Source organism: Bradyrhizobium japonicum USDA 6, from assembly GCF_000284375.1.
GTDB lineage: Bacteria > Pseudomonadota > Alphaproteobacteria > Rhizobiales > Xanthobacteraceae > Bradyrhizobium > Bradyrhizobium japonicum.
The window spans coordinates 3,323,141-3,380,136 of record NC_017249.1; the positions used below are offsets into that span (position 1 = coordinate 3,323,141).

The window sequence follows — 56,996 nt, forward strand, 5'->3', positions numbered from 1 at the left end:
GGGACGGAGATCGCCCGCCTTGTGCACGATCGGGTCGATGCAGTTGGAAGCGTATTCGACGATCTCGCCCTGCTGCACGTAGATCAGGGCAGGACGGTCGTCATGGCTGTGCCAGGGCACGATACCGCCGGGCTCGATAGTCAGCTTGCGAAAACGCAGCTCGCGGTCCTTGATGTTGGCGGGCTGCTTTTCGAGGTTGATGGACCCGAGCGTGACGTCGGTGACGCCGACCGGCTTGTAGTCGACCATCTGGCGTGCTGGCCGGGACAGTGCGGTCGAGGCGGTTACGCCGACTGCGAGATTGCGCGAGGCTATCTCGGCGGAACCCACGCTTGGCCGGTTTCTCGATAGGCGGCTTGAGAATAACGGCGTCACCATCGAAGGCATCGCGATACGCGAGGGCCGGCTGCTAGCCGGATTCCGGGGCCCGATGTTGGATGACGGGCGCGCCGCGATACTATCCGTTTCGCTGGCCGCATTATTCGGCAACGGCGATCTCGATGCTAGGCTCCATCAATTGCGCCTCGGCGGCGGGCAAGGCGTGCGCGATCTTGCCGTCTATGAGAGCGGGATACTTATCCTCTCCGGCCCGTCGGCCGATGGGCCGGGCTCATACGCCGTGTACTGGTGGAATGGCGGAAGTCCCACCGTGCGCCAACTTAAGGAGATCTCGTCCGTCATCAACGATGCGGAGTACAAGCCCGAAGCCATCCTGCCTCTCGATAAGGGGGCGTCGGGAATAAGATTGCTCGTGCTGTTCGACGGCGCGAAGGAAGGCAAGCCCGTTGTCGTCGACATACCGGAGCCTTAACGACCCAAACCGTACCTGTAGTGATACCGACATGCACCTCAATCTAGAATGACTTCCACCGGAAAAGACGAAGAACAACATCGCGACGATTGGCGATCGCATTACTTTTTGCCTGGCCGCTCCTATTTCGCCTGTGCTCGCAGACGACCTGAAGACGAACACGTTTGATCGTCATGAACTGACGTCGACGATGCGAAGCTTCGTCAAATCCGGTTCGAGAAGCGCGGCAATGCAGCCGCATCGGCATTTATCGAACGAGCCAGCACACAACTGCGGAGTGCGTAGCGCCGATAAGAATTGTTGCCTTGTGATTGATCTCGCCAAGCTCGCAGGAGTGGTCATGCGATGCTCGCATTGAATTGACGCGTTTCATCTGTGTGCTGCTGTCCGCCGCGATTGTTGGCAAAGCCAGCGCACTTATAATGGCAACCTCGAACCTCGAGCATCTCGCGGAAGGACGGGGAGGGTTGTCGTCCTCGCACTGAGGCGTACTATGGCCTGCTCAGGAGCTGCGCGGAGCAGCTCAAGGCAGACATTGTCGCCGTGCAGGAAGTCGAGAGCGCCGGAGCGCTGGCGCTAGTATTTGGTCCAAAGACCTGGGCCATCGAAATATCTGCCGCTCCGCCGGAAGGCGAAAAGCGCGAATGTGCCGGTCTTCCCAGTCAGTTCATTACCAAACAGCTGACCGGCTTTGCGATCCGAAAATCGGTGGTTTATGTCCGCAATCCAGATGTTACCGACCTGGATATCGGCGCTATCGGCCGGCACCGCTATGACGTGGATATCTCGCTCGACACGGGAGTCCCGCCTCGGCTGCTCTCCGTGCATCTCAAATCCGGCTGCCATTCGGTGCCGGAGACCTCGGCAAGGGAAGACTGCAGGGTTCTCTTTGAGCAGGCGCGGGAAGCTAGCTCAAACTTGCCCAGGTCCCGATTGGTCAAGGGGCTGAGCCCCCTTGCTCAGTTTGGACAACGGGTTGGACCACACTCTGTTTGCCAGTGAAAATGATGCTCTGGATCGTACGCCGGTACGCGCCTCTCCCGAGCCAACCCTGCAGCGCACGATGGGCAATTGATGTGCTCAACGCGGCAAATACCGCGCTGCTGATCGCCTGCTGCTGGCTGCGCAGATGGTCTTCGAGAAGCTTGTGCCGCGTAATATAGCCTCCGTTTACTCCAGGTATGGCATGGTTCATCAGGAGCTTAGCATCGACCTCCGACACGCCGGCCGCCGTTGCAATCGTGCGGAAGGTCTGACGCAGATCGTTGCCCCACTTCGACAGTATTTCCCGGTCCTCTTTTGTTTCTGCCAGATGCCCAGACCCGCTGTCAGCCGGAAAGGTCCACTCTTGTGCTTGCGTAGGATACATCTGCCTGCCGAACCGGATCGCGCGGATGAGGCAAAGGATCATCTGACGCGATAGCGGAATGTCGAAGGCCTTCTTCTTGCCTCCCTTTGGTTTTGGGATGTGCAGCGTGCGGCGCCGAAAATCGATGTGTTCCGGTTTGGCTTCCTGGAGCGCAGTGGGTCGAGAACCGCAAAGGAGAGTGAAGAGGTGGAACTCTCTGCGAATCGGGTTGTCGAGGACGGCGAGCTGCGCAAACCAGCCTTTCAGGTCGGCCGATCCCATCCCGGTGTTGCGGCGCTCCTCGACATTCCAGTCGACCGCATCGGCTGGGTTATCTGATGGCAGCGACCTGTTCGTCTTCCGAGCATGATGGTAGATGGCCCGCAGGGTCCGCATGCTGCCATTGGCCATGTATGGCCCGTTCTCACTTGTGATTTCATCGTGCTTCTTGGCCACCCGAGCTGGGTCGGTTGCGAGCTCATGGAGGGTGGTATCAAGCCATTCCGCAAAAATTCGTTCGACGTGATCGCGGTAACCCTCGATAGTCTTTTCGCTGCGGTTCTTCCGGATCAGATGCGCCTCGAGATATCGTTCCCAGGCCTGCCTGAGAGTGATGTTCGCGACCGTCCCGCGACTTTCCATCGCCGGAGCTGGATTTTTCGGTTCGAGTTGCTTCTCATCCTTCGGATGCCGTCCCCGGCTAATCTGGGCCAGGTACTCCTTGGCAGTGGCACGCGCAGCTCGGGTCGACATCTCGTTGGCGTCACCAATGGAAACTCTAATGGATGAAGCCCGCTTACCGCCGCGCCTGAGGTCACCTTGGACAGTAAAGGTCCTCCGTCGCTTTCCAATGACCACGAAAAACCCTTCAATTCTGTATCTCGTGCGAGGTACCAGCCTTCCTTCGGAGCGGGCAATTGAGCGATTTTCTTGTCGGTGAGAGAAATTCGAATATCGGTCATAGCGAGAGTCCGGGGCCGCCAAAACGGTTTTCAAACGGTGTTGGCGGATTGAGCAGTCGGAAGGGTTGAGTTCGACGGAGCGCGAAACTATGCGAGAAACACCTATAAAAAAGGGCTTCTCGAATCCTCATCGTAGCGCGGCGTGCATTCGGAAACTGCGGAGAAGCGATGTGGTCGAACTCTTAATCAGCGGGTCCCAGGTTCGAGCCCTGGTGCGCCCACCATATCGAAAGCCCTTTTAGCGCAGGGTTTTTCCATTTCAGGCGACAGAGCAGAGCGCGTATCGTGCGACGCTTTGGTGTTCGGACATCGCACCGTGCGTCGACTTGGCGATGTTCGCGACATGTTCTTGCTGGTCCGCATCACCGTCGCGCTCCTCATCTCGCATGGTCGCCAGTATCGTCCATGACTTGTCGCACGCCCGTGACCATCATGTAGACCGAGACTGGCCAGCTCGGGCCGCCACTCCACTGCACCAGCAGCGTCGGAATCAGTGGCGTAAAGCCGCCGACGACAACGCCGCTGACTTCTTTTGCGAAGACGAGACCAGTGTAGCGGATCCGCGAGTCGAACAGCTCCGAGTAGAACGCCGCGATGGATCCGGAGATCGATGCGACGCCGAAAGACAAGCCGACGATGCCTCTGTCGATTTCCGAATTACGGAATTTCAAAGAGGTGGCGCGGGCGGAATATGGAAAGACGTCTTACCTAAAGAACGGCGGACTGTTCTGCGGCGCAACACCCTCGCCGGGCCGCTCGATTGCTGCCGCCGCCGTCAAGCGGGCGATGACACAGCGCGCAGATTGACGGACACGTCTTCATAATCGCGCTTTCGACGACCCGCATGCTGCTCCTTGCCTGCAACTCCTTGATTTGAATCAGTGAGCATCGCGCCGAATTTGGGATGCTCGGCACACGACGGGGATTGGCTGCCTAGAGGATTTCTACGTAGTGGCTTATACTGATTGTGCGGTCGGTGTGTCGCGGCGGTAGGCTAAATTTATCGGAGAGTTGTCTGCATATGCCAGGAAACTAGCGGTTCGAAAGTTAGCACTGCAGGAAGGCGAGTGTATCATGTCCCTTCAGGAGACACCGGTCAGCCGACATGTTCGAAATGCCTCCGGAGGATCGAGGCATGCGCGCAAGGCGAATTCCGAACAGTTCGCTCTGCAGGAAGAAGGTCATCGTCAGATTGCTTCGGAGCTTCACGATTCAACGTGCCAGCATCTGGTGGCGGCGAGCCTCATTCTGGAGGCAGCCCTCTCATGAAACGAATTCTCATTGCTGATGATCATGATGCTGTTCGATCCGGGCTACGGGCTGTCCTCGAGCAGCGGCCGGGTTGGATGATTGTCGCCGAGGCCTCCGACGGAAAATCGGCATTTGAGGCCGCTCTCAAAGAGCGGCCCGATGTTGCGATCGTCGACTTCTTCATGCCGCGCATGACGGGACTGGAAATCACTCGAGGAATAAAAAAACATCTCCGCGAAACTGAGGTGCTGATCTTTACCGCGCACGAATCCGGAGTGCTGGCTCAAGAGGCGCTTCAGGCGGGTGCGCGCGCGTTCCTGGTCAAGTCGGACGCGAACAAGCTGCTGCTGGCTGCCGTTGAAGCGCTAATGGCGCGTAAGCCATTCGTCGGCGGACGATTTTGTGGTCAGTCGGGTCGAGAAGACGAAGCTGGCGAGGGGCATGCAAAGCTGTCTCCGCGAGAGCGGCTCGTTGTCAAACTCGTGGCCGAGGGGTACAGCAACAAGGGTATCAGCGCGATGCTGAGCTCAAGCGTGAAAACCACGGAAACGCATCGGGCGTCGGCCATGGGAAAACTGGGGGTCAATTCGATAGCTGGACTGGTCCGCTACGCGATCAGAGCTAAATTGATTGAAGAGTGAACGAAATCAGCGGCTGCCGGCGCGCCGCGCTTCGCAACCGATCGCGGCGGTGAAGCAGAGCTGATCGCTGCGGAAGCGCAGCTCTGTTCTTTCCCGTCCGCAAAGGGATCGCGGACGGTCACCTCCACCGCCACCCGCAATGGCGGCGACCGCGATGCCACCAGCAAACCCAACGGAGCCTGCGCGGTCGCGGCCGCCCCCAACCGGGGCCATCCGCTCCCTGCTCCGGGGTTCGGGACAAGCCGCTATCCCGCTCCGCGCGGGCCGAGTGTCAGGTTCGTAACTCCCGCCGCAAGGTTCAATCCGATCGATCGCTCGATCGACAGAGGCTGGAGCGCAATCGTCCGGCGAGAGCCTCCGATCAGAACGTTCGCTCCGAGACCAGGGCCGAACGCGACATTGCCGCTCGCCCCCACGTAGCTCCCGCGCAGCGTGCCGGGGCCGACGCGCGAGTTCCTGGCGAAGACCGCCCATGAGAGGGTTCCTGCGCTGGTCACGCCGATGTCGAGACCAACGCGCCTGATCCGTCCGTCGTAGACGTACTGCCGGGTCGAGCGTCTCGTGACGAATACGCAACGAAGCTCCTGCGCGGAGCCGAGCACCAGCCCAACGCGCGGAGTGCTGGTGCACACGAGCCGGCCGACCCTGAACGCCTCGGCGCGTGCGGGGAGGGCGTCGACGCACATCAAGGCGGATCCGCAGATGATTACAAGAAGCAGGTTAATGCGCATTCAGACCTCCGTTTGACTTCCGGTGTTGGTGGGCGAACTCCCTGGGCTGCGATCCTGGCGAAGCCAGAACGTGATGCCGAGGCCGATCAGCAGGACGGCGCCCAACAGGAAGAAGATGATGGATTGCTGTAACCAGGATATCGCCGGAACCGTGACGCCCATCGCAAGGCCGAGGAAGGCAATTTGCGGCGACAGAAGACTGACGCCGGCGAGGAAGGTGCCGAGCGCAAGTAACGTGAGAAGGACAAGGCTGGTCGCCGGCGTCGGCAACAATTGCTGAACGCCTGACACCAGCATGATGTTCATCGTGACCAGGACGGCAACCCAGTGCAGCGCCTGGGTCCAGATCAGTTGCCACCGGGCCTCCTTGCCATCGACCTCCGGCCATCTGTTGATGACGCACACAACGCCGATGGCCAGCGCGAGAAATTCCCAATAGCCAACGAGAGGCTGGTGAGAGGCGTTGGTATAGGCGACGCCCGCGACGGCGAGCACCAGTGCAATGATGTAGGGAAGTTGCTGCCACAGAAAACGTGTCATCCGCGCGTGCGCCGGGGATGGCTCCATTCCATTGTTCCGTTCGGCTCGAATCTCGCTCATGGCGCTCCCATTTGCGATGGTCCCTTGTTGGACATGCGCCCGCTGTTATCGCCGAGGTAATCCTCGACGTAGAATCTAATGATCGCGACCCGGCCGACCGCGACCAGCGGCATGGCGAGTGCGATACCCATCACGCCCAGCATTGCGCCCAACAGCACGATCGCGACCAATGTCCATGCGGGAGGAATCTCGACCGCCTGGCGCTGGATCAACGGGCCGATCACATAGCCCTCGATCGATTGAATGATTGTGTAGATGACGACGGCCCAGATCAGCAGCGATGCGCCGAGCGGCATCGCGACGAGCGCGATCGGGATCGCGGCAAGGATCGGCCCCAGATACGGAACGAAGTTGGAAAGGCCCGCCTGGAGCCCAAGCACGAAGGGACCGGGAAGCCCGATCAGATAGAGCGCGACCCACACGCACAGTGTCATCAGGATGATGCGGATCAGCTGTCCGACGAACCACAGCCGCAGGACGTTTCCCATCTCGTTCATTACGGAGCGGGTTCGGGCGCGATAGGAAGGCTTCGTCAGCATCACGAGACTCTCGCGATGGCTGGTGGGATCAAAGGCGAAGAGGATACCGAGGAACGCGATCACCAGCACACCGGTCAGGAAGCTCGACGCTCTGCCAAGGACGAGTTGGGCGTGGCTGAAGAACCGGCCTTGATCGGACAGCAGCCATTGCGCAAAATCGCGCCCCGATTCCGGACCAAGCAGATCGACGCCGTAGGTCAGAAGGCGTTGCTGCAAGATGTCGAATTGGACGTCCATGACCTCTAGCAGGATGCGTGTTTGCTGCGGCAGCTTGCCGCCTCCCCAAGCGAGGCCTAGTCCGACCATGGTGCTGAATAGCAGCAGCACGAATGTCAGCCGCCAGACTCGATTGAGTGGAATTATTAGCGCCAGTGCGCGTGCGGCGGCATCCAGAAAGGCAGCAAACAGCACGCCTGCGAAGATGATGAGAAGACTCGAGGCCGTTTGCCATACGAGGAAGAGAGCAACGCAAATGGCGAGCAGGGCGAGACCCGTTGCGAGAAAGCCGCGCCGCCTGTCGGTCATGCCCTGGTCTGGAGGCTCGCGGACCACGACCTCGCGCGGTTGCTCTTGTCCTGTCCTCACGTCGCTCATCGATCGCGTGTCTCGGCGGCGGATTGCAATGACGAACTGTCGCGCCGGGGCTCAGGTGCGAACACGGCGGCTGCCGTAATGGGGATGCGAGCCGCCGCGATGACGCCAGTAGCGATGCTTGGTGGGGTTCGTATTCGTATTTGGCGTGGCGGTGCTTGGGGCAGGTGTCGTGACCTGCTTTGGCACGGATGCGGCCGGATCGGTCGTCTGCGCCTGGGAACTGGTCGACTGCGCGGTTGCAATCGATCCGGCAAGGATCAAGGCACCGCAAAAGGTCCGGACATTCATGTTTGTCTCCAACTGACCCATAACACTTCAGATCGAGATTGCGCCGACGGCCAACGCATAGACGCGGACGCGTGCGGCGAGCCCTCAACCCCGGAGATGAGGTGGGCGGAAGGGTCGAATTTGAACGGGGTAGACCGGCCACCCCCGGTTACGAGAGTAGAGGCAGCTTCTCGGTCGGCGCATCAGGGATTCTATGTAGAGGGCGAGGCAGGAAATCGGTCGACCGCCTCTAATGAGGACTTGTCGATCCGGGCGTAGCGGCGGGGACGACCAACACGAAGCTCGCGAAACAACTCGCCCGCCTTAGCGAGTTCAGTCGCGATATGCCTGGCGTGCAGAACGGCGGCGTCCTGGTCGGCGCACTCGCATCCAATTCCGTCCGGACAAAGGCCGTACTTGTCGACGATGTGAAAGAAGTAGCGCACGCGAACGGATCAGGCCGGTGCGTGACCAGCTTCCAGTGACAAAGGTGTAAGAGTCCAGGCGAAAAGGACGAGAAGCCTGGGGCAACCCAAGGTTACCTTTCGGCAAGTCGCTCTGGCGGATACGGGTATCCCGAGATAGGGTGATATATCTTCCGGCGCCCGGGTGATCATCCGATGTCCCCGCAGGGGCCGGACCGCTAGCTTGGCTTGTTCATGCGAACCAATCCGAGGAGGCAAGCGATGTCGAATTATGATCCGAATTTGACTGCCTCAGGCACTGGTGGCGGCGCGCTTGCGATCGATCCCGGATTGCGCGCCTACATGCTGCGCATCTACAATTATATGGCCGCGGGCGTGGGCCTGACTGCAATTGTCGCGTGGCTGACGTATCAGCTCATGGGTCCCGCATTGCTAGAGAGCCCGTTGATGTGGGTTCTCATCCTGGCGCCACTCGGGCTGGTGTTCTTCATCGGGGCGCGCATCAATACGCTGTCGGTGGAAACGGCGCGCATTCTGTTCTTTGTCTATGCCGCGCTGGTCGGTGTCTCGCTCTCGACGCTGCTGCACATCTACACCAGCGCCTCGATCACGCGCGTGTTCTTCATCGCCGCCGCGATGTTCGGGGCACTCAGCGTCTTCGGCTACACCACGAGGCGCGACCTGTCCGCGGTCGGCAGCTTCCTGTTCATGGGCCTGATCGGCATCATCGTCGCAAGCCTGGTCAATATTTTCCTGAGGTCGACGGGGCTCGATTGGTTGATCTCGATCGTCGGCGTCGGCGTCTTTGCGGGACTCACGGCCTATGATACGCAGCGGATCAAGGCGATGTACGAGAGCAGGGACGATGCGACGACGGCAGGCCGCAAGTCGGTGATCGCGGCACTGTCGCTCTACCTCAACTTCCTCAATCTGTTCATGATGCTGCTGCGCCTGCTCGGCGGCAGGCGGTAGGCGGCTTCAGGCCGCCGGCCGCTCCGCCGCGCTGGCGAGCGCATCGCGCAGGATCTTTTCCTTGGTCTCGTCCAGGGACGTTTTCAATACGACTCCGCCGGCATCCTTGATTTCGTTCAACACCTTATCTGCCGTCATGTTCTTGATCAGGACGAAGAGCGCGGCGTTGCCTGTGTGGAGCGAAGCGGACAGCTCCTTCATGAAGGAATCGTTGAGGGAGCAGGGGAACCCCTCGGCCCGATCTGCGCGATCCGGCGGTTCTGAGTCTTCAATTTGCTGCGAACATCGACGCGGCGAGCAGCAGCGACACCAGGAGCAGGGAGATGCCCGCGGCGGACCATTGACGGAGAACTTCGTCGCTTCTTTCGATGAGGCTGCCGAATCCAAGACAGCCGCGCCGGAGCGGACCGACCACTCTCATGAGCGCTTTCCAGGCCGCGGATGAGCCCAGCGGGTGTGGCCACGGGCTGAGCAGGATGGCGAGCGCTGCCCCTCCCAGCACCGGCAGGAGCAATTTGGATAGTGCGTCGATGCCGAACAGCTTCGATGTCGCATCATACGGGACCGGCAAATACGAATCCCAGGGTAGCAAGCCAAGGAACAAAGAACAGAGAGCCAAGGCAAGTGCCGCGAGGTCGCGGCTGAGCGGTGCTGGGCCGACGAGGGCAATCGGCTGGTCCGATGGCGCGAGCGCATGGGACAGGACCAGCACGACATAGGCGGTGGTGAACATTCCGCCGGCCTGGAGCACGACGGCCCACCACCACTGCCCCGTTCTCGCCGCGTCCTGGAGCAATAACTCCTTCGCGAGTGACGCTCCGCTCGGTTGAACACCCATCAGGGCGATGCCGCCAATTGCGAACGCCAGGACGCTCAAGGGCAGGGCGCGCGCGACACCGCGCAGCCCGGTGATGCGATCGTGGCCGAGCCCGGTGTAGATTGATCCGACGGCCATGAACATCGCCGCCTTGGCAGTCGCATGGGAAACTGCCTGCAACAGGCCGCCCGCCAGGGCCTGGTCACTTTCGAGCTTCCCGGATGCGCCGAACGCAAGAGGAAACATCAGGAAGAGATATCCGATCTGAGCCAGCGTCGAATACGCGATCAGAAGCTTGAGGCGCTCTTGCCGGAGAGCGACAACGCTTCCGAACAAGATCGCTCCGGCTCCCAACGCCGCGAGCAATTGTGCGGCAGCCAAGCCGGGCAAGCCCGGCATGACGTCGAACCAGAGCCGAACAAGGATGAAGAACGATCCCTTCACGACCAAGGCGGACAGGATCGCGCTAGCTGCGGCCGGTGCGCCAGCGTGAGCGGGTGGCAGCCAGAGGTGCAACGGAAAGAGTGCAGTTTTTGCGAGGAGACCGGTTGTCATCAAGGCTGCCGCGATGAGCACGCCGGAGTCCGCGCTCACGCGATGCGATAACAACTCGATATCAAGGGTGCCGTAGAGACCATAGAGCAGCGCGGTGCCCATCAGGTAGAGGACCGAGCCGAGCAGTGCGAAGAGCAGATACCGCAATGCAGCCCGAAGCGTCTCCGCGCGACCGTCGAGAGAGACCAGAGGCACCGCGGCGAACGTCAGCAATTCCAGCGCGACATACAGCGTGAAGAGGTCTCCCGCGACGAAGATCGTGTTCAGCGCGCCCCAGATTGCCAGAAGCAGGATCCAGAATGCGAAAGGTGCGCGCGCTTCGACAGATTGGGGACGAAAATCGGTTGCGGCAAAAATGGCGACCGCGCAGATCACGACCGCCGTCGTCGCGAGCATGACCGCCGACAATCCGTCCGCGCGGAGGGCTACGCCGAGCGGGGGTGGCCAGGCGCCGAGCAGGTAGACGAGCTGGCCGTCGCTCCGAGGCAAGAGCACGAGAACGGCGAGAGCAATCGCCAACCCGATCAGCACGACCGTGGAGGCAACCTGCCGGACGTAGCGCTGGCCGAGAGCGAACGCCAGCAAGACGCCCGCGACCGGCACGACGATCGACAGCACCAGCAGGAAGCCGCCGGCGGTGGTCACCAGCGCGGGGGCGGGGGCAGCATCAGTGACCGGACGGATCGGAGCGCGGGCTCGCCGCCGCCCGACTGTTGAGCGTCGTGGAGCCTGCGATTTGAAACAGCCGCAGCAACAAGGCGATCGCCAGAGCCGTTGCGGAAAACGCGACCACGACTCCTGTGATCACCAGGGCCTGCGGCACCGGGTCGTTGCCAAAGCCCGCTGCGGCGCCTCGCCGCCCGACGATGCCGAACAGAAGAAATACGCCGCTGCCGAGCAGATTGAATGCGATGATCTTGCGAAGCGGTTGCGGATTGGCAATCAGGCCGTAGAGCCCGAGTCCGACCGCCGCGGCGGCGCATAGTCCGAACACCGTCACGGCGCTCATCGCTCAGCACTCCTTTCAGGTGCACCGGCGAGCAGCAGGCCGAGCGTCGTCGCGATCGTCAGGAGCATCGCGACCTCAATGCTCAGAATTAGCGGCTTGGCGAACGCAACGGGATAGGCAAGGAACGCCGACCCAAAACAGAGCCCGCCAAGGCCGACGGCAAGGAATAGGCCGGGGCCGGCCACCAGGATGAGACGTAGCCATCGACTGCGCACGGGCGGGGTATCCACCAGCCCGGCCATGATCACCAGCAGCCACATCGATGCGAGAACCGCGCCGCCCTGAAATGCTCCGCCGGGGTGATCAGCGCCCGTCCACAGCATGTAACTGCCGACGACGATGCCGGCGGGTGGCAACAGGCGCGCAAGAAAGGCGAGAACACCATTTGGATCAGCCTGGTGGCGTGGTCCGGGACGACCGCCCCAGGCCTGGTCCGACGCAAGCGACCAGACACCGACGATGGCGAGGAGGAGCACGACCTTCTCGAGCATGGTGTCCATTCCGCGGAATGCCATGAGCACGTTGGTGACGGGGTTGGTCATTCCGGTCGCCCCGGCATTCGCGACGACGGAGGGCGCGAGCGTTGGCGCCGGATCGGGCAGCAGCAGGATCGTGACGGCCAGCGCTGCCGCGATCGACGCGGACAGTATGGCCGCGCTCAAGCGCACGATCAGGCTGGGCCGTTCCGTTGTCATCGCCTCGGTATCGCGCAGCCGAGCCGCCGCACCCAACAGCACGACGCCGCCCAGGCCTCCGCCAATTGCAGCCTCGGTCAGTGCGACATCGACGGCGTCAAGACGGACCCAGATCAGCGCAACCAGCAGTCCGTAGGCGATGAAACCGACCGCGGCCGAATAGGTGTCGGGGACGGCGATCGTCCAGATGGCGAGGCCCAGCACCACGGCGGCGAGCGCGATCTCGAACACTGTTGCGATGTTCATTTGCCTGACCCGCTCTGACGTGCCGTGCGCGCGATCAATTGGGAGACGGTGGCGCCCGCGAGCAGCACGAACATCCAGATGCTGATCAGCTTCAGTCCGTCGCGCAGGCTTCCTGTTTGGGGAGCAGTCCGAGCACGACGAAACCCAGGCCGAGGTTATCGGCCTTGCTGAGCGCGTGCAGACGAGTGAGGGTGTCGGGAAAGCGAAGAAGGCCGACGGTGCCGGCGAAAAAGAAGAATACGCCTGCCGACACTCCCGCAACCGTGATGATGTCGCGTGCGACGCTCATCTGTCCTCCCCCGGATCGGCCCCGTCGGTTTCGAGGCGGGAGAGCCCCTTCTTGACGAATGCGATGGATGCGAAAGTGGCGAGCAGTGCCAGTATCAATGCCACGTCGACGGCCGCCGGCACGCCTGTCACGGTGCCGATCAGCAGCAAGACGGCAATGCCAGCAGTCCCGATCAGTTGCGCCGCCATCATCCGGTCGGCATCTGTCGGGCCACGCAAGATGGAGACCAGCCCGAGCCCCAGCATCGCCAGGATCAGGCCGACTGCGGCGATCAGGAATTCAGTCATTGTAGAGGGCCCGAACCAATGCCGCTTCCTCCGCGGCAAGTTCGGCAACGACCGGTTGCTCGACGTCGAGACAGTGATAGACGAGCTGCCCGTTCTCCTCCCCGGTTGGCACAGTGCCAGGCAAAAGGCTGGTGAGTGTCGTGAACACGTTACGTCGCATCCCGCGTGAGAGGCCGGTCGGATAGAACACAAATCCCGGCCGCAGCGGCAGCCGGGGATCGAGCGCGCGGCGCGCGACGTCTACGCCGGCGACCACCGATTGGTACAGGAAAAGCAGCGCCAGGCGGACCATGGCAGGAATTGACCGCCGGGATCTGCTCGGCTCCAGCAGGCGCAGGCTTGTCCAGGTTGCTGCCGCGATTGCTGCCGCGGCGGCAGGAATATCTGTCGGATTGGCGCCGGCGAGCACGAGCCAGAGGCAAAGGAAAAATGCCGCTCTGAAAGTCGCAGTTCGCCACGATCCTCCAACCGCGACGACGGCACGCCCGTATCGATCACCTGAGGACCCTGTCATCCCGGTTTCCTCGGTTGCTCCCGGATTGTGTCGTCCGGGTCTGCCGTGCTTTGAAGAAGCGCGTTTGCGCGCCCCAGACGAGAATTCAAACGGCGGAGCCGCGGCAGGGGTCGCGACTGCTTCACCTGACGATTGCATCATGCGTCGTGGACGGAACCGGCGACATCGGGTGATTGCCTGATCATGTCTCAGGAATCTGCTGATGGCCGAGCACGGATTCCATCCGGCACCAACGAGTAGATTTACCGATGTTGACGGCGGACTCCTTCGGCAAAAATGCGGATGGCGGTACCGGGAAAATGCGACTGCGGACCGAGCAATCCTCCCGGCAAGATCTCACTCCCGGAACGGAACAGGTCATATTCATGCACGGCAGCCGATCCGCGCCCCGAAACATCCTCACATCGACGCTGGTGATGGCGTTCTCGCTGATGCTGGCAGGATGTGGACGGGAAACCGAAACCAAGGACGCATCTCCGCCGCGGATCGTACGTACAGCGACCGTAGAAAAGCGCAAGGTCACAACGCCGCTGACATTCTCCGGACGGGTCGAGGCAGAAGACGAGGTGAATGTCGCATTCCGGATCTCGGGACGATTGTTGAGTAATGACACCAAGATAGGCGACCGGGTCAAGGCCGGCCAGGTGCTGGCACGATTGGAGTCGCAGAATGAACTGAGCACGCTGCGGCAGGCGCAGGCCTCCCTTGCCGCCGCTCAGGGGCAATTGACCCAGGCGCGCAATCACTTCGACCGCCAGGAGACACTGCTGGCCCAGGGGTGGACCACGCGCGCCAACTATGATGCCGCAACCCAGGCGCGGCAAACCGCGCAATCGCAAGTCGATGCGGCCGAAGCGCAACTGAGTTCTGCGCACGACCTCGTTGGTTTCACCGAACTCAAGGCTGATGCACCCGGTGTGATAACAGCCACAGGTCCGGTCGCCGGCGAGGTCGTCCAAGTCGGGCAGATGATCGCCAGGATCGCACGGCAGGACGGTCGCGATGCGATCTTCGATGTCCCCGCTCAATTGATCAGGTCGGCCTCCACCGATCCGGAGATCACCGTCAGCTTGGCTGACGATCCGTCGATAACGGCGCAAGGGCGCATTCGCGAAGTCGCTGCGCAGGCCAGTGCTGTGACCCGAACCTTCGAGGTCAAGGTCGGCCTGACGGATCCGCCAGCCGCGATGCGGTTGGGTGCGTCAGTGATAGGGCGAGTGAGTACCACTGCAGGGCCGATGATCGATATTCCATCTTCCGCGCTGACCAGGATGAACGAGCAGCCCGCCGTATGGGTCGTCGACCCGGCCACCGCCACGGTCGCGGTGCGCAATGTGGACGTGCTGCGATTCGATGAAGCGCAGGCCATCATATCCCAGGGGCTCGACATCGGCGAAATAGTTGTCACCGCCGGCGTTCAGGCGTTGCATCCGGGCCAGAAGGTCCGGATTCTTGGATCCGAGCCATGAGCGGAATTAATCTTTCCGACTGGGCTCTGAAACACCGTTCGCTGGTCGTCTATATGATGATGATTGCGGTGGTCGGGGGGGCGCTGTCCTATTTCCGGTTGGGGCGCAACGAAGATCCCGCCTTCATCATCAAGACCATGGTCGTCCAGGCCGCGTGGCCTGGCGCAACTGTGGAAGAGACGATGAAGCAGGTGACTGAGCGCCTCGAACGCCACTTGCAGGAAACGCCGCATCTGGACTTCCTGCGGAGCTTCACAAGGGCCGGTGTCGCGACCGTCTTTGTAAATCTGAAGGGGAGCGCGAATGCGAAGCAGGTGGCCGACACCTGGTACCACGTACGAAAGACGATCGGAGACATGCGTCATACACTACCCGCAGGCGTGATCGGGCCGGGGTTCAATGACGAATTCGGTGATACATTCGGCATCATCTATGGCTTTACCAGTGACGGCTTCACTCAGCGCGAGTTGCGCGATCGGGTCGAGGACATCCGCTCAAGGCTGCTTCTCGTACCTGACGTGTCAAAGATCGAGCTTCTGGGCGAACAGGATGAAGTGATCTTCGTCGAGTTCTCCACGAAGGAGCTCGCGGCCCTCGGAATTGATCGGTCCGCTCTTATTGCGGCGCTCCAGTCGCAAAACATCGTGCGTCCGGCGGGAACGATTCAGACCGGCTTGGAAAGCATCTCGATTCGGGTATCAGGCAGCTTCCAGTCGGAGCAGGACATCGCCAACATCAATTTTTCCGCCGGTGGCCGCATGCTTCGCCTGAGCGATATTGCGCAGGTGCGACGCGGCTACACGGATCCGCCCCAGCCGATGTTTCGGATCAATGGCAAACCGGCAATAGGCCTTGCGATCGCCATGCGGGATGGCGGCGACATTCTCGCGCTCGGCGCCAATATCAGAAAGGCAATGGCGCAAATCACCGCGGATCTCCCCATCGGAATCGAGCCCAGCCTGGTCGCTGACCAGCCCGTTGTCGTCGACCAGGCGATCCGCGAGTTTACGGTCTCGCTGTTGCAGGCGATCGGCATCATCATGGTGGTGAGTTTCATCAGCCTGGGCGTACGACCCGGCCTGATCATCGCGCTGGCCATACCGTTCACGCTGGCGATCGTGTTTCCGATCATGGGACTTCTCAGCATCGATATGCAGCGAATATCGCTTGGCGCGCTCATCATTGCGCTCGCATTGCTGGTCGACGATGCGATGACCACGACCGATGCAACGCTCAGTCGGCTCGCAGAGGGCGCCAGTAAGATCGAGGCGGCAACTTTCGCATATCGGACCCATGCAATGGCGATGCTCGCGGGCACGCTGGTGACGATAGCGGGCTTTATACCGGTCGGCTTTGCCGCGAGTTCCGCCGGTGAATACACGTTCTCGCTCTTCGCCGTGGTCACGATCGCACTGCTGGTTTCCTGGTTCGTTGCGGTCATTTTCACGCCACTGCTCGGAGCAGCGATCCTTGTTCCACCGAAGCAAACAAGTACGGCGGATCCGGGCAGGATCTTCCGCATGTATCGGAGTTTCCTGACTTTCGCGATGCGCGCGAAATGGCTGACGATCGCGATCTCCTTGGCACTCTTCGCTTGTTCGGTGCTTGCGCTGCCGCTCATCCCGCGACAATTCTTTCCATCGTCGGACCGTCCCGAATTGCTCGTGGACCTGAGCTTGCCGCAGAACTCGTCAATCCACGCGAGCGAGGCTGCGGCAAAGCGCCTGGATGCTGCCCTTTCGAGCGATGCCGATGTGGCGCGGTGGAGCACCTATGTCGGGCGCGGCGCCATCCGCTTCTATTTGCCCCTTAATGTTCAGCTCCCGAACGATTTCTTCACGCAGGCCGTGGTGATCGCCAAGGATGTCGCTGCACGCGAGCGCCTGCATTCCAAGCTCGAAAAGCTGCTCGCGCAGGATTTTCCTAACGCGATTGCGTTCGTTTCTCCGCTTGAGCTCGGACCGCCGGTCGGATGGCCGGTGCAGTATCGGGTCAGTGGGCCCGACGTGGAACGGGTGCGCGAAATCGCGCTCAAAGTCGGACAGATCGTAGCCTCCAGTCCGGACACCAAGCAGGTGAATTTCGATTGGATGGAACCCAATCGCCAAGTGCGTATTCGCGTGGACCAGAACGAGGCTCGCCTTCTCGGCCTCAGTTCGCAAGCGATCGCGACAGTCCTGAATACGGTCATATCCGGCACACCCATTACCCAGGTTCGCGACGATATCTATCTGGTCAATGTGGTGGCGCGCGCGACCAACGAGCAGAGGGGCTCGCTGGACGGTCTGCGCAACTTGCAGGTGGCGCTGCCGGGTGGGCAGACTGTTCCTCTCAGCCAGTTCGCCTCCTTCGAATATGACCAGGAGTTTCCGCTCGTCTGGCGGCGCGACCGCATTCCGACCCTGACGGTTCAGGCTGCCATTGCCGGTGACAAGCTGCCGGAGAGCGTGGTTACGTCGCTCGCGATGGCGATCGAGAACTTCAGAAAGAGCCTTCCTTCGGGGTACAGCGTCGTCGTGGGTGGCACCGTGGAGGAAAGTCAGAAGTCGCAGGCGTCTGTGCTGGCAGTGGTGCCGGTGATGCTGTTGGTCATGTTTACCGTCCTCATGGTGCAGCTCCAGAGCTTTCCGAGACTGTTCATGGTGCTCAGCGTGGCGCCACTCGGCCTTATCGGCGTGGTTGCAGCGTTGATGCTGTCCGGCAGGCCCCTGGGTTTTGTCGCCATTCTCGGCGTGCTCGCGCTGCTGGGCATGATCAGCAAGAACGCGGTCATTCTGATCGGTCAGATCGACGCCGAACGGGCTTTGGGCAAGACGGCCTGGGACGCTGCGGTGGATGCCAGCAGTTCCCGTTTCCGGCCGATCATGTTGACGGCCGTATCGACTGTTCTCGGGATGATTCCAATCGCGCCAACAGTATTCTGGGGACCGATGGCCTTCGCGATCATGGGCGGACTCCTTGTCGCCACCGTTCTGACGCTGGTCTTCCTGCCGACGCTGTATGTAGCCTGGTTTGCGCGGGACGAGAAAGAGCAACCGTCCGCGGGATCGCGCCCGGCCTGACGGCCGCTAAAATCGGAGCAGCCAAGGCACCAGCGCCAGGGTCGTTACCATCACGACGACGGTAAAAGGGACACCAATTTTCAAGAAATCGCCGAAACCGTAATTGCCCGGTCCGACCACCAAGGTGTTCACCGGCGAAGACACAGGCGTCATGAAGGCGGCCGAGGCTGCGATGGCGATAGTCATCGCGAAGGGATACGGCGAGGCGCCGATGTCCTTCGCGACGGCGAGCGCTACTGGCGCCATGAGCACCGCGGTTGCCGTATTCGAGATGAACAGGCCAAGGGCGGCCGTGATCACGAAGAGCAGCGCCAACAGGACTCGCGGTGATGCCTCGCCCGCGAGATGCGTCACCGCGTCGGCGGCGAGATCGACACCACCGGTTCGTTGCAACGCGAGCGAAAAGGGCAGCATGCCGACAATAAGAACCAGGCTCTTCCAATTGATCGAGGCATAGGCACTGTTGAAATCCACGCAGCCCAGCGACCCCATCAGCAAGCAGCCGATCAGAACCGCGTGCACGTTCGGCACCACACCGCTGACCATCATACCGACCGTCAAAGCCAGCACCGCCAGAGCCTGAGGTGCGAGGTTCGCGGCCGGCAGAACCTCTTTGTGCTCGGTCGGTAGGTTCAGGACGACAAGATCCGAGAATTCGGATCGCAGCTTGCGGATGTCAGACCAGAAGCCGGTCAGCAGAAGGGTGTCACCGACCTTCAAGGTCTCATCGAGCAGCCCCTGGCTCACGACCTCGCGACCGTGCCGCAACCCCAGCACCGTCAATCCCATTTCGCTGCGCACCCGCGCTTGCAAAATGCTCTGGCCAATCAGCTTGGACTCCGCCGGGACGATGACTTCGACCATGCCGATCTCCTGCGAACGATCGGTGAAGTAGCCGCCATCGCCCAAAGGGAGCTTTTCGACCTTATAGTCATTCAGCATCCGGTTGGTTTCGGCAGGGGACGCGATGACGTCGAGTAGCATGATCTGCCCGGCGGCCAGTTCGGTCCGTGCTTTCGGGCGGCTCACCTCGGTCCCAAAGCGGCCTGGGAGCTCGATGGCGAGCAGATTCACGCCACGGTCCCGGAGCGGAAGCTCTTCCAGACGCTTGCCGATCAGTGGCGAGTCAGTCAGCACGCGCACGCGCAAGGCTCGATCGGCCAGGCCATACTGCGTCACCCAATCAAGCAAGTTCGGCTGACGGTGTTCGCCGTCCACACGCTTGGCCGAGACGGGCAGAAACCGCCGCGCGAACAGCATATAGGCAATGCCGAGCGCCAGGAATGTGAGCCCAAAGGGCGTGAAGCTGAAAAAGCCGAAGCCTGCCGCACCCTGGCGGATCAGCTCGGCGTTGACCACGAGATTTGGCGCCGTCGCGACCAGGGTGAGCATGCCACTGATCAGGGCCGCAAAGCTCAAGGGCATCATCAGCTGGCTCGGCGCGGCGCCCGTGTTCTGACAGATGCGCAGCACGACCGGGATGAAGATGGCCACCACGGCGGTCGAACTCATGAATGCACCGAGCCCGCTGACCGCGAGCATCAGCAGCACCAGCATGCGCGTCTCGCTGCTGCCGGCGGTCGCGTTCAGCCAATCGCCGAGCCGACGCGCCACACCGGTGCGTACCAGTCCTTCTCCGATCACGAACAGACCCGCGATCAGCACGACGCTGGGATCACTGAACCCCGCCAGTGCCTCGTTGATGGTAATCACCCCAGTAAATGGCATGATCACGATCATCAGCAGCGCGACCGCATCCATGCGCGGGCGATTGGCCATAAACATCACGATCGCGGCCGCAAGCAGCAGAAGAACCAAAGCAAGATTGGTGTTCATGCGGAAATACCCGGTCGGTTAAGACGCAAACCAATCGTCCTGCGCAAACTGCTCATCCTGCGAATGGCCAGAGCATGGGCACGAGAAACGTGCCTACCAGGAAGAACCAGAGCAGCAACGGTAGACCCATCCTCCAGAAATCGCCAAATCGATAGCCGCCGGGGCCCTGCACCATGAGGCTCGCTGAGGCAGCGATTGGCGTAAGAAAGGAAGCGGCCGCAGCCACCGCCACAGTCACCAGCGCGGTGCGCGGCGAGACACCGACAGCTTCCGCGGAGGCAATGGCTATCGGAATGACGATGAGTGTCGTCGCTGTGCTGCTGATCAACTGGCCGATTAGCGCCGTGAGCAAAAACAGCCCCGCCAGCAGCGCGTACGGGCTCGCATTGCCGACAACGGCAACGAGTGTATCGGCGATGAGATAGGCTGCACCCGTCTTGTACATGGCGGTCGAGAGCGGGATCAGCGAAGCGACCATGATCAGAACATTCCAGTTAATCGCCCGATAGGCTCGTTCGATCTTGAGTACGCGCAACAGGATCACCGCGCAGGCCGCCGCCAATCCAGCGACGACTCTTGGCACGACTCCCGTCGCTAGCAGCGTAACCATGACCGCGAGAATGACAATGGCGCGTATGGAGCCGGCGCCCAGGGGCCTGGCCTGGCTGCGGATCATGTCAGGGGCAGCAACGACGAGCACGTTGGGATCTCGCCCGTACTCCTCAAGCGCTTCCCAACGGCCTTGCAGCAACAGCGTGTCACCCGCCGCAAGGACGGTTTCGCCCGGTCCGAGATTCTCGCCGCCGCGTTGAACGCCCAGGATAATCAGATCGCCACTTTCGGTGACCATGCCGGGGAAGACGGTCTCACCGATCAGACGAGAGCGGGGCGGCAGCACCACCTCGGAAAAGCCATGGCTATCGTTGAACAGTGCCTCCCGCATTTTGCCGACCGTCTCCTGGCAGGGCGTCAGGCCATGCTGCTCCGCGAACGCGTCCATCGCCGCCTGCTCACCGCGCATGATGAGTCGATCGCCTTCCACGAGAGAATGTTGCCACGAGATGCTGTTCTGGCGGCGAGGACGAATGGCGATGAAGCTGAGCTCCGGGTGGTTCTCTCGCTCCAGCCGCGATTCCAGCACCGCCTGCAACGTGCCGCGATAGGGCGAGGCGGCGGTGATCTCGAGCTGGTACACCTGGTCAAACAGCTTGTATTGCTCGGTCAGCATGCGCGAATGGTGGCTCAGGTCCTCCGGCATCTCCCGGCTAGTGCGCACCGGCAGCAGCATATCGCCGAAAAGGATCACGATGGCCACGGTGCCTGCCAGGAGCGGTACGCCGATCACCGTCATCTCGAAAAAGCCGAAGGGCGCGAGACCGACATCGCTCGCCGCGTCGGAAAGCAGCACGTTCACGAGGCTTCCGGTCAGTACCAGCATCGACCCCGAATAGGAGGCGAAAGCGAGAGGCATCATGAGTTGCGCGGGCGGACGCTTGAGCCGGACGGAGACGATCACCAGCACGGGCAGCAGGGCAGCCACTGCGCCACCCGAGCCGATCAGCGCCGTGAGAAAGGCCACGAGCAACATCGACAGCACCAACAGGCGTGTCCGGCTTTCGCCGGCGTAACGGATCAGCACCTGGCCTGCCCACGTGGTGACGCCGGACGAATCCAGGCTGGCACTCACCACGAAGAGCGAAGCGATGAAGAGTATCGTGGTGTCGCCGAAACCCGCCAGCGCCTCGGAGAGCTCCAGGATGCCGGTCGCGTAAAGAACGAGTGTCGCACTTAGCGCTACGACAGCGACCGGCACCTGGTTCGAGACGAACAGCAGCACCATCGTGGCGATGATGGCGAAGGTAATGAGGATATGCGGCGTCATCGCACCTCGCGAGGGCGGTCTGGCCCGGAGCCAGCGCTGCTTGCCCGTGCCGCTCTACCGCGACAGCGCTTCCAGAATACGTGCCCAGGAGCGGATGCCCTTGTGGAAACTCTTGAGATTGTACTTCTCGTTCGGGCTGTGGATGCGGTCATCCTCGAGGCCGAAGCCCGCAAGCACCACGTCCATGCCCAGCGATTGTTTGAGCTGATGGGTCACGGGAATGGAGCCGCCGCCGCCGATGAAGACTGCGGGCTTGCCCCATTCGGCCGTCAGTGCGTCGCGCGCCTTGCCGAAGGCCGGGGCCTCGATCGGGAAACGGATCGCCTGACCCGCGCCATGCTCCAGGAATTCCACACGGCAATCGGCCGGGACGCGTGCATGCACATGCTCCCGGAAGGCTTTGCGGATGGCATGGGGGTCCTGATCGAAGACCAGGCGAAAAGACACCTTTGCCGATGCCATGGCGGGAATTACAGTCTTGAATCCGGCCCCCTGGTAGCCGCCGCCCATGCCGTTGATTTCGCAGGTCGGGCGCGACCAGACCATCTCCAGCGCGTCGCGGCCCTTCTCGCCGGCGGGAATCGAAAGCCCGATGGCGCCGAGGAAGGACTTTGCGCTGAAGTTCAGGCTGTCCCATTGCTCGCGCAGCGCCTTGGGAAGTTCCGGTACGCCGTCATAGAAGCCGCGCAGCGTGACGCGTCCGTTGTCGTCGTGCAGGTCAGAGAGGATGCGGGCGAGGATGCGGTTCGGATTGGCTGCGGCCGAACCATAGAAGCCCGAGTGCAGGTCGCGGTCGGCGGCGTGTATGATGACCTCTTCACCGCAGAGTCCGCGCAGCATGGTCTGGATCGCCGGCGTCTCGTGGTCCCACATGTTGGTGTCGCAGATCAGGCCGATATCTGCGCGCAGCTCCGCGGCATGGGTATCGAGAAAGCCCGGCAGGTTCACGCCACCGGATTCCTCTTCGCCCTCCAGCAGGATCGAAACCGGAATCGGCAGTTTGCCGGTGACCGCCTTCCAGGCGCGGCAGGCCTCGACAAAGGCCATGAGTTGGCCTTTGTCGTCCGCGGCGCCGCGGCCCGTGATGATCTTCGCGCCATCGGGCATCGTCTGGATAGACGGGTCAAAGGGATCGCGCTCCCAGAGCTCGAGCGGATCGACCGGCTGCACATCGTAATGGCCGTAGAACAGTGCCGAGGGACCGGGCACGCTGCGGTCATGTGCCACGACCATCGGGTGCCCCGGTGTCGGGCGCACCGAGGCGTCGAAGCCAATGCTCTTGAGGTCGGCCACGTGCCATTCGGCATTGGCCGTACATTCGGCCTTGTAAGCCGGATCGGTCGAAATCGACTTGATGCGCAGGATCGCGAACAGACGTTCGAGAGCCGCATCGAGATTTGCATCGACGTTGGACAGGACATCATCGAGCTTGGTCATGGAGCCCTCCGGAGGGTCGTCTGAGCCGCTGGTCAGTACGCGCGCGATCGCCACATTGTCCGTCGTCGCAAACGCTGTTCCTCGCCACGAGGTTACGATTGTTATTCGTTCCTTCCGCGCTCAGGCGGCGCCGGGTCGGGAATTTCGCCTGGCAGGAAGTTGGGAAGCTTCCCTGCCGGGAAAATCGCAAGCAAGGCAACGCCGGCCATGATGATGAGGCCGATTTTCAAGGCGCGCAATCGCACGACAGTGTTGACGCGCACCGCTTCCGCCACTTGAGCCGGAGAGGCCGTGGTTTGCTCCATCACGCTCTGCAGCCGGTCGTTGCTGATGAAGGTGATGTTATCCAGGTCCAGCTGCGCCTGTATCTCAGGCGGCAATTTTGGATTTTCGGTGATGGTCCGCAGAACAGCCGCGCTTAACAGGCCGACGAGGAGTGCCCCGGCCACCGCTGTGCCGACGGCCGCGGCGAGATTGTTGGTCGTGCCGCGCAGCGAGCCGACGTCGCCCGCGAGCTCTTTCGGCGAAGCCGTGACCAGCACGTTGAACAACAGTGTGACCAGCGATCCCTGTCCAATGCCGAAAATCACCAGCCCAACGAGAACCGGGACAGCGCTCCAATCATTCCTCACGACAAAGGCGAGCCAAAGGAGCGCCACAGTGCAGAGGATGAAGCCATAGCGTCCGATCTGCCTCGGCGTGAACCGACCATAGAATCGCACGATCAGCATCGCCGCGAAGAAGACGGTGAGGTTGAAGGGCATCATGGCGATTGTTGTCGCCAGCGGCGTGCGCCCCTGCACGATCTGGATGTATAATGGAACCGAGAAATTGAGCATCGCTTCCAGCGCTACGACAGCAAACATCGCATACACCGCCGCCCGCTCCTGCGGGGAGTCGATCACCTCGAGCGCAAGAAGCGGTGTCTTTCCCGCAGCCTGCTGTCTGTGGGTCCAGCTCAGAAAGCCTTGACCGAGCACGATACCCATCACGATCATGATCGGGGCGGGAGATACGCCAAAGAGGTCGAATGGCGCATTGGGCCCCGCCAATCCCAGCCCCACCGATTGAGGTTGTTGAAACCGAAGCTGATCAGAATGATGGCTGCGGCAGCGAGAATGACACCTACGAAATCGATCCGGACCTCCGGACGTGCCTCATCGGGCTTGAGACGAAAGCTCAACAGGAAAACCACAGCCGACACGGCGATCAGAATCCCGAACGCAGGGCGCCATCCGATGAATGTGCCTAGAGTACCGCCGATGACAAACGCCAGAACGCCCGCAGCGGCGCGCGCGGAACCCAGTGCGCCAACGGCTGTTGCCTGCTGCCGCCCCTTGTAGTTTTCCGCGATAAGCGCGACCAACGACGGTACGATCACCGCACCGGCCGCGCCGGACAAGGATTGCGCGGTAATCATGAGCTCCGCGTTTGGACTGAACGTCATTAACGTCTGCGCGACGCCGAACACGGCAACGGCAACGCGGAACACGTGCGTCGCTCCGTAGCGCTGTGTCAGCTTCGCACCGAGCATGACGAAGCCGGCGACAAGCATCGAATAAGCCACGATACCGGTGGCGACGGTCGTGGGCGGAACGCCAAAACTGTTGACCATCCCTCCCAGCGCAACTGGCAAGGAGGCGACGTTGAAGGACATGATCATCTGGCCGAGGGCGATGGTGATCATCGGCACCCAGGATGCATTCTCTTCTTCAACGGAGTGAACCGTCGTCGCAGATGCCATCGTCATGGCGTGTCCCCTGTCGTTTTTTCTGAAGTCCAGCCGCAGTCAGTGCGGGCTGAATCTCCGACAATTGCAAGCCTACGGTTCCGGGTTGGACATGAACAAATCCATGCCCAACCGCTGCGACAGATACTTCGCTACAAGCTGTCCCTTGACGCTGTTTCCGGCGCTGTCGAGCGGCGGCGCAAAAGTCCCAAGACCGCCCTTTCCCGGGGAGACCGTGACGATCCCGCCGCCGATGCCGCTCTTGCCCGGTAGCCCGACATCGTAAAGCCAATCGCCTGATGTCTCGTACATTCCGGCAGTCGTCATGACGGCCAGTGCGTAGTGGCAGACCGACGGATCGACCACGCGCACTTTCGTGATGGGGTTCACGCCACCGTCCGCCAAAGTGGCACCCATCACCGCCAGATCCTTGGCACTCACATTCAGCGCGCATTGTCTGGTGTAAAGATCTGTGGCCTCTGCCGGATCACAGTAAATCCGTTCGAAACTCTGGAGCAGGCGGGCGATGCTCTGGTTTCGGAAGTTGGTCTCCGTCGCCGAGGCATAAACCTCGTCGTTAAGCGCAAGCGGACGTCCGGCGAACTGTGACAATCCGTCGTAGATGAACTTCCATTTCGCATCAGCCGTCGCTCCCGGGACGAGACTTGTCGTCGCAATCGCGCCCGCATTCACCATCGGATTTGTGCGGCCATCGGGGCTGCGTTCGACGGCAGCGAGCGAGTTGAACGGAAGGCCGGTTGCGTTCGCTCCGAGCTTCTGGCGTGCCTGCGCTGCGCCGAGGACCTGGCAGACCAATGCAAAGATGAACGGCTTGGAAACGCTCATGATCGAGAACTCGTATTCGGCCGCCCCCACAGCGTAGACCGCGCCGTTGGTGCCGACCACGCAAACGCCGAACAGGTCGCTCGGCACCTCGGCGAGCGCTGGATATACTTGAGAGTTCTTGCCGTCCGTATTCGATTTGTAGCGCGCGTACACCTCGTCGATCAGCGAGATGACTTCCGCTTCGGCCGGCAAGTGTCCGGTTGATACGTAGGAATAGTTGTTGTCGGCATCGGCGTTAGCATTCATTGCGCGTTCCAAGCCTCCATAATGAGAAGCACCGAGGGAGCCCCGACACGTGTCGGGTCAAACGCCCCTCACTCGCCGTTTTCGTTCACTGCCTTTAACGAGGCCCAACGGACCGTGATCTAACGTTGATTTTCCTTGGTGAACAATCAGGCCATTTACCCGGACATCTCGGGGTTTTTCCGGGTTAGGGCTGCCTTGCGCCTCATAATCCCCAAGGCAAGCCCAGCAGGTACCAGACAACGAACAGCACGGTCCAAATGATGGCCATCCAGAGTGTGTACGGCAACATCAGCGCGACAACCGTCCCGACGCCCGCTTTCTTGTCGTAAATCTGGGCAAATCCGACCACCATGGCAAAGTAGGCATTGAGCGGGGTAATCGCGTTGATCGGCGAGTCGCCGACGCGGTAGGCGGCCAGGACGGCCGCGGGATCGACGTTAAGCTGCACGAACACCGGCACGAAGACCGGCGCGAAGATGGCCCATTTGGCGATCGCCGGCGTGAACACGAAGTCCAGGATCATGACGACAATGATGAAGCCAACCAGCAGCCACAGCGTGCCGATATTCGCGCTCTTCAAGACATCGGCCATCGTCAGGGCCATCAACGTTGGAATGTTGCTATAGTTGAAGTAGTCGACGAACTGGCTGATGACGACGAAGAGAAGGATGGTGCCGCTCAGCGAAGCCACCGCCTTGGTCATGGCCGCGATGACGGCCGTGGAGCTATTCACCGTCTTCGCGCCGATGCCGTATGCGATCCCGGTTGCAAGGAACAGCACCATGATGACCCCGATCAGGCCGTTCATGAATGGTGAGTTGCCGATCAGGACGCCCGTCGTCGGATGGCGCAGGGGCGCGCCCGACGGAACCGTTAACAGAAGGAACAGGATCACGACCCCGAGCAGCGCAAAGCCGCTGTACCTCAGCCCACGCGACTCGTCGGCGGAAAGCTGCCCTCCGTTCGCCTCCGGCCGAGTGTTAGCGGTCTTCTCGGCCTGGTAAGCGCCCAGCCGTGGCTCGATGAGCCGGTTGTTGATGAGCGCGATGACGATGGTCAGGACAAGAACGGAGGCGATCGAGAACGAGACGTTGGCGGTCAGATCCAGCGACGTGGTGGGGTTGACCATGTGGATTGCGTCATTGGTGATTTCCGTCAGAACGGCATCAAGCGGCTTGATGATCATGTTCACGGTGAATGCACCGGCGACTGCGGCAAATCCCACAGCGAGCCCGGCGAGAGGATGCCGGCCAACGCTCAAGAAGGCGGCGCCGGCCAGCGGGATCAACACCACATAGCCGGCGTCTGCGGCAATGCTGGACAAGATGCCGACGAACGCGACGATGTAAACGAGTGCCCAGCTCGGAGAGACGGCCACGAGTTTTCTGATCAACGCGTTGATCAGGCCGGCTTCCTCGGCGACGCCGACGCCCATCATGGCGACGATCAACAGCCCAACCGCGGTGAAACCCATGAGGTTTGGCACGAGCCGCGTGTAAATATGACGAATTCCATCCGCCGTCAGCAGGCTATTGGCGGCAGAGGTCGCGGTCTCGATCTTGTGAGTATCCGGATTGATGGCCTGATAGGTGACGCTTGCCCCCAACATGTAGAGTAAGTGAGACAGCACCAACACGATGGCGATGAGGATCAGAAATATCACGACCGGGTGCGGGACGCTGTTTCCGACACGTTCGACAGTGTCGAGGGCTCTTTGCGTCATCGTCTTCGATGGCGGCGTGTTCGTGGCGTCACTGCGCGCGCTCATGTCGGAAATCCTCCCGCTCCACTAGCGACGGCTGGAGCAGCGCTGGTACCATGATGATCCATGCGATAAGAACAGCGACGAAGGATCGGACGCCAATGCGCGCTCGAAACCGCTGATCCCGTAATCAACGCGACGACCCCGCTACTCCTCTGACGAAGATGCCAGCGTCATCGCCGCGAGTGCGGCGACGATCTGAAAGGACCATGGAGACACGGAGGCCTCTCGGGAGAGGATTGCTCATCCTTTCGCGATCTGTCCGTTCACACGCTGCCCTACGAACAATCAATAAGGCGCATCAAAATCCGGCTGAATACCGAATGCGCCTAGATTGTTCCGGGGCAATTACCGACCCGAACGAACGTCTGTGTCAGCAAGGCCTCCATGTCTGCCTGCGAAGCAACAAAGGCTGTCTTCAGAACCGCACAGTGGCCGAGCCAAGGATGCGATTGGCGGTACCAGAGCCGGTGCTGACCGGGGCTGTTGCTGCGGTGCCGCCGTACACGTCCCGATGGGAGTAGACATATTCAAGACCGACGTCGAGCCATCCGGTCCCGACGCTGTTGCCACGAAGCTCGGCGAACGGGCTCCAGATCAAATTGACGATCCCCTGCTGCATGGTGCTGTTCAACGACGTCGCCGAGGCAGATCCCGGCACGAACAATTGCGCATAGGACGGATATTGCTGCCATGCGTAGGAGTAGACGAAATTGCTGCGCAATTGCGGTGCCCAGAAGCGGCGGTAGCCTGCGCTCGCGCCATAGGTCGGCAGTGCGTCGAGGCTGGGATCGACAACGCCGGGCAGGCCGATGTTGGACAGCGCATCCTGGCCGAAGGTATTGCCGCCGAAATAGCGCCCGATGCCTTGGCCGTAATAGGCCATGCCAACCAGCTCGTCCGGACCGAAAGCTGGTGACAGCCATCGCATTGGAAAGCGACCGCTACCTGCGACACCCCAACCGGCGGTATTGCGTTCGACCGCTGGCGGCGCCGCCGCCGTACCAGCCGTGCGGATGGTGAGATCGCGCAGCAGGCCGCGCAGGTCGAGCCCCAGGCCATCGTTCCGGTATTCGAGCCGGCCGAGTAGATCGGGCACGGAGGCAAATGATGGACTCAATCCACCAAAGCCAGCCGGGGTGCTGATCTGCGTGAATACGCCTGCCGCGGACGTGTACTGCGTATCCGGCATCTCGATTGAAACGTGCCCGGTCAATCCCGGAGCCAATGTCGCGGTCGCCCGAACCTGCGCCTGGCGCACGAATGACTGGTTGAGATTGGTCGAGAAGTTCACGGTTTCATAAACGCCCTCGTTCCACAGGCTGTTCGCCCAGCCGGCCAGGACACGAAACTGTTCGGTGCCGAGCTCGCCCCAGGCCTGACGGAGCCGAAAGACCGCATTGGGTGAGGCTGCCGTGCCCCCGCCGAAGTCGCCTTCCAAGCGGGTTTCCAGAGTGCCCCAGGCGGTCGCCGTGCGCGTATCCATACCGATGCGGCTGAACCGGGCGGACAATCCGGTATCGCCTCCCTGGATGTCGGCAGGGCTTCCGGACAGCGGAATGGCTTGCACTGTCGGCGCATCGGACTGATTGCGGCCATTGAAGTCGTGGTAGCCATGGACGTTCGCGAAACCGTAGAATCGCACCTCGGACTGCGAACCCGGGATGCGCAAGGACAAACCCGGGAGATCGGAACGCAGCGCGTCCTCGCCTTCGCCGTCGAACTGACTGCCCATTGGTTCGGGCGGACGCAGGCCCGGAATGGGCGCCGCCGCGGCTTGTGGAGGGACCGCAGCAGTCATTCGCGGCTCAGTCGACGCAACCGGAATCGCAGACGGCTTTTGCCCGGCGGTCGGCGCGACGACGTCACGACGTGCGGTGGCGGCTTGGGACTTCGAATGCTTTTCGCGCGCTTCGAGTTCGTCGACGCGATGACGCAGCGCGCTGATCAGCTTGTCACCTTCGGTTGCGCGGGCTTGCAGCGCATCGAGACGGCGCATCAACTCTTCCATGGAAGGTTTCTGCTCCTGACCGGCGGGTGTCTGTGCCAAGGCCGGACCGGAAAATATTGCGATTGATGCAACGCCGCAAAGCGCTCGGAATGTTCGCACGCAAGCCTCCTGTTGGCACGTTCGGGGCACATCGAGTTTTGCGCTTGATTTCAGCGATCGCAAGCGAGCTCCATCGAAGGTCGAAATTTTCGGCGAGATTGTGCCATTTCGGTTGTACCGCAGCGCGGTTGCATCGCGCTCGGTCGGCTCAAGATCATCCTGCAGTGCAGAAAGCGATCTCAGGATAGGGAGGGGTGCGTGAAATCGAAATGGCTCACAATCCCACCACTGCGCGCTGCGTCCCGTATCGTCGCGTCTTGGGTGTCGCCGCCATATTTGCGTGGCACGAACTGCATAGTCATATGCCGGAATTCATGCCAGTCATGCGAGGTTTTGGTCTTCGGGGAATACAACCTGCTGGCTGAGGGTAAGATCGAGCGTATAATCCGATCTATCCCCTAGGGCGTTTCCTGTAGTCCGGTGATCGATGCTGGGACGACTGGAGAGGGGAGCTTTCGAGATTGAGCGTTGAGTTCGACCTCGAAAACGACCCGGAAAGTTGGGTGCGTACCGTGAAGCCACACAGTTCTCCTGCTTGCGAGCCGGCGCGTTCCTTTATCGACGATCACCTGATTGGCCAGGACGCAATTGGCGATCGCTCATATTGGACACGCTCCGAAGAGCTCCTTTTCGCGGTCCGCCCCTCACGTGGCGGGCGCTTCGTGTACGAGGCAATCAATCAGGCCTTCGAGGCTCTCCTTGGAATGTCGCAGCAGGAGGTCCGAGAGCTGGACGTCTTCGAATGTCTTGCCAAGGAAGACGCCGAGCGTCTCTGTGAAATCCTCCGGGCATGTCTTGCGGAAGGAACCGAGGCCAAAATCCAGCACAGTCTGATGCTCGGCGGGTTGCTGCGGGATGTCGAGACAACCGTTGTTCCGATTCTCCATCCCATGGCCGGCAATGCGGCCCGGTTGATTGGCGGTCATCGGTTACTCCAGAAGGAGGGGCTCGACTGTGTGACTGAAGAGGCTGCTTTCCTTCACGGGGACGTCAGCCTGATGTCCATCCGCGAGGACATCCACCAGCGGATCGCATCGGAGCTTCATGATTCGACATGCCAGGAGCTGGTTGCCGCCAGTCTTGGTGTGATGCGTGTCCGCACTTGCCTCGATAAGCCGCGTGACGTCGAGCGGCTTTGCGATGATATCGACGCGTCGATCGACGCGGCACTCAAGGAAATCCGTTCACTGACCTATCTGCTCCACCCCCAGGATCTGACGGACCGGGGACTCAAGGCGACGATCGAGCAGCATGCCTTGGGGTTTGGTGCACGTACGTCGTTGCGGGTGAGCACGAGGATACCCGCCGCCGTCGATAAGCTACCTTACGCGAGCCAGCTCTCGGTGCTGCGGGTCATTCAGGAGGCCCTCACGAACATATTCCGCCACGCGAAGGCGACGGAGGTCAGAATCGTCGTCGAGGCGATCGAGGGTCACTTCCATCTGACGATCAGCGACAACGGGCGCGGTTTTCCGATCGATCACACAAAACGTGGCAACGGGGCGATATCGCCCGGTGTCGGCATTCCCGCCATGAGAGCGAGACTTAAGCAGCTTGGGGGCACGTTCGAGATCCGGTCCGATCTTGCACCGCGACATTCCGGCACGACGCTGTGCGCGGTGTTCCCGCATGGTCTCATGACCAAAAGGCGCAGCCGGCGCGCGTCACTGAAATCATAAGCCAGCGTGTGCACGGAATGACGGAGATCAGGGACCCCGGGGCAAGCAGTCTCTGTCCGTCGGTTCCCGGAGTTCCCTCCACGAAACGAAGGCTGATCGACGATGATCGTGTCGCGGTCCGATTTGGGCCGAGCGCGGGCAAGACCCGTCGATGTCTGATTGGAAACGCCGATGTTTGGTACATCCGCCCGGAGATATCAGGGTTTTGTAGGATAACCCATTGAAGGATAATCGGTAGATTGGCAGCACTTGACTGCTGGAAATCCCCATCCATTGCCCGGCAGGTTCTGGGCCCGCATACGGGAACGACGCCGTGAAACGCATCGTGATTGCGGATGATCATGAAGTCGTACGTTCCGGGCTCCGAGCGATCGTTGAGACCCGCTCAGACTGGATCGTCAGCGGAGAGGCGACGAACGGCGAGCAGGCTGTGGCGGTGGCGGTGGAGACGCGTCCGGACGTCGTGATAGCCGACTATTCGATGCCGCTGATGAACGGACTTGAGGTCAGCCGCCGCCTCAAGTCGATGCACCTGCGCACCGAAGTATTGATCCTGACGATGCACGAGAATGAGGAATTGCTGACTGAAGCCATCCTGGCTGGCGTTCGCGGCTTCCTGTTCAAATCGGACGCCAGTAAGCACCTGATCTTCGCGATCGAGGCCTTGCTCGATGGCAGACCTTACTTCACGGGCGTTCTGTTGGAGAAGTTGCTCCACGAATACCAGGCCGGCAAGCAAAATACGTCCGATATGCTGCTCACCGCGCGCGAGCAGGGCGTTGTCCAGCTTATTGCAGAGGGACACACCAACAAGTCGATCGGCGTCATCCTGAAGCTGAGCGTAAAGACCGTCGAGACCCACCGCGCGTCAGCGATGCGCAAGCTCAGAATGTCATCGACGGCCGAGCTGGTCCGCTACGCCGTTCGCAGGAAGCTCGTCAATCCTTGATGGAGTTTTCAATGCGAGTCGCCGCCTCGCCAGCGATCAGCGACAACGCGTTCTCCCGTTGGAGATGTCGCGATCTTCGCTGGAGCGACAGCGGTGCTGCCAAGGTCCGCACTTGGGCAGACCCGCTCCAGGAGCATCCGGGCATTTCCTTCCAGCGGCCCGAGGCTCGAAAGCACGACGTTGGTCTCCCGAATTCGACGACACAACCTCGAGCTCGGCACACCTGGCTGACCGGCAGCCGCCGTGGCATTCTGGCTTTGGTCGTGCGCGGTTTCCGCTTTTGGGATAACATGGCGAGCGTGTCGGCACCCGGATGACGACGGGAAACCATGAAGGGGAGCTTGGAATGAGCTCTCAGCGAGTGTCGGGAACCGCGGTGCAACGAACCATTGCCGTCCTGGGCTCGGCGGTTTTCTTTGTGGTCGCCCCATGTACGCTGGCGGGGCTCATTCCATGGTCGATCACGGGATGGCAACTCCGGCCGCCGTTCCTTGGTCTGGAGCTGACGCGCGGCATCGGCGCGATAATGATTCTCGCAGGCGTGCCGGGGCTCGTTGACGCATTTGCGCGTTTCGCGCTGCAGGGTCTCGGCACCCCTGCGCCCATCGCGCCGCCCCCGAATCTCGTGGTGACCGGACTCTACCGTTATGTGCGTAATCCAATATACGTCGCGGTCGTTGCTATCATCCTGGGTCAAGCGGTGCTGATGGGCGATTCGCGCCTCATCGTCTACGGCGCGCTGCTTTGGCTCTTCTTCCACGTCTTCGTTTTGGCGTACGAAGAACCCACGCTCGAGCGGACGTTTGGGAGTGAGTACGAGGCGTTCCGCGCCGCCGTCCCGCGCTGGATACCGCGGATGACCCCGTGGCGGTCGAAATGATTGGTGGCCCGCGGTTGTGCGAGCCGCTGCTCGCGACCGGTCTCGGAGGCTTCACCGGCGCCGCGAGCAGGCACGCTAACGGCCCTCGGAAAAGAACATCTCCCCATCGGCGAAGCGGTTAGGTTTCAGGCGCATCGCAACGCGCTACGACAAACTCGCTCGGAGCTACTTCTCAGCCCTGTCCCCCGTTGCCGCCGTGCCATTGGCTAACTCCATCGCATGGGTTTTCCGCCGTTGGCCGCGCTCTCCTGAGCAAGTATTGCGATGCGCGTGGCGCGCAGGGCCTCGTTTGCCGCAATCTGCAAGGTCTCGCCGCGGGCGAGATGATCAAAGACGAAGCTGGCGGGCGAGGCGCCGACGGGAAGGTCGATTTCGCGCCGGGGTCTCGTCGCCGTCTCGACGAGCAGTCGATTTTCCGCGAACAGAACGTCAGCACGACCCTTTGTCCCGGAGATCCGCATGGCATAGTCGCCGTGCCGTGGCGATGCTTCGGGCTGGATCCAGTCGACTTCGATCGCGAATTCCGGTCCGCCATCGCAGGCGAGAATAGCACGCCCCAGCGCGGGAAAGTTCGTCGTGCCGGCAGCCGGGGTCGATGAAATCCAGCCGCTGATCGTGCCGCTGGTGTATCTCGTCAACCAAAGGGCCAGATCAATATCGTGGACCGTGAGGTCAGCGAGGATGCCGCCATAGGTTGATGGTTCGAACATCCACGCCGGGCGTCGGCTTGGGACCAGCTCGTGCGGCCCGGTTGCAGTGATGGATACAATGTCTCCAAGTTGGCCGCTGTCGATCACGGATCGGAGTGCGAGCGTGACCGGATAAAACCGCTTCTCGAGCAGTAGAGTGAGCAAATTGCGCCCGGCGAGCGTCTCCTCGATAAGCGCGAGCTGGGCCAGGGTCACAGCCATGGGCTTGTCGGCGATCGCGAAGATGCCGCGGCGCAGAAGTTCGACGACGATTGGAGCGCGAAGACCGAATTCGGTGAAGACTGCCGCGGCCCGAACCCGATGCGCATCCAGAAGCGCATTCAGGTCGGCGTAGCCGGGCGTCTTCGTACGCCGTTCGAGCTCGGTGCGCCGCGCTGGGTCATGGTCGGCGACGGCCACGACCCTGACGTCGGTTCTGACAGCGATCTCTGACAGCACGTATTCGACATGCGGGTGGGCTGCGCCGACGATGGCAATGTCGAGCATCTCGGAGCTAGCTGGCATGAATGGCCTCCGCTGCGATCTCATTGGGGCCGACGGCGCGACCTTCGGCAGCCGAGCGATAGATGGCGTCAACCAGTCTCGCAGCTTCGAATCCATCCCTGAACGTGCTCGCAGGCGGCCGTCGCTCCCGGACGGCTTGAACGAAGTCGCGCCATTGCGCGACATGTCCTTCGATCCCGATCGCCTTGGGATCGCTCGCGGCGCTCCCAACCCCGGCCGCGCTTGGCGGCTCGGCAACATCAGCAAAGTCCCAGCGCACGATGCTGTCGTTTGCGAGCTCGCAACTGCCGCGATCGGTGAACAGTCGAAGCACGGCCGGCCGTCCTGGAGGCAGCGCCGTGCTCGTCACGATCACACCTAGCGTGCCGGACGCGAAGGAGAGCAGCGCCGCCGTCGTGTCCTCGACGGCGTGCGTGTGTCCGAGCGTCGCCGTCTTGCCCTGAACACTGTCGACGGCTCCGAATAGCCAGAGCATCAGGTCGAGATTGTGAACGCCCTGATTGAACAGCGAGCCGCCGCCATGCTCGGCTTCGCTGCGCCACGGCTTCTCCGCATAGTAGGCGTCGGAGCGGTACCAATGGATCGCCGCCTCGATCAGGCGCGGCTGTCCGAGCCGGCCAGTGTCGAGCAGGGTCTTGATCGCCTGGTGCTGCGGTTCGAGACGGCGCTGCGAAACCACGCCACAGGTCAGCTGCGAGCGCTCGGCGGCGCGGACCAGCGACGCGGCCTCGGCCGGATCGACGCAGAGCGGCTTCTCGACCAGCACGTGCCGCCCCGCCTCGATCGCAGCAAGCGCGACGTCATGATGCGCGCCGCTCGGGGTGCAGACCACGACCGCGTCGATCCCGGCATTGGCCAGCATCGCCTCGGTGGTCACGAATGCCGGGACGTCTTCGCCATTCTGGCACGCCGCAATCTGCTCAGGCGTGCCGCCGGCGATCGCGGACAAGACGGTATCGTCGAGCGCCCGTATTGCCCGCGCGTGTGTTTCGCCGATCGCTCCCGGACCGATCAACCCGATGCGAAGCCGGTTCATGTCTCAGTCCTCAAGAGTTGCAGCGATAGGGTCGGCCCGCGACATAGACGGTCTCGGGCGCGAGCGACCCATCCTCGCCGAGACGGAAGCGCAGCAGATCGGCCGGTGCTCCCACCGTCAGCGCAGGAAGGTTGAACGGCAGACGCGGATTGACCGTCGCGAGCCTCAACGCCTCTGCCAGGGTCAATCCGGCCATGCGTCTGGCCGTGGCTACTCCGAACACGAGGCTGACGGCTGCGCCCGCCAGAAAGGATGTGCCGACGACTTCCAGCCGACCGTTCGCCTTCAACTCGACCTTGCCGCCGATCGGCGCGTCGTAGATTCCGGGTGTGCAACCCGCGAGCGCGGCGGCATCCGACACCAGGATCGATCGCTCCAGCCCCTTTGCGCGCAGCATGGCCTTGAAGGTCTCGCGAGGAAGGTGATGGCCATCGGCGATGAAACTCGCCCACAGCCCGTCCTCGGCCAGTTGCGACCAGATCGGGTTGGGATGTCGCGGCAGCGTGGCCGCGATGCCATTGCCAAGATGCGTCGACAACATTGCGCCCGCCGCGACGGCGGCGGAGATCTGATCCGGTGCCGCGCTTGTATGGCCCAGGGCAACACGGACGCCGCGCGCATGAAGGCCGCGCACATAGGCGTCCGTTTCCGGCCAATGCGGCGACAACGTCACGAGGCCGACAAGATTTCCGCAGGCCGCCTGCCACGCGTCGAACTCGTCGAGGCTCGGCGGCCTGACATGTTCGGCCGGATGCGCACCGCGCGGACCATCTTCTGGCGCGATGTGCGGGCCTTCGACATGCACGAAGGGCATTGCGTGCTTGAGAAACGGATCGCTGTCACGCGCCTGCGCAATGGCGCGCAATGCATCGATGATCGCATCATGCGATGCCGTGATGAGCGTAGGGGCAAAACGCGACACGCCGCTGTTGTGGACGGCCGTGACGAGACCGCGGACCGTCCGGAGATCAGGGCGGCCATTGAGATCGCAGCCCGCAAAGCCGTTCAATTGCAGATCGAACAGGCCGAGCGACAGCCACAGCCCGTCATCGTCCCCGCCGGGAACGATGTCCGTGATCCGGCCGTCGTGAATGACGATGGTGCGATTCTGTCCGGTCTCCGGATCGCGGCCCGAAACGCGCGTTGCCGGATCTGTCATGCGCGTACCGGTGTCAGTGAGAGCTGCGGCGGCGTGGAATCCTGGTCGAGATACAGCGCGCATCGCGGATGCGTGCGGAGCGCGCTCGCCGGGCACTCGGTCCCGATCGGACCGTATAGCGATCGTTCGACGGCGGCGCGTTTGGACGCGCCGGGCACGACGCAAAACAGCCGGTCGGCATCCAGGAGCCGGGGAATCGTCAGCGTGATCGCATGTGTCGGAACATCCCCGAGCGTCGGGAAGCACCCATCGTCAACCTGCTGCTGCCGGCACACTGCGTCGAGCTCGACGATCTTGACCGACTTGGTGTCGTGCAGATCGGCGACCGGCGGGTCATTGAAGGCGAGGTGACCGTTCACGCCGATTCCGAGGCAGATGATGTCGATCGGGGCTTCGCCGAGAAGGGCCGCATAGCGTGCTGCTACCTGCTCCGGATCCGGCTCCTGCCCGATCAGGTGAACCGCGCCGAAAGCGATGTGCGAGAACAAATGACGCGTCAGCCAAGCCCCGAAGCGCTCCGGCGCATCCGCGGGAAGTCCGAGATATTCGTCCATGTGGAAGGCTGTGACGCGCCGCCAGTCGATATCGCGCTCGCGAGCAAGCCCATCCAGCATCTCCGCCTGGCTCGGTGCCGCCGCGAAGATCATCCGCACGTTGCTCTGCCGTCCGAGGTGGTCGCGGAGCGCAGCAGCGACGTCCGCGGCGGCCGCCCGGCCCATCGCATCCCGCGTTTCAAACGTCGCGATTGAGGGAGTCACCGAAGCCGTCATGCTCATCCATGGTCTGCCGGGCCTGCACTTTACCCTCGAGCGGAGAGAATGTGATGCAACCGGTTGCATGTCAAGCTTGCGCCCCGGGCCCGGCCGGGGCATGTCTAGGTGAAGGGTATGCAGAGGAGGCGGCCTGCGGTGAAGCGCGATTCCGATAGCGGCGGGGAGGGACGTCCATCGGTCGTGCCGACGATCAGTCAGGTCGCGAAGGCTTCCGGAGTTTCGCGCGCCACCGTATCGCGCGCCTTCTCGCGGCCGGAGATGCTGACCGAGGAGACCGTCCGGCGCGTCAAGGAAGTCGCGGGCAAGCTCGGTTATGTGCCGAACCAGGTCGCGCGTGCGCTTTCGACCGGACGCCACGGCAACGTCGCGCTCATCGTCTCGGATGTCGCGAACCCGTTCTTTCCGCCGCTGATCAGGGCGGCGCAACTGCGCGCCGACCAGGCCGGGCTGTGCGTCTTCCTCGGCAATTCGGACGAAGATCCAGCGCGTGAGGAGTTGCTGGTCGGCCGCTTCATCGGCCAGGTGGAGGGGCTTGTCCTCGCCTCGTCGCGCCTGGACGAAGAGCGTATCCGCCGTCATGCGACGCGCCGGCCGCTGGTGCTCATCAATCGCGATATCGAAGGCATTACGCGGGTCCTGATCGACACCGCGCCGGGCGTGGCGGCTGCGATCGCGCATCTGGCCGAGCTGGGGCATCGGCACATCGCCTATGTCAGCGGCCCCACGACGTCGTGGTCGAACCAGCAGCGGCGCAACGCTGTCCGGCGCGAGGCGGAGAAGCGCGGGCTCAAGGTGATCGCCGTGCCCGCGCGTCCACCCTCCTACGACACCGGCCGGCTGGCGGCCACCCAGATCGTCGCCAGCGGCGTCACCGCGGCGATCGCGTTCGACGACCTTGTCGCTCAAGGCCTCATGGCAGGGTTAGCTGCGCTCGATGTCGAGGTGCCCAAATCGTTCAGCGTCGTCGGCTGCGACGACGTCCTCGGCGAAACCACCTATCCGCCGCTCACCACCGTGTCGGCGCGCTGCGCCGACGCCGGCGACGTCGCGGTCGGTCTGCTGCTGAGCCAGATGAATGGCGGCGTATCGGGCGAGATCCGCCACAAGCTGAATTCCCATCTCGTCATTCGCGCCTCGACCGGGCCGGCCCCTTTGAAGCGGCGAGGCCGCTGACGATTTAGTCAATGGCCTTCGAAAGCGGCAACGGATCGCAATTGACACGCAACCGGTTGCATGCGAGCTTTTTCGCAGGATTTGTCCCATTCTGTATTGCGAGAATGACCCTCATGATGAGACCCGTCGGCAGGTTCGGCTACATCACGCGTTCCGAGGACAACATTCGCCCGGCGAATTCGGGGCGCCGGTCATGGATGTCGGCCGCGCTGTCGCTGGCGCTCGCCGTCGCCGTGCCGGCGTTTGCGTCTCCTGCTTCGGCGGAGAAACTGACCATCTGGAGCGGGTGGCCTGATCTGGCCCCGTTCTACAAGCGCGTCGGCGACCAGCTGAAGAGCAAATACCCGGATCTCGAAATCAGCGTTGAGGCCATTGCGCTACGCGAGCACGAGAAGCGGTTGGCACTGTCGCTTTCATCAGGCGCGGCCGGGGACGTCATCGAGATGGAGGTCGAGGCGGCACGGTATCTCGAGGCTGGCCTCATCCCGGAGCCGCCGGCGTCGATCGTCGATTTCGTCAAAGCCAATTACGACATGACGCGCGTGAAGACCGCCATGTACGAGGGCAAGATCTTCGGTGTGCCGCTATTCCAGGGGCAGGGCGCGCTTTTCTACAACACCGAGATGTTCGCAAGGGCCGGCCTCGACGGTCCGCCCAAGACCATGGCCGACTACACCGCTTATGCGCAGAAGCTCGCGCAGCGCGATGCGTCCGGCGTGCCAACGGTGAGCGGATGGAGTTTGCGTCTCAGCGGCGGCGGTTCGGGCATCGCCGAGAAGTACTGGACCATCCTCTATAATCACGGCGGAACGCTGTTGCAGGAGAAGGGCGGAAAATGGCGCGCCGCCTATGCGAGCGAGGCCGGTCGCACCGCGCTCAAGCAGTATCTCGACAACGTCGTGGTTTACCGGACGGTGACGCCCGAGATGAAGGCCGATGCGGAAGCCTTCGAGCTCGGCCAGACCGCGATGTTCATCCGGGAATCCTGGGTGATCGGCGACGTCGCCAAGAAGGCGCCCAATCTCAAATACGCCACGGCTCCACTGCCCAAGGGCACGCTGATGGTCCCGGTCGATCTCTACGTGCCGAACAAGGGACCCAAGAGCCAGATCGCCTGGGATTTCGTGCAAAAGGCCAACGAGCCGGAAAATCTGCTCTGGCTGCTCGAGAACACGGCTTGGGTCCCGAACCGCAAAGGCCTCGACTACTCCACCGTGCTCAAGAAGATCCCGCAGCTCGACGCCTTCGTCAACACGCCGCCCGGCCACGTCTTCTTCACGGTCCCGGCGATCAGCCCTGCCAGCGAAATCCTCACCCGGCTCGCGGCGCGGCTGGAGAAGGCGTTCACCGACAAATCGCTGGCCGGCAGCGACGCCGCGATCGATGCTTTTCTGAAGGCCGCGGCTGAGGAGAGCGACAAGATCCTGGCCCGGGAAGACCTGCTGGCCAAACCCTAGACTCCATCGACAGGGACTCACTCAATCCAGGCGCCGGTGGCTGACCGGCGCCTGCCGGAGGATGCATGCGCACCACGCCGAAATGGCTGTTTCCAGTTCTGGCGTTGCTTCCGGTCCTCGGCCTCTATGGCTGTATCCGCGTCTATCCGATCATCGGGACGCTGCGGCTCAGCCTCTTTCAGTGGAATATCATCTCGCGGCGCAAGCCGTTCGTCGGTTTCGCCAACTTCGTCGAGCTGGCGAGCGACCCGCTGTTTCTCGAAGCGATCTTCAACACCACCATCATCGCCTTTAGCGTCGTGGCGATCACCATCCCCGTCGCGCTTGCGCTCGCCGCCTTGATCAACACCCGGCAGGGGCTGCGGCGCAGCGGCGTCTATGAGGCCTCGGTCTTCCTGCCGCACGTCGTCTCGCTGGTTCCGGCGGCGATGGCCTGGAAATGGATTTTCGACGCCCGGCTCGGACCGCTCAACGCCCTGATCGGCCTTGTCGGGATTCCGGCCCAGTCGTGGCTGTTCGACCCTGTCCTGTCGCTGGTGTGCCTGATCGTTCTCTGCTCCTGGCAGGCGATCGGCTATGCCGTCTTGATCTTCCTGGTCGGACTGAAGAACGTCCCGGAGGCGCTCTACGAGGCGGCGCGCCTCGACGGCGCCTCGTCGTTTCAGGCCTTCCGCTACATCGCCGTGCCGCTGCTAAAGCCTGTCATGCTGTATGTGTCGGTCATCACGCTGATCTCGTCCTACAACATCTATGCGCAGGCCTTCGTGCTGGCATCGGATGTCCAGGGTGCGCCGGGGCATCTCGTCCGGGTCCTCGTCCTCGACATGCTTGAAAACAGCTTTCGTAACTACCGGGTTGGCTACGCTGCCGCCGAAGCCGTCGTACTGCTCGTCATCGTCCTCATTTTGACCAGCGCGCAGTTCAGGCTGTTCCGCGACAGGAGCCGCGCATGAGCGAGCACGAACGCGAGCATCCGTCCGTCGTTGGTCAGAACGGTGTCGTCGGCCTCGTGATCGACGCCGTTCTGGGCGCCGTCAGCCTGATGATGCTCCTGCCGCTGGTCTTCCTGATCAGCAACGCGTTCAAGACGCCGCCGGAGTTGCTGGCATGGCCGCCGACCGTCATCCCGCACCAGCCGACGCTGGACAACATCGTCAGCGTCCTGCGCGAAACGCCGCTGTTTCGCTGGATCGGCAACTCGCTGATCTTCGCGACACTCTCGACCGCGAGCATCGTCTCCACATCGGCGATCGCAGGTTATGTGCTCGGCAAGTTCGATCTACCGGGAATCCCGGTCATCTTCGGCGTCATCATCGCGACGGCGGTCGTTCCCTTCGAAGTCTACATGATCCCGCTCTATCTCAACGTCCAGTCCGCCGGACTGTTGAACACCTGGCCCGGGCTCCTGGTCGGCTATCTCATCATGAGTTTCGGCATCTTCCTGGTGCGGCAATATGTGATGACGTCGATCCCTGACGAGCTGCTGGAAGCTGCCCGGGTGGATGGCGCGGGGGAGCTCTGGATCTTCCTGCGGATCGTGCTGCCGCTGATGCGCGGCCCGTTGGGCGCTCTTGCCGTGCTGGCGTTCTTTCAGGCCTGGACTGCCTTCGCGTGGCCGCTCGTCGTCATGACCAACAAGGAAACCTATACGCTCGAGGTCGGGCTCGCCTTGTTTCAGACCGGCTTCACCGTGGACATCGGTCGCCTCAGCGCTGCCGCGGCGCTGGCGCTGGTTCCGAGCGCACTGTTCTTCTCGCTGATGCGTCGAAATTTCGTGCGCGGCGTGGCCTCCAGCGGCCTGAAGGAGTGACGGGTTGGTTCTGGTGAAACTGGTGCGGCAGGTCTGCGATCGAAACTTGAACTTGGCGCATTTCGTTCTGTTGGTGATAGTGTGACAGCGCCAGTCATTCCCGGCGGCCGACGGCAAGCGAATTCCGTTCGCATCCTGCCGGCCAGTCGCCACGGTCTGCCAAGGTCAGCGTCTTGGTTCGCGTTGATTGGAAGTGCGTAAAAAGTTCATAGGAAAGCAAGCCAGGCGGGAATGGATCGTGAGTTTCTTCGAGCGTCTAAAGACAGAAGCATCGGCTGAGTGGCGGGCCTACACCGAGCATCCCTTCACGGACGGATTGGCAGATGGCTCGCTCCCTGAAGCCGCATTTCGTCACTACCTTGCTCAGGACTATCTGTTCCTCATCGAGTTCGCGCGCGCCTATGCGCTCTCGGTCTACAAGTCGCCCAAGCTTGCCGACATGCGTGAAGCTGCGGCCGGCCTGTCGGCCATCCTTGATGTCGAAATGAGCCTTCATGTGAAGCTGTGTGCCGGTTGGGGTCTATCCCCGAGTGACCTTGAACAAACTCCTCCGGCGGTCGAGATGCTGGCCTACACACGCTACGTGCTCGATGCTGGAATGCGCGGCGATCTGCTGGCGCTCAAGGTGGCACTTGCCCCCTGCGTGATCGGGTACGCGGAGATCGCAACGCGGCTCGCCTTGCGACCCGATGCGGACGCCAGGACGAACGCCTATCGGATTTGGATCGACGAGTACGCTGGCGTGCCATACCAGGAGGTCGCGGCGAAAGCGCGTGCGCATTTGGAGCATCTCGCCGATCTCTACGCCACGCCGGCTCGTGAGGCAGAACTGATTGCCATCTTCAAGGAAGCCACTCGGCTCGAGGCAGACTTCTGGGAAATGGGCTGGCGTGTGGGCCAGCGTGTTGAATAGCCCTTCGGCAATCGTCAAGCTCATCACCCGAAGGTCAACCAGTCAATCGCATCGGGGCAGGCTGCTATTGGTCTTGGATTGCGAGACCACTTCACTACGTGAACGAGGCCCCCGGTGCGCAAGCGCCGTCCTCGCCAACGATAGGCGAGATGCAGGATCGCCAAGTCATTAGTAATGTTCAGTCGCGTGCAGTGCTGGAGATGGAGATCCTGGCACGCCATCGCTCTTCAAACGTGTCAGAGCCCTCTTTCAGCGCCAACGCTTGTGCATCGAGGGGATTGCCGGGCTTGTTAGCAATGAGGATACCTGTAGCTTCTCCGCGAGAATCAGGTCGGGGACGCTGCTCTGTAGGCCATTCCAACAATGCTTTCGACAGCATGGGTTTGCCCGCGTACCAGCATTTTCGTCCGTCGATGATACGGTAGGACCACCATTGCCCTTGCGGATTTGGCGGCATTGCGGCGCTGCATTGTTGCTTGGCATGCAGGCTGTTCATTTCGAGCGATGAGAGCGCAACAATGCCAACGGTTAAAGAAAACGCTTGGAGTGGTTTGCGCATGGGCGGGCTCAATTGCCGTGCTGCTGCAATCGACTTACAGCAACGATTAAAGCGGGCCGCTCGAGAACTTCCACCAACTCTTCAAGGATACGCGCATTGTCCTTGGGACGGGGCTGAAGGAACTTTTCCAATATGAGTTGCGCGTCGCTAATCGCTTCCAGGGCTAATTGCTGATCAGTCATCACTACTTACTCATCAATTAGTTGCGCTGAGAAAGCCAGCGAAGGCAGCGATCAAGTCAGCTTTGAGGAATATCCCCGCTCTTATATTCACTTTTTATTTCAAATCTCGCGGTGTCACCTCGGTCAATGTGCGAAATAATCCCACTAGAACGTAGGTAGCCCTCTCGCGCTACCAATTCCCCCGAGGGCGATTCCGAGCCTGCCATGGCGAGCTCATGCTCAATGCCGGCAGACGATCGCCCTTAACCGCGACCATCCGCAACGGCATGGAGGTTCGCTAACCGCTTGAGTCACGAACGGCGAAGTTCGCTCTACGGTCGGCGGTGGCGTCAGGCGTCGGCGATTAGTGAGGCGATGTCCTCGATCGGACGCCGGCTAAAGTCCTTCACGAGCTCCCCTAAGATCTTGTCTCTCAGGTCCCGATTGAAGTGCTTGCGCATCTCTCCCAGGGTTCTGGGGTCGGAGACGACGACCAAGTGTTCTATGGTCCCGTCCAGGCTGAGCTTGTTCAGGAAAGCGGCCGTCGCTGCCGCGAAGTCGTCCTCGACGAGCCGCCTCCCGTCGGGGTTGGCAGAGCCGGTACGATGCCGCGCACCCGAGCCCGAGTGGGCGGACTGAGGCGGAGCCGCCGTGATCTCGACCAAGTGCACTCCAGGTTTCACGCCCGTATTGTGGAACAGGCGGATCGTCTGGCCGTCAGCGACAGCTACTGTCGCACCGGTAGGCAGAATCATCGAAAGACCTCCTGTTCACGATCCCGCGCGAACACGGCGGGCTATGTACTTGTCAGCCGGCGTCTTGCCGCATCTCTTAAGCTCCCGGCACGGAACTCCTCAGAGCAGGGCAGTACAACGACCGCCGAAAGGAAACGGCGCGGCGCGCACGGCGATCTTGGCGGCCGAGAAGTCGGTGCGCTGGAGAACGCCTTCCCGGCCGGTCGACGATCGCTCGAAGATTGAGTCCAAGGCGGTCGAAAGGAAAATCACCTCTCGCTATGGAGTCGATAGCCGACCGTTATCGGAATGACTGAAAGACGCTTGGCGCCGCGGCGGGACTACGGCGCTTCCCTCTGCCGGCGTTTACCCGGCGTCGTCTCGACGCGGGTCGGCTACGTCAAGGACGCCACCCACCGCAACCGCGCCACGCACGCGGCAGCGATGGAGATCGCGTCCGGTTCGACCAGGACGAGCTTTAGCGATCGGCAAGAGTTCTTCTTCCAGATGTTCCGCGCGCCATGGTCGGCGCCCCTAGGGGAACGTCAGGCCGAATGCAGCCGGATCGGGCTGCTCGCCCTTCCGGGGAACCAAGAAGCGCTCCAACCCACCCGGCACGAAGCTGAGCAGCAGGGTCGCCTGGTCGCCGACCACCTCGATCGTATGCGGCACACCGCGGGGAAGAGCCGCGTAGGCGCCTGGCCCCACCTCGATACGGGTATCGCCGACCTGCGCGATTAGCTTCCCTTGCACCACGTATAGCAGCTCGTCCTCGCGCGTGTGGGTGTGCAGCGGCGGTTCTTCCCCGGCCCGCACCGTCCACAGGACCGTGCCATATTCGCCTCCGGACTGGCTGCTCTCCACCTTCATCTCGACGCTCGAGCCTCCGCTCGAGGTCACTGTCTCGCCGCCGTGCGGCGCCGTGAGAACCGGCTTGTGAACTGACATTGTAACCTCCTGATTGCGCGTCGGATGAGCCCGGCACCGTGCAAGCATGGAATTCCGTGCGGCGAATTGGAAATGACGTCACGCCATGAAATCAATAGCTGCACGTCATGATGGCGGTTCGCTTTCCGCATCGGGCTCGCGTGCATCCGACGTTGACTGCTCGAGCAGATCGGTCGGCATCCTGATGGCCTCCGTTGGCTTCAGGACTTCGCTCTCGCGCAGTTGTTCGATCTTATGCAGCATCTGAGCTTCGCCCGACATTGATCCGGGTAGTCGTTCTCCGCGGCCTTGCAATCGATATCTTGCTGTTCGTTCCGGCTTATCATGATGATCAGCGCTGCGTTGCCGCCCGAACGCCGCGGCGTGCCGATAACGGTCGGCTATCGACTCCATGGCAAGAGGTCATTTCCCATTTTTCGGTGCTGGACCCAATCTTCGAGCCATCGTCGCCCGCCCGCGTGTACGGGCCGAGCTTGGCGTCCCGTTGGACGATCGCAGGCCAGGAGTTCCCCAGATGCTGATCAAATATTCATCCGACATTTCCTTTCCCGGCGAGGTCGAGAGCCATCTGCCGGAGGATGTAGTCGTGCTTGCGGACAGAGCCGGTGTCGCGCTTGGGGTGCAGCGCCCACTCCGTGTGAGAGTGCGGAGCGTCAGCGATCACGGCAGCGGTGTTATCGCGTCCAGACGCGTGGAGATTCCGCTCGTCGGGGGCGACGGCGAGATCTCCGGGGTCCTGTTCCGAACCGCCCCACGGTCCAGCACGCGCCGCGTGGCCTTCGCCCGCGGCTCGGAGGGGGAGAGGTCGACCGGGGACGCGGCGCAGTTCGTCGTCCACGACATCAACAACCTTCTCGCCGTGATCGGCGGCGGCCTGCGGCTGCTCGAGTGCCAGAGCGACGCCGCGTATCGAAAGGCGATCGTTGGCAAAATGCAGGAGGCGATTGCGCGAGGCGTGTCGCTCAGCCGTCAGCTCCTCGATACTGCGCGACCATGCCGCAAGTCGATCGACGGCTTTATCGCAGGCAATCGTCTCGCAGCGATCGCGAGTACGCTTGACTGGGCGTTGCGCCCGGACATCACTGTCCGCACCGAGATCGCGCCTGACTTATGGACCTTCAACGCCGACCCGGAAGAGCTGTACTTTGCGCTCCTGAATCTCTGCCGAAACGCAGACGATGCCATGCCGGCCGGCGGCACGATCACCGTTGCGGCGCGGAATGTCGAGCCGTTTAGCGCGGACCGCGGGTTCGTTGAGATTGTCGTCGCCGACGAGGGGGAGGGCATGTCTGAGGAGGTCCTGTCGCAGGCGTTCCTTCCGTACTTCACGACAAAGGCGGCTGGCGGCGGCAGCGGCATCGGACTCGCCCAGGTTCGGCGCTTCGCCGAAGGACGGAGCGGTGCGATCAGTATAGAGAGCGAGCGAGGTGGCGGCACGCTGGTCCGCCTCTTTCTCCCGCGTGTCGACGATGCGAGGGGCCGGAGCAGCTTTGTCGGCACGCGGATCACGCGCACGCCGTCATCCAAAACTCCCCGCGGTCAGTGACTACCGCGGTGTGGCAGGAAGGCCGGACAATCGACCACATCGCGGCGCTCTAGGAATGAGATACAATTATGTTTTCCGTGATCTTCGAAGTCCTCCCCCATAAAGGGAAGTGCGATAACTACCTCGACAACGCCAACATCCTGCGCCCCGAGCTGGAGCAGGTCGAGGGCTTTGTCGACAACATCCGCTACAAGAGCCTGACACGCGAGGGCTGGATCCTTTCGCTTTCGAACTGGCGAGACGAGAAGTCGCTCGTCCGCTGGCGCATCCGCATGCGCCATCACGAGGTCCAGCAGAAGGGCCGCGATGAAATACTCGCGGACTACCATCTCCGCGTCGGTCAGATCACTGCCGACAATAAGGTGCCCGCGGGTTACGCCCTCACGGAGCAGCGGCTCGATGAGACCGAAATCGGGGAGGGGATGACGGTCACGCTGATCAACGCGACGCGCCCCGCGGAGTGGAAACAGACCAACAACCCGTACGACTGCGCGGAGTGGCTCGGACTGAGCCCTTGGGCCGCCGACTTCACGTCGTGGGACATCTTCGAAGCAGTGCTCACGCCTGGCGATCTGATTCTGCTCATGTCCTGGAAGGACGCCGCCGCAGCGCAGGCTTACGAGGACGCTTCCGCGCCGAATGACAAGGCAAGGGTTCGTAGAGTGCGGATCGTGCGCGACTACGGGAAATACGACCGTCGCGAAGCACCTCAATACTTCGAAGATGCCAAGGGCGGCGAGACCCTCCATGCCTGACGCCGCTCCGTCGGGAAGGGCCATGCTGCCGCGAGTTCGCCTCTGGGTTCGCAATGCCGCCCGGTCCCGCGTTTTGCGGGGCTTGGCAAGAAACAGACGATTGGCGGTTGACGAATTATCGTTGAGGCTTGCTCCGCTAGCTGTCGCACGATTGATTTCTGCGTTGACGAACATGTCCTGGGGGCGGGTACACGCGGGGCCGCCGCCCGTCCGGTTCTCGGCCACCTCGCATGCACTATCCCGGCTCTCAGAAACTCCTGAAAGCGTGTCCGTGCGTCCTAATCAATAGGCCAGGCCGTTCCAACCTGCGCACGCAAGTCTCATCTACTCCCCATCGCGACGTGCCTGTCACGCCGTCGATTGCAAAGGCTCGTCTCTATCGACAGTCGCACCTTGACGGAGAACATAACAACCCATGGAGCTTCATCAGGTTCGCTACTTCCTCGCCGTCGCGTCCACCCTCAACTTCACCCGCGCGGCCGAGCAGTGCAATGTCACGCAGCCCGCGTTGACCAAGGGGGTGCAGAAGCTCGAGCAGGAGCTCGGCGGCCAGTTGATCTACCGCGAACGCCAGCTCACCCAACTCACCGATCTTGGAAAGGAAGTCCTTCCGATGCTGGAGCGCACACTGGCCTCGGCAGAGGCGGTGCGTCGCCGAGCCCAGGAGTTCCAACGCAAGGATGTTGCGCCACTGAAGATCGGCCTGGCCCCCTCCATCTCGGCGTCGCTCGTCCTCGATCCGATCGCGGAGATCGCGAAGTTCGTCCCTGGACTTCACGTCGAGCTGCGCGAGGGCGCGGCGAAGAAGCTCGTCGACCTCTTGCTCGAGGGCGAGATCAACGTCGCAATGGTCGGCGACGTGCAGGATGTGCCCGCCCGGATCGACGACTGGTCGCTGTTCGAGGAGCGCTACGTTGTGGTTCTTGCGCCGACGCACCGGCTCGCAAATCGTCCCTCGATCGGCATCGACGACCTCCGCGAGACCATCTTGCTGGAGCGCGCCGACTGCGACGTGGCCCCGAAGATCCAGAAATCGTATTTCCCCGAGAGCCCGCCCCAACTTGGCCACTGCAGCGGTCACGACCTGCACCTGCAGCACATGGCCGCGGCCGGCCTTGGCGTGATACTCGCGCCCGAGCACATGCCGCGCCTTCCGACGCTCAAGACCATCCCGCTCGAAGGCAACCTGGTTTCACGGGAGGTGCGCCTACTGGCTGTGCAAGGGCGCCGCTACTCCCCGGCGCTGGACGCATTCGTCAAGGTCGCGCGGCTTCGCGACTGGTCGGTCGAAGCCCCGACCGGGGCGTGCCGCACGCAGCGGTCCCGGTGGTGTCGGGGGCGCCCGCATGACCACGACACGCACGCCGGCGGCCAGCCGCTTCCAGCCAATCGATCCTCAGCCCGATGACTCCCAACCGATGTTAAATCAGACCAACAAGACACTCGCCCGGATTCGCGCCGAGCTGTTGACGACGTTCAGCGCCGCGGATTGGGAATCATACAACCACCTCGTGCGCTGGCTCCGAGATACCGACGTGGCATCGCACGCTCTGAAGGTTGGAGACGCCGCGCCGAACTTCCTCCTGCCGGACGCTGACGGCCGTCTCCACTCCTCCGAACGGCTGCGCCGCAAAGGGCCCCTCGTGCTGAGTTTCTTCCGAGGCGGCTGGTGTCCTTTCTGCACCGCTGAGCTTTGCGCCCTGCAGGCTGCAAAGGATGAGTTCGAGAGCATCGGTGCGACCCTCGCAGTGGTGACACCCGAGACGAGGGACTTCCCGCGGCAGCTCAAGCGGAGCCTGGGCTTGGACCTGAAGGTGCTCTCCGACGTCGACTATGGCGTTGCCATATCGTACGGCGTGCTGTTCCGGGTGCCAGACGAGACCAAAGCGCACTATTCCAGGCTAGGATTCGACTTCGGCGCTCGGCACGGGTCACCGGAGTGGATGCTACCTATTCCCGCGACCTATGTGATTGACGCGGACGGCCAGATCCGCAGCGCATTCGTCGAGCCGGACTTCACGATACGAGAGGAGCCGACGCAAATCCTGGCCGCACTGCGCCAGGCCGCTTCCACGTCCGAGTGAGGGCAGAGAAGATGGAGAGCAACCTTCTCGACGGCTGATCGCAGACGGACGGGACGCCGACGTCGCTTCTGTCCGACGATACCTGCCGCCTATCGAATACATGTCCAAAGGGAATTTCTAATTTCATGGGCCGCGTCCGATCTTCCGGAGTGCCCGGCCCGGCCGAACACGCGCGGTCGGCCCCACAGCGATTGAAATGGTGATTTGAAGCCGTCGCGCTGAATCACTGTGCAACGCGCGAGCGGTAAAGGAGATCCCCATGAAATTATCGAAGACTATCGGCCTCGCTGTTGCCGTCTCGCTGGTCACCGGCGCCGTGGCAGCGCTCGCGCAGATCAACGGAGCAGCTCCGGCCAGCCCGACCGCGAACGTGGTGGACGGCGCTGGGCACCTGCGCGTGCCGGCGGACTACCGAACCCTCTACCAAGCGCTCGGCACCTGGGCGATTGCGGCTGAGAGCGGCCAGGGCTCGAATGAAATCCACGCCGTCTACGCATCCCCGGGGGCGATCGACGCCTACCGGAAGACGGGGCATTTCCCGGACGGCGCCGTTCTGGTGAAAGAAGTCTTCGCGACTTCGACCAACGAGATGACCACCGGCACGGTAAGCCACGCCGACAAGCTCAAGGGCTGGTTCGTCATGGTGAGAGACAGTAAGGGAACGCACCCCGGCAACCCGTTGTGGGGCGACGGGTGGGGATGGTCGTGGTTCGACGCGGACAAGCCGCTCAAAACCACCTCGACGGACTACCGTTCCGATTGCCAGGGGTGCCACGTGCCGGCCACGGCCACGGACTGGATTTATGTGAATGGGTATCCAGTGCTGCGTCACTAAGCGATCGTATGCGTGGGGCTTTCGCCCTGCCGCAGCTTCGCCGAGGCAATTTCTAATCCCGCCAGCTGGTGCGGCATGATTGAAGAACCTATTGCGATCAGTCGGTTCGATTCTCGATCTTCGGGGCTGACCGATGTTCAGAGTACAAACGAGCCGATGGAGTTCGACGTGTCCCTCTCGGTCTATGACATAACTGTCCCCGTCATGGTGCACGGACTGAACGTGATGAATGACTATCTCGACCACGCCCAAGCACTCGAGCGGACCAGGGGATGTGAGCCTGGAAGGATCCTTGGCGAGCGGCTCGCGTCCGACATGCTGAGTTTCGGAGAACAGTTTTCTGTAAGCTGCAATAAGGTCGACGCCCACATGGCGAAGCTGATGCAGCGCGATGCGCCGGCTCCGCAAAACACCCTCATGGTGTACCCGGCACTGAAGGGGCGGCTCCTCGAGACGCGCGGCTTCCTGCAAAACCTGCAGCCGGACGAGATTGCCGGCGCGCAGTCCCGCACATACGAACTGACACCGCCTATCGTGCGCGGGTGGTTCGGCGGCGACGACTACATCCGGCACCTGGTGCTACCCGACTTCTTCTTCCACATCGCGATTGCGCACGCGATCCTTCGGCACCTGGGAGCGAAGATCGGGAAGCGCGACTACCTCGCCAACCTCAGTCAGCAGAGCGGAGGTGACTACTCGTGAGCGGCAGGCGCGGTGCGCGACACGAGCCGAAGCTTTCAAGATTGTCGTTGTCATGGCCGGAATCACGCGTGCGCCGCACCTGATCTGACGAGAGAGCTAATGGTGAAGAGAATACCAGTCATCGGTGTGCATTTGTGGCCGACCCAACGTAGCTGCTCGCTCAAGATCAAGTATCGATCTACGGAATCCGCCATTGAACATATGCGCAAAGTCGGCCGTCCAAAGTTCGCGCCGGACATTGCATACTGATGGGTGGCGTCGACGGTTTGACGGCGGCTCGGCGCCGCTGGGTAATGCTCTGCATCTTGCTTGGACTTGGTCTAAGTTCCCTCGGAAGCGCGATCGTGAACATCGCCTTGCCAAACATCTCGCGTTCATTCGCAAGTAGTGACGCCGCGACCGTTTGGGTCGTGAATGCCTATCAGCTTTCGGCAACGGTCTGCTTGTTGCCTGTTGCAAGTCTGGTCGAATCACTCGGTCTGAAGCGCGTTTATACCGCCGGCCTGGCTATTTTTGTTTTCGCGTCGTTGGGTTGCGCTTTCGCTCCAACATTACCGATGCTGGTGAGTGCGCGCTTGATTCAGGGGCCGGGGCAGCTGGAGTTTCTGTGGCCGGCATGGCATTTGTACGCGTGATTTATCCGCATCACATGGTCAGCAAGGGCTTCGCGTTGGTCGCATTAGCGGTGGCGATACCTGGAGCATTGGGCCCCACCATCGCGGCGGCAATACTTGCCGTGGCAAAATGGCCCTGGCTATTTTTGGTGAATGTGCCGTTCGGCCTCACTGTTCCGCTATTTATCGCCGCTGCACCACCAGACGTTCGGGTTGCGCGCTCTCTCGATCTGATCGGGACCGCTCTCAATGCGCTGGCGTTCGGACTTTTCGTCGTCGGTGTCGGCACGCTGGGTACTGGCGATGGGCGCATTGCGACGGGAGAGATCGTAGCGGGCCTCTTCTGTCTTGGTCTCTTCGTTCGACAACAGCTCGGGCACCCGATGCCAATGTTGCCATTCGATCTTTTCCGTATACCTCTGTTTACCCTATCGGTGTGGACCTCCGTCTGCTCCTATGCAGCGCAAATTCTGGCTTACGTCTCCTTGCCGTTTCTATTTGAGACGAGGATGCATCTTTCGGCCGTGGAAACAGGTTTTCTTCTGACAACCTGGCCGTTCATGACTGCCGTCACGGCCCCAATTGCCGGCCGCTTGACGATCCGCCACCCCGCTTCGGTGATCTGCAGCATTGGTTTGGCGTTGTTGGCGGTCGGTTTGCTCCTGATGGTCTTCTTGCCGACAACTCCGGCGAGATGGGATGTCGTATGGCGACTGGCTCTTTGCGGTATCGGCTTTGGTCTTTTTCAGACCCCGAACAACACGGCGATGATGACGGCTGGACCCGTAGGGCGCAGCGGGGCCGCAAGTGGGATGAATGCCTCGGCTCGCTACATCGGATGGTCACTTGGTTCCGCGTTGGTCTCGCTGATCTTCGGATTGGGCGGAGACCAAGGCGCCGTCTTTTGTTTGGTCGCCGGAATGGCCTTCGCTCTGACGGGAGTCGCCACCAGCAGCGCTCGTCGGTTCAGATAGCGTCCAAATGCGGGACGCTGCACCTCGTCTCCGTTGATATCTGCGCCATGTGCTCGCTGCTGCAGACAAACGTGGCTTGTGACAAGCCGCCGCAGAACTCGCGGTTCTAGAATCAACGATCAGCCATGACGCTCCGCTGAACGGATTCGGTTGAATTCCGTGCTCTCTAAGTTGCGTCCGCTTTCGCCATGACCGTTGTCAGGGTCATCGAAGCGGCAAAGGCGCCGCCGATTGAGGTCGCGGCGGCTATGGCGAGGCCGACTTCGTAGCCGGACGAGAAAGACGCGACGCCGGCGGCCAGTGCCACCCCGGCGAGCTGCGCAACCCTACTCGCCGCATTGTTGATGCCGGAGGCGAGTCCTTCGTCGGCCTCGTCCACACTCGACATGACCGACGCGGTGAGCGGCGCCACGAGCACAGCGAAGGACAGGCCGAGCAGGGTCATAGGTCCGATCACGCCGAGCATCAGGGATTCTTTCTCGCCGAGCGCCATCAGGATATAGGCGAGTGCCGCACCCAGCGGTCCCGCGATGAGCATGGCCCGCGCGCCAATCTTGTCTGCAAGCCGGCCGAACAGATTCGACAAGAGCCCTACGCCAAGCGTGAAGGGTAGGAATGCCAGCCCGGCGTCGGTCGACGACAGGGCGCGGCGATCGATGAGCTCAAAGGGCAGCAGAAAGAACATGATGGAAACCCCCGCATAGACCATCAGGGTGACAACGTTCAGCCCGAGGAAGGCGCGGTTCCCCGCCAAGCGAGGTGGCGTCATCGGGTGCTCGCTTCCGCGCTCCCAGAGCGCGTAGACGGCGAGCCCGGTAATGCCAAACCCGGTGACAATCACGAGCACTGTGCCCGACGGGCGGGAAGCGTCCGCGGCGGCCTGAACTTCACGAGGGCCGATTTGGCTAAGCGCCCAGGCAAGCGCTCCGATCGCCGAAGCGAGGATCGCGGCGCCAATCACGTCGAATCTGCGCTGGATGCGACCATCCTTCGGCGCAAAGACCAGCAGAACTCCCACTGCCGCGAGCGCGAGCGGCGGGTTGATCCAGAACACGGATGGCCAGCCAAAGGTCTCGGTGAGCCAGCCGCCCAGGACAGGACCTCCGGCGGTGGTGAGAGCCGACGCTGCGGCCCATACGCCGATCGCTCGGTTCCGCTCTGCGCGCGGATAGGTGGCCCCGATCAGGGCGAGGCTGGCGGGGGTAACGATCGCTGCGGCTGCTCCCTGCGCGACGCGGGCAGCGATCAGCCAGGCGGGCGAAGGCGCCATCGCGCAAGCCGCGGATGCCAGACCGAACAGCACGCAACCGAACCCGAGCATGCGCGCCTTGCCGTAAACGTCGGCGAGCGCGCCGCCGATCAATGTCAGCGAGGCGAGCGCCAGCATGTATCCGTTGAGAACCCATTGAACCGAGGCGAGGTCCGCCGCCAAATCTGAGCGCAATTTCGGTAACGCAACGGGCAACGCTGTCGCATCGATGAACGCCATCGAGGACGCGAGCACACAGGCCGCGAGCACCATGCGCCGGCACCGAGGCGGAGCTTCCCGGCCGAGCTCTCGCGGGCAGGGCTCTGCGTCGATCACGCCACGGCTGCACCCCTCTGCAAACGGCTGCGCCTCGTTGCGACACGCTCGCCGTCTCCGGTTTGCAGGATTGGTCATTCGCAGTCTTATTTCGGGTTGAAGGTGGTTCCGACAGCCATCTCATATGGTGGCGGTCGGGCCCTGGTGAAGGAAATTATCTCTCGCCATGGAATCGATAGATTATCGTTATTGCCTTGCCGCGCGGCGGCATGCCGTCGCGGCGTGCGCAACTTGCCTTGATTTATGAATGGCAGAGAAGACCGTCGCAGCACTATTCCCCGCTGCAATGGAAACTATGCATGCCGGCTATTGGAGAATGTTACCCCGCGCTGCCATCAATGGGTACCGCCCGCGGATTTTGTCGAGTGCTGGACAACTGAGATCGTGAAGGCGCCGTCCCCCATGGTCGCTGGCAAGCGATGCCGAACTGACTTTTTATCGCTGGAACGTATCCAGCAAGGAGAAAATAACTGAGGAGACAACTCACATGAAGGCAATCGCCGTAACGGACCAGGCCGCGGGAACGGCCGGGATGAAGCTGGTGGAGCGGCCCGAACCGCAGCCAGCGATAAACGACGTCGTCGTTCAAGTTTATGCATCGGGCTTCACTTGGGATGAGCTGACGTGGCCCCCGATGTGGACCGATCGCCTCGATCGTGACCGAACACCGTCGATCCCTGGGCACGAGCTGGCCGGAGTCGTCACCGCTCTCGGCTATGGCACGACGGGATTGTCGGTGGGACAGCGGGTGTTCGGCCTCACGGACTGGTATCGCGACGGCACCTTGGCGGAGTATGTGGCCGTCGAGGCACGCAACCTTGCGCCGCTGCCGGGCGACGTCGACTTCACGGTGGGCGCGAGCCTGCCGATGCCGGGTCTGACTGCGTGGCAGGGACTGTTCGTGCACGGCCACCTTCAGGCCGGGAGGAGCGTCCTTGCGCACGGCGCGGCCGGCGTCGTCGGTTCGATGGTGACGCAACTCGCACGTGAGGCCGGCGCCTACGTCATCGGTACTGGACGCGCCGGCGACCGTCAGGCGGTGCTCGACTTCGGCGCGAATGAGTTCGTCGACCTCGAGAACGACGCTCTAGAAGACGTCGGTGGCGTCGATCTGGTTTTCGATATCTTCGGCGGCGACATCGCGAAGCGGTCCGCAGGCCTAATTCGAGCGGGAGGAGCGCTGGTGACCATCGCCGGGCCGACCGAGGCGCGGCCCGCCGACGGCTTGGCGATCGACTTCGTTGTCGAGTCCGATCGCGCCCAACTAGGTGAGATCGTCCAGCGTGTGCGGGACGGACGACTGCGGACGAACATCGGCACCGTCTCGACCCTCGATGACGCCATCGCCGCCTTCAATCGGACCGAGCGACGCAAGGGGAAGACAATCGTTCGCGTTCGCCCGTGTTGCGAAAAGTGATCCGCGAACGGACACGCCAGTTCGGCTTCGGGCTGCCGCCCAATGATCCCGCGCGCCGCGAAGCGCGCGACCTGACATGACGGGTAGGTCGTGAGCAGCGCGTCACTGATCCTGACCGATTGCGGCCTGGCGCTCGCCGAGCCTAAGGCCGTCGGCGCGCATGGGAGCACCAAGGTGCTCGCCGCGTCAGCCCTGGGCGGCTGCCTCGTGTTCGTCAGCGGCGCCGTCGTCACGGTCGCGCTCGCGGCGATTGGCCGAGATATGCGCCTTTCGCCACTTGACCTGCAGTGGGTAATGAACGCCGAACTCCTGCCACTCGCGGCCCTGACCTTGGGCGCCGGCGCTCTGGGTGACCGGTTCGGACAGAAGCGGGTCTTCCTCGCTGGGATCGCCCTTTACGGTCTGGGCGCGACCGCAATTGCTTTCGCGCCGAGTTTCGCGCCCCTCATCGGCGGCCGCTTCCTGCAAGGCGTGGGCGAAGCTGTGATCCTGCCCAACGGCCTTTCCGTGCTCGGGCGGGCCTTTCCCGCCGACAAGAAAGCCCGTGCGATCGGCATCTGGTCCGCCGTCGCTGCGGTCGCAAGTGGCATCACGCCCGCGATCGCGGGCGCGATCATTGATCACGGGTCCTGGCAGACGACCTTTCTGATGCTCCTGCCCATCGTCGCCAGCGCGCTGGCCTTCGGCACCGCGTGGATACCCAAGGACTCCCCGACCAGCTACGTCCGGATCGACGTCTATGGCGCGGTCCTTTCGACAGTCGGGCTCGGCTCGTTGGGCGCGGGGCTGACGAGCCTGACCAACGGTTCCGGTCCAACCCTTTGGGTGCTCATCACTCTGATCGTCGGTCTGGGCGGCCTAGCCGGCCTTATCGTCACACAGCGGCGACTAGGCGAGAACGCCATGCTGCCCCCATCGCTCTTCGCCTCGCGGTCGATCGTCGGCGCGAACCTGTTCACCGCGCTCCTCTACGGCCCGTTCACGGTCATGCTAACCTTGATCCCGTTCGTGATGATCCGGGGCGCGCACTTGCCGACGCTGGTGGCGGGCCTAGCCTTCATTCCTCTGCAAGTACTGATTACGGTCGTCTCGCCGCTCGCCGGCATG

The 56,996-nt window shown here is 62.1% G+C and carries 51 protein-coding genes and 4 pseudogenes (2 of these 55 running past the window's edge); 23 read left to right on the forward strand and 32 right to left on the reverse strand.

Annotation, left to right across the window (positions count from 1 at the left end; genetic code table 11):
- Positions 1–258 (reverse strand): annotated as a pseudogene (locus tag BJ6T_RS15600) (cupin domain-containing protein) (its annotated part extends 102 nt beyond the left edge of the window); the annotation flags it as partial.
- Between BJ6T_RS15600 and BJ6T_RS42585 the strand changes: the two are divergent.
- On the forward strand, positions 248–811 hold the full coding sequence (locus BJ6T_RS42585; protein ID WP_080593947.1) for a DUF3616 domain-containing protein: 564 nt from the start codon (positions 248–250) through the stop codon (positions 809–811). The pseudogene BJ6T_RS15600 and the gene BJ6T_RS42585 sit on opposite strands and share 11 nt — an antisense overlap.
- 937 nt (positions 812–1,748) lie before the next feature.
- Here the strand turns inward: BJ6T_RS42585 and BJ6T_RS15615 are convergent.
- A pseudogene (locus tag BJ6T_RS15615) lies at positions 1,749–3,121 on the reverse strand (tyrosine-type recombinase/integrase).
- Between the two features lie 594 nt (positions 3,122–3,715).
- Here BJ6T_RS15615 and BJ6T_RS15625 point away from each other — a divergent pair.
- A complete protein-coding gene (locus tag BJ6T_RS15625; protein ID WP_014493389.1) occupies positions 3,716–3,928 on the forward strand; it encodes a hypothetical protein in 213 nt (70 codons plus the stop codon).
- 458 nt (positions 3,929–4,386) lie between these two features.
- A complete protein-coding gene (locus BJ6T_RS15630) occupies positions 4,387–5,013 on the forward strand; it encodes a response regulator (RefSeq protein WP_028170032.1) in 627 nt (208 codons plus the stop codon).
- A gap of 245 nt (positions 5,014–5,258) precedes the next feature.
- Here the strand turns inward: BJ6T_RS15630 and BJ6T_RS15635 are convergent, their stop codons facing one another.
- From BJ6T_RS15635 to BJ6T_RS49655, 5 genes are all read right to left on the reverse strand, one after another.
- Positions 5,259–5,699, reverse strand: coding sequence for a DUF992 domain-containing protein (locus BJ6T_RS15635; protein WP_225894849.1), 441 nt, complete (start codon positions 5,697–5,699; stop codon positions 5,259–5,261).
- Between the two features lie 45 nt (positions 5,700–5,744).
- Positions 5,745–6,344 carry a hypothetical protein gene (locus BJ6T_RS15640; protein WP_014493392.1) on the reverse strand — a complete coding sequence of 200 codons (600 nt, stop codon included), beginning with the start codon at positions 6,342–6,344 and terminating at the stop codon, positions 5,745–5,747.
- Positions 6,341–7,477, reverse strand: a complete 1,137-nt coding sequence (locus BJ6T_RS15645; protein WP_014493393.1) for an AI-2E family transporter — start codon at positions 7,475–7,477, stop codon at positions 6,341–6,343. The genes BJ6T_RS15640 and BJ6T_RS15645 overlap by 4 nt, the downstream gene beginning before the upstream one ends.
- 51 nt (positions 7,478–7,528) lie before the next feature.
- Positions 7,529–7,765 carry a hypothetical protein gene (locus BJ6T_RS43590; RefSeq protein WP_080593872.1) on the reverse strand — a complete coding sequence of 79 codons (237 nt, stop codon included), beginning with the start codon at positions 7,763–7,765 and terminating at the stop codon, positions 7,529–7,531.
- 191 nt (positions 7,766–7,956) lie between these two features.
- Positions 7,957–8,190 carry a DUF6894 family protein gene (locus tag BJ6T_RS49655; protein WP_014493395.1) on the reverse strand — a complete coding sequence of 78 codons (234 nt, stop codon included), beginning with the start codon at positions 8,188–8,190 and terminating at the stop codon, positions 7,957–7,959.
- 240 nt (positions 8,191–8,430) lie between these two features.
- Between BJ6T_RS49655 and BJ6T_RS15655 the strand changes: the two genes are divergently transcribed.
- Positions 8,431–9,141: a Bax inhibitor-1/YccA family protein gene (locus BJ6T_RS15655; protein ID WP_014493396.1), complete on the forward strand. Its 711-nt coding sequence runs from the start codon at positions 8,431–8,433 to the stop codon at positions 9,139–9,141.
- A 6-nt stretch (positions 9,142–9,147) separates the two neighbouring features.
- Here BJ6T_RS15655 and BJ6T_RS45660 read toward each other — a convergent pair.
- The 7 genes and pseudogenes from BJ6T_RS45660 to BJ6T_RS15690 form a co-directional block, all read right to left on the reverse strand.
- A pseudogene (locus BJ6T_RS45660) lies at positions 9,148–9,357 on the reverse strand (DUF1269 domain-containing protein); the annotation flags it as partial.
- Positions 9,358–9,409: 52 nt separating this feature from the next.
- Positions 9,410–11,131 carry a complex I subunit 5 family protein gene (locus tag BJ6T_RS15665; RefSeq protein ID WP_240537972.1) on the reverse strand — a complete coding sequence of 574 codons (1,722 nt, stop codon included), beginning with the start codon at positions 11,129–11,131 and terminating at the stop codon, positions 9,410–9,412.
- Positions 11,132–11,180: 49 nt separating this feature from the next.
- Positions 11,181–11,522: an NADH-quinone oxidoreductase subunit K gene (locus BJ6T_RS15670; protein WP_014493399.1), complete on the reverse strand. Its 342-nt coding sequence runs from the start codon at positions 11,520–11,522 to the stop codon at positions 11,181–11,183.
- Positions 11,519–12,448: an MnhB domain-containing protein gene (locus BJ6T_RS15675; protein ID WP_240537973.1), complete on the reverse strand. Its 930-nt coding sequence runs from the start codon at positions 12,446–12,448 to the stop codon at positions 11,519–11,521. Before BJ6T_RS15675 ends, BJ6T_RS15670 begins: the two co-directional genes overlap by 4 nt.
- Positions 12,449–12,554: 106 nt before the next feature.
- Entirely contained in the window at positions 12,555–12,752 is a 198-nt protein-coding gene (locus BJ6T_RS15680; protein WP_014493401.1) for a cation:proton antiporter, read from the reverse strand.
- Entirely contained in the window at positions 12,749–13,039 is a 291-nt protein-coding gene (locus BJ6T_RS15685; protein ID WP_014493402.1) for an MrpF/PhaF family protein, read from the reverse strand. Before BJ6T_RS15685 ends, BJ6T_RS15680 begins: the two co-directional genes overlap by 4 nt.
- A complete protein-coding gene (locus BJ6T_RS15690) occupies positions 13,032–13,694 on the reverse strand; it encodes a Na+/H+ antiporter subunit E (protein ID WP_307724525.1) in 663 nt (220 codons plus the stop codon). Before BJ6T_RS15690 ends, BJ6T_RS15685 begins: the two co-directional genes overlap by 8 nt.
- Before the next feature lie 107 nt (positions 13,695–13,801).
- Between BJ6T_RS15690 and BJ6T_RS15695 the strand changes: the two genes are divergently transcribed.
- Together BJ6T_RS15695 and BJ6T_RS15700 are read left to right on the forward strand one after the other, a co-directional pair.
- Entirely contained in the window at positions 13,802–15,022 is a 1,221-nt protein-coding gene (locus BJ6T_RS15695; RefSeq protein WP_014493404.1) for an efflux RND transporter periplasmic adaptor subunit, read from the forward strand.
- A complete protein-coding gene (locus BJ6T_RS15700; protein ID WP_014493405.1) occupies positions 15,019–18,084 on the forward strand; it encodes an efflux RND transporter permease subunit in 3,066 nt (1,021 codons plus the stop codon). The genes BJ6T_RS15695 and BJ6T_RS15700 overlap by 4 nt, the downstream gene beginning before the upstream one ends.
- A gap of 6 nt (positions 18,085–18,090) precedes the next feature.
- On the opposite strand, the gene BJ6T_RS15705 is transcribed toward BJ6T_RS15700, so the two are convergent.
- The 8 genes from BJ6T_RS15705 to BJ6T_RS15735 all read right to left on the reverse strand — a co-directional run bounded on the left by BJ6T_RS15705 (position 18,091) and on the right by BJ6T_RS15735 (position 29,833).
- Positions 18,091–19,920: an SLC13 family permease gene (locus BJ6T_RS15705; protein ID WP_014493406.1), complete on the reverse strand. Its 1,830-nt coding sequence runs from the start codon at positions 19,918–19,920 to the stop codon at positions 18,091–18,093.
- A gap of 52 nt (positions 19,921–19,972) precedes the next feature.
- Positions 19,973–21,802, reverse strand: coding sequence for an SLC13 family permease (locus BJ6T_RS15710; protein ID WP_014493407.1), 1,830 nt, complete (start codon positions 21,800–21,802; stop codon positions 19,973–19,975).
- A 54-nt stretch (positions 21,803–21,856) separates the two neighbouring features.
- Positions 21,857–23,239 (reverse strand): M20/M25/M40 family metallo-hydrolase, encoded by a 1,383-nt coding sequence (locus BJ6T_RS15715; protein ID WP_028170027.1) that lies wholly within the window; start codon positions 23,237–23,239, stop codon positions 21,857–21,859.
- Positions 23,240–23,340: 101 nt separating this feature from the next.
- Complete coding sequence (locus tag BJ6T_RS48380) at positions 23,341–24,291, reverse strand: MFS transporter (protein WP_240537975.1); 951 nt, start codon at positions 24,289–24,291, stop codon at positions 23,341–23,343.
- A complete protein-coding gene (locus tag BJ6T_RS48385; protein ID WP_014493410.1) occupies positions 24,234–24,989 on the reverse strand; it encodes an MFS transporter in 756 nt (251 codons plus the stop codon). The genes BJ6T_RS48380 and BJ6T_RS48385 overlap by 58 nt, the downstream gene beginning before the upstream one ends.
- Before the next feature lie 72 nt (positions 24,990–25,061).
- Complete coding sequence (gene glsA / locus BJ6T_RS15725; protein ID WP_014493411.1) at positions 25,062–26,060, reverse strand: glutaminase A; 999 nt, start codon at positions 26,058–26,060, stop codon at positions 25,062–25,064.
- A gap of 202 nt (positions 26,061–26,262) precedes the next feature.
- A complete protein-coding gene (locus tag BJ6T_RS15730; RefSeq protein WP_014493412.1) occupies positions 26,263–27,828 on the reverse strand; it encodes an AbgT family transporter in 1,566 nt (521 codons plus the stop codon).
- 412 nt (positions 27,829–28,240) lie between these two features.
- A complete protein-coding gene (locus BJ6T_RS15735; protein ID WP_014493413.1) occupies positions 28,241–29,833 on the reverse strand; it encodes a DcaP family trimeric outer membrane transporter in 1,593 nt (530 codons plus the stop codon).
- Positions 29,834–30,393: 560 nt separating this feature from the next.
- Here BJ6T_RS15735 and BJ6T_RS15740 point away from each other — a divergent pair.
- From BJ6T_RS15740 to BJ6T_RS15750, 3 genes are all read left to right on the forward strand, one after another.
- Positions 30,394–31,611 (forward strand): sensor histidine kinase, encoded by a 1,218-nt coding sequence (locus BJ6T_RS15740; protein ID WP_202556882.1) that lies wholly within the window; start codon positions 30,394–30,396, stop codon positions 31,609–31,611.
- Between the two features lie 313 nt (positions 31,612–31,924).
- A complete protein-coding gene (locus BJ6T_RS15745) occupies positions 31,925–32,560 on the forward strand; it encodes a response regulator transcription factor (RefSeq protein WP_014493416.1) in 636 nt (211 codons plus the stop codon).
- A gap of 346 nt (positions 32,561–32,906) precedes the next feature.
- A complete protein-coding gene (locus BJ6T_RS15750) occupies positions 32,907–33,440 on the forward strand; it encodes a methyltransferase family protein (RefSeq protein ID WP_174770125.1) in 534 nt (177 codons plus the stop codon).
- Positions 33,441–33,646: 206 nt separating this feature from the next.
- Here BJ6T_RS15750 and BJ6T_RS15755 read toward each other — a convergent pair whose 3' ends face one another.
- From BJ6T_RS15755 to BJ6T_RS15770, 4 genes are read right to left on the reverse strand one after another with little or no spacing between them, the layout of a single operon-like run.
- Positions 33,647–34,654 (reverse strand): Gfo/Idh/MocA family protein, encoded by a 1,008-nt coding sequence (locus tag BJ6T_RS15755; RefSeq protein WP_014493419.1) that lies wholly within the window; start codon positions 34,652–34,654, stop codon positions 33,647–33,649.
- The gene (locus BJ6T_RS15760; RefSeq protein ID WP_014493420.1) at positions 34,644–35,690 is read right to left on the reverse strand and encodes a Gfo/Idh/MocA family protein; all 1,047 of its coding nucleotides are present in this window, start codon (positions 35,688–35,690) and stop codon (positions 34,644–34,646) included. Before BJ6T_RS15760 ends, BJ6T_RS15755 begins: the two co-directional genes overlap by 11 nt.
- A gap of 10 nt (positions 35,691–35,700) precedes the next feature.
- Complete coding sequence (locus BJ6T_RS15765) at positions 35,701–36,849, reverse strand: N-acetylglucosamine-6-phosphate deacetylase (RefSeq protein ID WP_014493421.1); 1,149 nt, start codon at positions 36,847–36,849, stop codon at positions 35,701–35,703.
- Positions 36,846–37,625, reverse strand: a complete 780-nt coding sequence (locus tag BJ6T_RS15770) for a glucosamine-6-phosphate deaminase (RefSeq protein ID WP_225894847.1) — start codon at positions 37,623–37,625, stop codon at positions 36,846–36,848. The genes BJ6T_RS15765 and BJ6T_RS15770 overlap by 4 nt, the downstream gene beginning before the upstream one ends.
- A 132-nt stretch (positions 37,626–37,757) precedes the next feature.
- Between BJ6T_RS15770 and BJ6T_RS15775 the strand changes: the two genes are divergently transcribed.
- From BJ6T_RS15775 to tenA, 5 genes are all read left to right on the forward strand, one after another.
- Positions 37,758–38,795, forward strand: coding sequence for a LacI family DNA-binding transcriptional regulator (locus BJ6T_RS15775; RefSeq protein ID WP_014493423.1), 1,038 nt, complete (start codon positions 37,758–37,760; stop codon positions 38,793–38,795).
- A 113-nt stretch (positions 38,796–38,908) separates the two neighbouring features.
- On the forward strand, positions 38,909–40,252 hold the full coding sequence (locus BJ6T_RS15780; RefSeq protein ID WP_014493424.1) for an extracellular solute-binding protein: 1,344 nt from the start codon (positions 38,909–38,911) through the stop codon (positions 40,250–40,252).
- A 65-nt stretch (positions 40,253–40,317) separates the two neighbouring features.
- Positions 40,318–41,205 (forward strand): carbohydrate ABC transporter permease, encoded by an 888-nt coding sequence (locus BJ6T_RS15785; RefSeq protein ID WP_014493425.1) that lies wholly within the window; start codon positions 40,318–40,320, stop codon positions 41,203–41,205.
- Entirely contained in the window at positions 41,202–42,062 is an 861-nt protein-coding gene (locus BJ6T_RS15790; RefSeq protein WP_014493426.1) for a carbohydrate ABC transporter permease, read from the forward strand. The genes BJ6T_RS15785 and BJ6T_RS15790 overlap by 4 nt, the downstream gene beginning before the upstream one ends.
- Positions 42,063–42,300: 238 nt before the next feature.
- Positions 42,301–42,975: a thiaminase II gene (gene tenA / locus BJ6T_RS15795; protein WP_014493427.1), complete on the forward strand. Its 675-nt coding sequence runs from the start codon at positions 42,301–42,303 to the stop codon at positions 42,973–42,975.
- Positions 42,976–43,153: 178 nt separating this feature from the next.
- Here the strand turns inward: tenA and BJ6T_RS43600 are convergent, their stop codons facing one another.
- From BJ6T_RS43600 to BJ6T_RS45665, 5 genes are all read right to left on the reverse strand, one after another.
- Complete coding sequence (locus BJ6T_RS43600; RefSeq protein ID WP_225894846.1) at positions 43,154–43,534, reverse strand: hypothetical protein; 381 nt, start codon at positions 43,532–43,534, stop codon at positions 43,154–43,156.
- Between the two features lie 8 nt (positions 43,535–43,542).
- On the reverse strand, positions 43,543–43,716 hold the full coding sequence (locus BJ6T_RS47240) for a hypothetical protein (RefSeq protein WP_167541696.1): 174 nt from the start codon (positions 43,714–43,716) through the stop codon (positions 43,543–43,545).
- A 329-nt stretch (positions 43,717–44,045) separates the two neighbouring features.
- Positions 44,046–44,450, reverse strand: a complete 405-nt coding sequence (locus tag BJ6T_RS15800) for a baeRF12 domain-containing protein (RefSeq protein WP_014493429.1) — start codon at positions 44,448–44,450, stop codon at positions 44,046–44,048.
- A gap of 513 nt (positions 44,451–44,963) precedes the next feature.
- Positions 44,964–45,377, reverse strand: coding sequence for a cupin domain-containing protein (locus BJ6T_RS15805; RefSeq protein WP_014493430.1), 414 nt, complete (start codon positions 45,375–45,377; stop codon positions 44,964–44,966).
- 105 nt (positions 45,378–45,482) lie between these two features.
- Positions 45,483–45,770 carry a hypothetical protein gene (locus BJ6T_RS45665; protein WP_141378901.1) on the reverse strand — a complete coding sequence of 96 codons (288 nt, stop codon included), beginning with the start codon at positions 45,768–45,770 and terminating at the stop codon, positions 45,483–45,485.
- Positions 45,771–45,891: 121 nt separating this feature from the next.
- Here BJ6T_RS45665 and BJ6T_RS15815 point away from each other — a divergent pair, with 121 nt between their 5' ends.
- The 7 genes and pseudogenes from BJ6T_RS15815 (at position 45,892) to BJ6T_RS15845 (ending at position 52,887) form a co-directional block, all read left to right on the forward strand.
- A complete protein-coding gene (locus BJ6T_RS15815; RefSeq protein ID WP_043900201.1) occupies positions 45,892–46,923 on the forward strand; it encodes an ATP-binding protein in 1,032 nt (343 codons plus the stop codon).
- Between the two features lie 68 nt (positions 46,924–46,991).
- Positions 46,992–47,678, forward strand: coding sequence for an antibiotic biosynthesis monooxygenase family protein (locus BJ6T_RS15820; RefSeq protein WP_014493433.1), 687 nt, complete (start codon positions 46,992–46,994; stop codon positions 47,676–47,678).
- Positions 47,679–48,093: 415 nt separating this feature from the next.
- On the forward strand, positions 48,094–49,086 hold the full coding sequence (locus BJ6T_RS15825) for a LysR family transcriptional regulator (RefSeq protein ID WP_014493434.1): 993 nt from the start codon (positions 48,094–48,096) through the stop codon (positions 49,084–49,086).
- The gene (locus BJ6T_RS15830) at positions 49,025–49,762 is read left to right on the forward strand and encodes a peroxiredoxin-like family protein (RefSeq protein WP_028170020.1); all 738 of its coding nucleotides are present in this window, start codon (positions 49,025–49,027) and stop codon (positions 49,760–49,762) included. The genes BJ6T_RS15825 and BJ6T_RS15830 overlap by 62 nt, the downstream gene beginning before the upstream one ends.
- A 259-nt stretch (positions 49,763–50,021) precedes the next feature.
- On the forward strand, positions 50,022–50,597 hold the full coding sequence (locus tag BJ6T_RS15835) for a cytochrome P460 family protein (RefSeq protein ID WP_014493436.1): 576 nt from the start codon (positions 50,022–50,024) through the stop codon (positions 50,595–50,597).
- A gap of 12 nt (positions 50,598–50,609) precedes the next feature.
- A complete protein-coding gene (locus BJ6T_RS15840) occupies positions 50,610–51,299 on the forward strand; it encodes a DUF1993 domain-containing protein (RefSeq protein WP_144038001.1) in 690 nt (229 codons plus the stop codon).
- A 293-nt stretch (positions 51,300–51,592) separates the two neighbouring features.
- Positions 51,593–52,887 (forward strand): annotated as a pseudogene (locus BJ6T_RS15845) (MFS transporter).
- Positions 52,888–53,053: 166 nt separating this feature from the next.
- On the opposite strand, the gene BJ6T_RS15850 reads toward BJ6T_RS15845, so the two are convergent.
- Complete coding sequence (locus BJ6T_RS15850; RefSeq protein ID WP_014493440.1) at positions 53,054–54,409, reverse strand: MFS transporter; 1,356 nt, start codon at positions 54,407–54,409, stop codon at positions 53,054–53,056.
- A gap of 550 nt (positions 54,410–54,959) precedes the next feature.
- Between BJ6T_RS15850 and BJ6T_RS15855 the strand changes: the two genes are divergently transcribed.
- Positions 54,960–55,889 carry an NADP-dependent oxidoreductase gene (locus BJ6T_RS15855; protein ID WP_014493441.1) on the forward strand — a complete coding sequence of 310 codons (930 nt, stop codon included), beginning with the start codon at positions 54,960–54,962 and terminating at the stop codon, positions 55,887–55,889.
- Positions 55,890–55,979: 90 nt separating this feature from the next.
- On the forward strand, positions 55,980–56,996 hold the 5' portion of the coding sequence (locus BJ6T_RS15860; RefSeq protein ID WP_014493442.1) for an MFS transporter. Its footprint extends 420 nt past the window's final position; 1,017 of the gene's 1,437 nt are visible here — the first part of the coding sequence; its start codon is at positions 55,980–55,982; its stop codon lies beyond the right edge, outside the window.

What these genes read in the sequence shown, in the direction of transcription:
- BJ6T_RS15735 (WP_014493413.1), bottom strand. Translation starts at nt 29,833, where the DNA reads ATGGAAGAGTTGATGCGCCGTCTCGATGCGCTGCAAGCCCGCGCAACC.
- BJ6T_RS48385 (WP_014493410.1), bottom strand. Translation starts at nt 24,989, where the DNA reads ATGACGATGGCATCTGCGACGACGGTTCACTCCGTTGAAGAAGAGAAT.
- BJ6T_RS15850 (WP_014493440.1), bottom strand. Translation starts at nt 54,409, where the DNA reads ATGGTGCTCGCGGCCTGTGTGCTCGCGTCCTCGATGGCGTTCATCGAT.
- BJ6T_RS15830 (WP_028170020.1), top strand. Translation starts at nt 49,025, where the DNA reads ATGACCACGACACGCACGCCGGCGGCCAGCCGCTTCCAGCCAATCGAT.
- BJ6T_RS15780 (WP_014493424.1), top strand. Translation starts at nt 38,909, where the DNA reads ATGATGAGACCCGTCGGCAGGTTCGGCTACATCACGCGTTCCGAGGAC.
- BJ6T_RS15715 (WP_028170027.1), bottom strand. Translation starts at nt 23,239, where the DNA reads ATGACCAAGCTCGATGATGTCCTGTCCAACGTCGATGCAAATCTCGAT.
- BJ6T_RS15855 (WP_014493441.1), top strand. Translation starts at nt 54,960, where the DNA reads ATGAAGGCAATCGCCGTAACGGACCAGGCCGCGGGAACGGCCGGGATG.
- BJ6T_RS15755 (WP_014493419.1), bottom strand. Translation starts at nt 34,654, where the DNA reads ATGCCAGCTAGCTCCGAGATGCTCGACATTGCCATCGTCGGCGCAGCC.
- BJ6T_RS43600 (WP_225894846.1), bottom strand. Translation starts at nt 43,534, where the DNA reads ATGCGCAAACCACTCCAAGCGTTTTCTTTAACCGTTGGCATTGTTGCG.
- BJ6T_RS15770 (WP_225894847.1), bottom strand. Translation starts at nt 37,625, where the DNA reads ATGAGCATGACGGCTTCGGTGACTCCCTCAATCGCGACGTTTGAAACG.
- BJ6T_RS15800 (WP_014493429.1), bottom strand. Translation starts at nt 44,450, where the DNA reads ATGATTCTGCCTACCGGTGCGACAGTAGCTGTCGCTGACGGCCAGACG.
- BJ6T_RS15655 (WP_014493396.1), top strand. Translation starts at nt 8,431, where the DNA reads ATGTCGAATTATGATCCGAATTTGACTGCCTCAGGCACTGGTGGCGGC.
- BJ6T_RS15700 (WP_014493405.1), top strand. Translation starts at nt 15,019, where the DNA reads ATGAGCGGAATTAATCTTTCCGACTGGGCTCTGAAACACCGTTCGCTG.
- BJ6T_RS15705 (WP_014493406.1), bottom strand. Translation starts at nt 19,920, where the DNA reads ATGAACACCAATCTTGCTTTGGTTCTTCTGCTGCTTGCGGCCGCGATC.
- BJ6T_RS43590 (WP_080593872.1), bottom strand. Translation starts at nt 7,765, where the DNA reads ATGAATGTCCGGACCTTTTGCGGTGCCTTGATCCTTGCCGGATCGATT.
- BJ6T_RS15640 (WP_014493392.1), bottom strand. Translation starts at nt 6,344, where the DNA reads ATGAGCGAGATTCGAGCCGAACGGAACAATGGAATGGAGCCATCCCCG.
- BJ6T_RS15680 (WP_014493401.1), bottom strand. Translation starts at nt 12,752, where the DNA reads ATGAGCGTCGCACGCGACATCATCACGGTTGCGGGAGTGTCGGCAGGC.
- BJ6T_RS15670 (WP_014493399.1), bottom strand. Translation starts at nt 11,522, where the DNA reads ATGAGCGCCGTGACGGTGTTCGGACTATGCGCCGCCGCGGCGGTCGGA.
- BJ6T_RS15645 (WP_014493393.1), bottom strand. Translation starts at nt 7,477, where the DNA reads ATGAGCGACGTGAGGACAGGACAAGAGCAACCGCGCGAGGTCGTGGTC.
- BJ6T_RS47240 (WP_167541696.1), bottom strand. Translation starts at nt 43,716, where the DNA reads ATGACTGATCAGCAATTAGCCCTGGAAGCGATTAGCGACGCGCAACTC.
- BJ6T_RS15835 (WP_014493436.1), top strand. Translation starts at nt 50,022, where the DNA reads ATGAAATTATCGAAGACTATCGGCCTCGCTGTTGCCGTCTCGCTGGTC.
- BJ6T_RS15695 (WP_014493404.1), top strand. Translation starts at nt 13,802, where the DNA reads ATGTTGACGGCGGACTCCTTCGGCAAAAATGCGGATGGCGGTACCGGG.
- BJ6T_RS15815 (WP_043900201.1), top strand. Translation starts at nt 45,892, where the DNA reads ATGCTGATCAAATATTCATCCGACATTTCCTTTCCCGGCGAGGTCGAG.
- BJ6T_RS15765 (WP_014493421.1), bottom strand. Translation starts at nt 36,849, where the DNA reads ATGACAGATCCGGCAACGCGCGTTTCGGGCCGCGATCCGGAGACCGGA.
- BJ6T_RS15805 (WP_014493430.1), bottom strand. Translation starts at nt 45,377, where the DNA reads ATGTCAGTTCACAAGCCGGTTCTCACGGCGCCGCACGGCGGCGAGACA.
- BJ6T_RS15760 (WP_014493420.1), bottom strand. Translation starts at nt 35,690, where the DNA reads ATGAACCGGCTTCGCATCGGGTTGATCGGTCCGGGAGCGATCGGCGAA.
- BJ6T_RS15625 (WP_014493389.1), top strand. Translation starts at nt 3,716, where the DNA reads ATGGATCCGGAGATCGATGCGACGCCGAAAGACAAGCCGACGATGCCT.
- BJ6T_RS15710 (WP_014493407.1), bottom strand. Translation starts at nt 21,802, where the DNA reads ATGACGCCGCATATCCTCATTACCTTCGCCATCATCGCCACGATGGTG.
- BJ6T_RS15790 (WP_014493426.1), top strand. Translation starts at nt 41,202, where the DNA reads ATGAGCGAGCACGAACGCGAGCATCCGTCCGTCGTTGGTCAGAACGGT.
- BJ6T_RS15630 (WP_028170032.1), top strand. Translation starts at nt 4,387, where the DNA reads ATGAAACGAATTCTCATTGCTGATGATCATGATGCTGTTCGATCCGGG.
- BJ6T_RS15690 (WP_307724525.1), bottom strand. Translation starts at nt 13,694, where the DNA reads ATGATGCAATCGTCAGGTGAAGCAGTCGCGACCCCTGCCGCGGCTCCG.
- glsA (WP_014493411.1), bottom strand. Translation starts at nt 26,060, where the DNA reads ATGAATGCTAACGCCGATGCCGACAACAACTATTCCTACGTATCAACC.
- BJ6T_RS15820 (WP_014493433.1), top strand. Translation starts at nt 46,992, where the DNA reads ATGTTTTCCGTGATCTTCGAAGTCCTCCCCCATAAAGGGAAGTGCGAT.
- BJ6T_RS15785 (WP_014493425.1), top strand. Translation starts at nt 40,318, where the DNA reads ATGCGCACCACGCCGAAATGGCTGTTTCCAGTTCTGGCGTTGCTTCCG.
- BJ6T_RS15635 (WP_225894849.1), bottom strand. Translation starts at nt 5,699, where the DNA reads ATGTGCGTCGACGCCCTCCCCGCACGCGCCGAGGCGTTCAGGGTCGGC.
- BJ6T_RS15685 (WP_014493402.1), bottom strand. Translation starts at nt 13,039, where the DNA reads ATGACTGAATTCCTGATCGCCGCAGTCGGCCTGATCCTGGCGATGCTG.
- BJ6T_RS15730 (WP_014493412.1), bottom strand. Translation starts at nt 27,828, where the DNA reads ATGAGCGCGCGCAGTGACGCCACGAACACGCCGCCATCGAAGACGATG.
- BJ6T_RS15750 (WP_174770125.1), top strand. Translation starts at nt 32,907, where the DNA reads ATGAGCTCTCAGCGAGTGTCGGGAACCGCGGTGCAACGAACCATTGCC.
- BJ6T_RS15825 (WP_014493434.1), top strand. Translation starts at nt 48,094, where the DNA reads ATGGAGCTTCATCAGGTTCGCTACTTCCTCGCCGTCGCGTCCACCCTC.
- BJ6T_RS45665 (WP_141378901.1), bottom strand. Translation starts at nt 45,770, where the DNA reads ATGGAGTCGATAGCCGACCGTTATCGGCACGCCGCGGCGTTCGGGCGG.